This window comes from Kitasatospora sp. NPDC001225, assembly GCF_053597855.1.
Map to the genome: position 1 here is coordinate 57,672 of NZ_JBSFJC010000001.1, position 56,470 is coordinate 114,141.

Annotated in this window: 48 protein-coding genes and 2 tRNA genes (2 of these 50 only partly in view); 27 read left to right on the forward strand and 23 right to left on the reverse strand. The window is 73.9% G+C overall.

Features of this window, described 5'->3' with window-relative positions; all coding sequences use genetic code 11:
- The 6 genes from ACWDCZ_RS00245 to ACWDCZ_RS00270 form a co-directional block, all read left to right on the forward strand.
- Window positions 1-807: the 3' portion of a potassium channel family protein gene (locus ACWDCZ_RS00245; RefSeq protein WP_449814810.1), read on the forward strand. Its footprint begins 255 nt before the window's first position; the window shows 807 of its 1,062 coding nt (coding positions 256-1,062); its start codon lies off the left edge, out of view; it ends in the stop codon at window positions 805-807.
- Between the two features lie 100 nt (window positions 808-907).
- Window positions 908-1,885 (forward strand): NAD(P)H-quinone oxidoreductase, encoded by a 978-nt coding sequence (locus tag ACWDCZ_RS00250; protein ID WP_049659602.1) that lies wholly within the window; start codon window positions 908-910, stop codon window positions 1,883-1,885.
- Between the two features lie 149 nt (window positions 1,886-2,034).
- Window positions 2,035-2,811, forward strand: a complete 777-nt coding sequence (locus tag ACWDCZ_RS00255) for a hypothetical protein (protein ID WP_449814811.1) — start codon at window positions 2,035-2,037, stop codon at window positions 2,809-2,811.
- Between the two features lie 292 nt (window positions 2,812-3,103).
- The gene (locus ACWDCZ_RS00260; RefSeq protein WP_198959330.1) at window positions 3,104-3,718 is read left to right on the forward strand and encodes a bacterial proteasome activator family protein; all 615 of its coding nucleotides are present in this window, start codon (window positions 3,104-3,106) and stop codon (window positions 3,716-3,718) included.
- A gap of 301 nt (window positions 3,719-4,019) precedes the next feature.
- Window positions 4,020-5,465 carry a protein kinase domain-containing protein gene (locus ACWDCZ_RS00265; RefSeq protein ID WP_074001882.1) on the forward strand — a complete coding sequence of 482 codons (1,446 nt, stop codon included), beginning with the start codon at window positions 4,020-4,022 and terminating at the stop codon, window positions 5,463-5,465.
- Between the two features lie 112 nt (window positions 5,466-5,577).
- Window positions 5,578-7,296: a protein kinase domain-containing protein gene (locus ACWDCZ_RS00270; protein ID WP_449814812.1), complete on the forward strand. Its 1,719-nt coding sequence runs from the start codon at window positions 5,578-5,580 to the stop codon at window positions 7,294-7,296.
- A gap of 16 nt (window positions 7,297-7,312) precedes the next feature.
- Here the strand turns inward: ACWDCZ_RS00270 and ACWDCZ_RS00275 are convergent, their stop codons facing one another.
- Together ACWDCZ_RS00275 and ACWDCZ_RS00280 are read right to left on the reverse strand one after the other, a co-directional pair.
- On the reverse strand, window positions 7,313-8,413 hold the full coding sequence (locus ACWDCZ_RS00275) for a phosphotransferase (protein ID WP_449814813.1): 1,101 nt from the start codon (window positions 8,411-8,413) through the stop codon (window positions 7,313-7,315).
- A gap of 64 nt (window positions 8,414-8,477) precedes the next feature.
- A complete protein-coding gene (locus ACWDCZ_RS00280; protein ID WP_074001879.1) occupies window positions 8,478-9,137 on the reverse strand; it encodes a response regulator in 660 nt (219 codons plus the stop codon).
- 426 nt (window positions 9,138-9,563) lie between these two features.
- Between ACWDCZ_RS00280 and pdhA the strand changes: the two genes are divergently transcribed.
- The 3 genes from pdhA to ACWDCZ_RS00295 are packed head-to-tail and all read left to right on the forward strand — an operon-like array spanning window position 9,564 to window position 13,144.
- Window positions 9,564-10,718 (forward strand): pyruvate dehydrogenase (acetyl-transferring) E1 component subunit alpha, encoded by a 1,155-nt coding sequence (gene pdhA / locus ACWDCZ_RS00285; protein WP_049658931.1) that lies wholly within the window; start codon window positions 9,564-9,566, stop codon window positions 10,716-10,718.
- The gene (locus ACWDCZ_RS00290; RefSeq protein WP_049658928.1) at window positions 10,718-11,692 is read left to right on the forward strand and encodes an alpha-ketoacid dehydrogenase subunit beta; all 975 of its coding nucleotides are present in this window, start codon (window positions 10,718-10,720) and stop codon (window positions 11,690-11,692) included. Before pdhA ends, ACWDCZ_RS00290 begins: the two co-directional genes overlap by 1 nt.
- A gap of 15 nt (window positions 11,693-11,707) precedes the next feature.
- The gene (locus ACWDCZ_RS00295; protein ID WP_387829748.1) at window positions 11,708-13,144 is read left to right on the forward strand and encodes a dihydrolipoamide acetyltransferase family protein; all 1,437 of its coding nucleotides are present in this window, start codon (window positions 11,708-11,710) and stop codon (window positions 13,142-13,144) included.
- 81 nt (window positions 13,145-13,225) lie between these two features.
- Here the strand turns inward: ACWDCZ_RS00295 and ACWDCZ_RS00300 are convergent, their stop codons facing one another.
- A complete protein-coding gene (locus ACWDCZ_RS00300) occupies window positions 13,226-14,182 on the reverse strand; it encodes an LAETG motif-containing sortase-dependent surface protein (protein ID WP_449814814.1) in 957 nt (318 codons plus the stop codon).
- 212 nt (window positions 14,183-14,394) lie between these two features.
- Window positions 14,395-15,312 carry an LAETG motif-containing sortase-dependent surface protein gene (locus tag ACWDCZ_RS00305; RefSeq protein ID WP_449814815.1) on the reverse strand — a complete coding sequence of 306 codons (918 nt, stop codon included), beginning with the start codon at window positions 15,310-15,312 and terminating at the stop codon, window positions 14,395-14,397.
- A 365-nt stretch (window positions 15,313-15,677) separates the two neighbouring features.
- Here ACWDCZ_RS00305 and ACWDCZ_RS00310 point away from each other — a divergent pair, with 365 nt between their 5' ends.
- Window positions 15,678-16,910, forward strand: a complete 1,233-nt coding sequence (locus ACWDCZ_RS00310; RefSeq protein ID WP_079271989.1) for a M64 family metallopeptidase — start codon at window positions 15,678-15,680, stop codon at window positions 16,908-16,910.
- 60 nt (window positions 16,911-16,970) lie between these two features.
- The gene (locus ACWDCZ_RS00315) at window positions 16,971-18,392 is read left to right on the forward strand and encodes an MFS transporter (RefSeq protein WP_449814816.1); all 1,422 of its coding nucleotides are present in this window, start codon (window positions 16,971-16,973) and stop codon (window positions 18,390-18,392) included.
- A 39-nt stretch (window positions 18,393-18,431) separates the two neighbouring features.
- Here ACWDCZ_RS00315 and ACWDCZ_RS00320 read toward each other — a convergent pair whose 3' ends face one another.
- Entirely contained in the window at window positions 18,432-19,253 is an 822-nt protein-coding gene (locus tag ACWDCZ_RS00320) for a maleylpyruvate isomerase family mycothiol-dependent enzyme (RefSeq protein ID WP_049656343.1), read from the reverse strand.
- Between the two features lie 174 nt (window positions 19,254-19,427).
- Here ACWDCZ_RS00320 and ACWDCZ_RS00325 point away from each other — a divergent pair, with 174 nt between their 5' ends.
- From ACWDCZ_RS00325 to ACWDCZ_RS00335, 3 genes are all read left to right on the forward strand, one after another.
- Window positions 19,428-20,225, forward strand: a complete 798-nt coding sequence (locus ACWDCZ_RS00325) for a carbon-nitrogen family hydrolase (protein ID WP_049656341.1) — start codon at window positions 19,428-19,430, stop codon at window positions 20,223-20,225.
- 209 nt (window positions 20,226-20,434) lie between these two features.
- Window positions 20,435-21,451, forward strand: coding sequence for a GntR family transcriptional regulator (locus tag ACWDCZ_RS00330; protein ID WP_449814817.1), 1,017 nt, complete (start codon window positions 20,435-20,437; stop codon window positions 21,449-21,451).
- A 117-nt stretch (window positions 21,452-21,568) separates the two neighbouring features.
- Window positions 21,569-22,216 (forward strand): hypothetical protein, encoded by a 648-nt coding sequence (locus ACWDCZ_RS00335; RefSeq protein ID WP_049659440.1) that lies wholly within the window; start codon window positions 21,569-21,571, stop codon window positions 22,214-22,216.
- 84 nt (window positions 22,217-22,300) lie between these two features.
- Here ACWDCZ_RS00335 and ACWDCZ_RS00340 read toward each other — a convergent pair whose 3' ends face one another.
- Window positions 22,301-23,086, reverse strand: a complete 786-nt coding sequence (locus ACWDCZ_RS00340; RefSeq protein WP_074001872.1) for an SLATT domain-containing protein — start codon at window positions 23,084-23,086, stop codon at window positions 22,301-22,303.
- A 367-nt stretch (window positions 23,087-23,453) separates the two neighbouring features.
- On the opposite strand from ACWDCZ_RS00340, the gene purD reads away from it, so the two are divergent.
- The 4 genes from purD (at window position 23,454) to ACWDCZ_RS00360 (ending at window position 29,704) form a co-directional block, all read left to right on the forward strand.
- On the forward strand, window positions 23,454-24,701 hold the full coding sequence (purD, locus tag ACWDCZ_RS00345) for a phosphoribosylamine--glycine ligase (RefSeq protein ID WP_049659445.1): 1,248 nt from the start codon (window positions 23,454-23,456) through the stop codon (window positions 24,699-24,701).
- A gap of 625 nt (window positions 24,702-25,326) precedes the next feature.
- The gene (locus tag ACWDCZ_RS00350; RefSeq protein ID WP_449814818.1) at window positions 25,327-26,913 is read left to right on the forward strand and encodes a hypothetical protein; all 1,587 of its coding nucleotides are present in this window, start codon (window positions 25,327-25,329) and stop codon (window positions 26,911-26,913) included.
- A gap of 227 nt (window positions 26,914-27,140) precedes the next feature.
- Window positions 27,141-28,679, forward strand: a complete 1,539-nt coding sequence (locus ACWDCZ_RS00355; protein WP_049654022.1) for a N,N-dimethylformamidase beta subunit family domain-containing protein — start codon at window positions 27,141-27,143, stop codon at window positions 28,677-28,679.
- A gap of 125 nt (window positions 28,680-28,804) precedes the next feature.
- Complete coding sequence (locus ACWDCZ_RS00360; protein ID WP_449814819.1) at window positions 28,805-29,704, forward strand: phosphoribosylaminoimidazolesuccinocarboxamide synthase; 900 nt, start codon at window positions 28,805-28,807, stop codon at window positions 29,702-29,704.
- Between the two features lie 33 nt (window positions 29,705-29,737).
- Here ACWDCZ_RS00360 and ACWDCZ_RS00365 read toward each other — a convergent pair whose 3' ends face one another.
- From ACWDCZ_RS00365 to ACWDCZ_RS00395, 7 genes are all read right to left on the reverse strand, one after another.
- Complete coding sequence (locus tag ACWDCZ_RS00365) at window positions 29,738-30,361, reverse strand: response regulator (protein ID WP_449814820.1); 624 nt, start codon at window positions 30,359-30,361, stop codon at window positions 29,738-29,740.
- A gap of 17 nt (window positions 30,362-30,378) precedes the next feature.
- A complete protein-coding gene (locus tag ACWDCZ_RS00370) occupies window positions 30,379-31,608 on the reverse strand; it encodes a sensor histidine kinase (protein ID WP_387970981.1) in 1,230 nt (409 codons plus the stop codon).
- Window positions 31,609-31,705: 97 nt separating this feature from the next.
- Window positions 31,706-32,542 (reverse strand): ABC transporter permease, encoded by an 837-nt coding sequence (locus ACWDCZ_RS00375; RefSeq protein WP_380743517.1) that lies wholly within the window; start codon window positions 32,540-32,542, stop codon window positions 31,706-31,708.
- Window positions 32,539-33,546 (reverse strand): ABC transporter ATP-binding protein, encoded by a 1,008-nt coding sequence (locus tag ACWDCZ_RS00380; protein ID WP_074001868.1) that lies wholly within the window; start codon window positions 33,544-33,546, stop codon window positions 32,539-32,541. Before ACWDCZ_RS00380 ends, ACWDCZ_RS00375 begins: the two co-directional genes overlap by 4 nt.
- A gap of 188 nt (window positions 33,547-33,734) precedes the next feature.
- Window positions 33,735-33,807: transfer RNA gene (locus tag ACWDCZ_RS00385), tRNA-Gly, on the reverse strand.
- A gap of 39 nt (window positions 33,808-33,846) precedes the next feature.
- Window positions 33,847-33,919: transfer RNA gene (locus ACWDCZ_RS00390), tRNA-Gly, on the reverse strand.
- Window positions 33,920-34,062: 143 nt separating this feature from the next.
- The gene (locus tag ACWDCZ_RS00395; RefSeq protein WP_030056585.1) at window positions 34,063-34,380 is read right to left on the reverse strand and encodes a histone-like nucleoid-structuring protein Lsr2; all 318 of its coding nucleotides are present in this window, start codon (window positions 34,378-34,380) and stop codon (window positions 34,063-34,065) included.
- A 465-nt stretch (window positions 34,381-34,845) separates the two neighbouring features.
- On the opposite strand from ACWDCZ_RS00395, the gene purS reads away from it, so the two are divergent.
- From purS to ACWDCZ_RS00415, 4 genes are all read left to right on the forward strand, one after another.
- Window positions 34,846-35,100: a phosphoribosylformylglycinamidine synthase subunit PurS gene (gene purS, locus ACWDCZ_RS00400; protein WP_049654013.1), complete on the forward strand. Its 255-nt coding sequence runs from the start codon at window positions 34,846-34,848 to the stop codon at window positions 35,098-35,100.
- Entirely contained in the window at window positions 35,097-35,774 is a 678-nt protein-coding gene (gene purQ / locus ACWDCZ_RS00405) for a phosphoribosylformylglycinamidine synthase subunit PurQ (RefSeq protein ID WP_049654011.1), read from the forward strand. Before purS ends, purQ begins: the two co-directional genes overlap by 4 nt.
- Window positions 35,774-38,029, forward strand: coding sequence for a phosphoribosylformylglycinamidine synthase subunit PurL (gene purL, locus ACWDCZ_RS00410; RefSeq protein WP_449814821.1), 2,256 nt, complete (start codon window positions 35,774-35,776; stop codon window positions 38,027-38,029). The genes purQ and purL overlap by 1 nt, the downstream gene beginning before the upstream one ends.
- A 65-nt stretch (window positions 38,030-38,094) precedes the next feature.
- Window positions 38,095-38,970 carry a sterol carrier family protein gene (locus tag ACWDCZ_RS00415; RefSeq protein WP_449814822.1) on the forward strand — a complete coding sequence of 292 codons (876 nt, stop codon included), beginning with the start codon at window positions 38,095-38,097 and terminating at the stop codon, window positions 38,968-38,970.
- Window positions 38,971-39,002: 32 nt separating this feature from the next.
- Here the strand turns inward: ACWDCZ_RS00415 and ACWDCZ_RS00420 are convergent, their stop codons facing one another.
- Window positions 39,003-39,800: a DUF3152 domain-containing protein gene (locus ACWDCZ_RS00420; protein WP_449814823.1), complete on the reverse strand. Its 798-nt coding sequence runs from the start codon at window positions 39,798-39,800 to the stop codon at window positions 39,003-39,005.
- Between the two features lie 218 nt (window positions 39,801-40,018).
- Between ACWDCZ_RS00420 and ACWDCZ_RS00425 the strand changes: the two genes are divergently transcribed.
- On the forward strand, window positions 40,019-40,438 hold the full coding sequence (locus ACWDCZ_RS00425; RefSeq protein WP_049659647.1) for a DUF3151 domain-containing protein: 420 nt from the start codon (window positions 40,019-40,021) through the stop codon (window positions 40,436-40,438).
- Between the two features lie 143 nt (window positions 40,439-40,581).
- Here the strand turns inward: ACWDCZ_RS00425 and fbaA are convergent, their stop codons facing one another.
- Window positions 40,582-41,604 (reverse strand): class II fructose-bisphosphate aldolase, encoded by a 1,023-nt coding sequence (fbaA, locus tag ACWDCZ_RS00430; protein WP_049659648.1) that lies wholly within the window; start codon window positions 41,602-41,604, stop codon window positions 40,582-40,584.
- A 362-nt stretch (window positions 41,605-41,966) separates the two neighbouring features.
- Between fbaA and ACWDCZ_RS00435 the strand changes: the two genes are divergently transcribed.
- Window positions 41,967-42,689, forward strand: a complete 723-nt coding sequence (locus ACWDCZ_RS00435; protein ID WP_220450051.1) for a DedA family protein — start codon at window positions 41,967-41,969, stop codon at window positions 42,687-42,689.
- Window positions 42,690-42,795: 106 nt separating this feature from the next.
- On the opposite strand, the gene pyrE is transcribed toward ACWDCZ_RS00435, so the two are convergent.
- From pyrE to ACWDCZ_RS00465, 6 genes are all read right to left on the reverse strand, one after another.
- Entirely contained in the window at window positions 42,796-43,332 is a 537-nt protein-coding gene (pyrE, locus tag ACWDCZ_RS00440; protein WP_049659651.1) for an orotate phosphoribosyltransferase, read from the reverse strand.
- A gap of 65 nt (window positions 43,333-43,397) precedes the next feature.
- Window positions 43,398-44,423 (reverse strand): hypothetical protein, encoded by a 1,026-nt coding sequence (locus ACWDCZ_RS00445; protein ID WP_449814824.1) that lies wholly within the window; start codon window positions 44,421-44,423, stop codon window positions 43,398-43,400.
- A 908-nt stretch (window positions 44,424-45,331) separates the two neighbouring features.
- Entirely contained in the window at window positions 45,332-46,978 is a 1,647-nt protein-coding gene (locus tag ACWDCZ_RS00450) for a polyamine aminopropyltransferase (RefSeq protein ID WP_234348276.1), read from the reverse strand.
- A 155-nt stretch (window positions 46,979-47,133) separates the two neighbouring features.
- Window positions 47,134-47,664, reverse strand: a complete 531-nt coding sequence (locus tag ACWDCZ_RS00455; RefSeq protein WP_049650409.1) for a DUF2617 family protein — start codon at window positions 47,662-47,664, stop codon at window positions 47,134-47,136.
- A 513-nt stretch (window positions 47,665-48,177) separates the two neighbouring features.
- Window positions 48,178-49,338 carry a pyridoxal phosphate-dependent aminotransferase gene (locus ACWDCZ_RS00460; protein ID WP_387970993.1) on the reverse strand — a complete coding sequence of 387 codons (1,161 nt, stop codon included), beginning with the start codon at window positions 49,336-49,338 and terminating at the stop codon, window positions 48,178-48,180.
- Between the two features lie 129 nt (window positions 49,339-49,467).
- The gene (locus ACWDCZ_RS00465; RefSeq protein WP_049650411.1) at window positions 49,468-50,025 is read right to left on the reverse strand and encodes a type III secretion system chaperone family protein; all 558 of its coding nucleotides are present in this window, start codon (window positions 50,023-50,025) and stop codon (window positions 49,468-49,470) included.
- Window positions 50,026-50,464: 439 nt separating this feature from the next.
- On the opposite strand from ACWDCZ_RS00465, the gene ACWDCZ_RS00470 reads away from it, so the two are divergent.
- Entirely contained in the window at window positions 50,465-50,746 is a 282-nt protein-coding gene (locus ACWDCZ_RS00470; protein ID WP_375875063.1) for a helix-turn-helix domain-containing protein, read from the forward strand.
- A gap of 138 nt (window positions 50,747-50,884) precedes the next feature.
- Here the strand turns inward: ACWDCZ_RS00470 and clpB are convergent, their stop codons facing one another.
- Both clpB and ACWDCZ_RS00480 read right to left on the reverse strand, forming a co-directional pair.
- Window positions 50,885-53,491, reverse strand: a complete 2,607-nt coding sequence (gene clpB / locus ACWDCZ_RS00475) for an ATP-dependent chaperone ClpB (protein ID WP_380775735.1) — start codon at window positions 53,489-53,491, stop codon at window positions 50,885-50,887.
- Window positions 53,492-53,588: 97 nt separating this feature from the next.
- A complete protein-coding gene (locus ACWDCZ_RS00480; protein ID WP_049650414.1) occupies window positions 53,589-54,530 on the reverse strand; it encodes a LysR family transcriptional regulator in 942 nt (313 codons plus the stop codon).
- 71 nt (window positions 54,531-54,601) lie between these two features.
- Here ACWDCZ_RS00480 and ACWDCZ_RS00485 point away from each other — a divergent pair, with 71 nt between their 5' ends.
- Together ACWDCZ_RS00485 and ACWDCZ_RS00490 are read left to right on the forward strand one after the other, a co-directional pair.
- Window positions 54,602-55,711 (forward strand): TDT family transporter, encoded by a 1,110-nt coding sequence (locus ACWDCZ_RS00485; RefSeq protein WP_049650415.1) that lies wholly within the window; start codon window positions 54,602-54,604, stop codon window positions 55,709-55,711.
- Between the two features lie 701 nt (window positions 55,712-56,412).
- Window positions 56,413-56,470 carry the beginning of a LuxR C-terminal-related transcriptional regulator gene (locus ACWDCZ_RS00490; RefSeq protein WP_049650416.1) on the forward strand. It continues 932 nt past the right edge of the window, so the window shows 58 of its 990 coding nt (coding positions 1-58); the start codon lies at window positions 56,413-56,415; its stop codon lies off the right edge, out of view.

Below are 56,470 nucleotides of genomic sequence, written 5' to 3' on the forward strand. Positions count from 1 at the left end.
GGCGACATCACCCCGTTCAGCGACGGCGCCCGGCTCACCAACATCTTCGTGATCACCCCGCTGCGCGTGGTGTTCCTGATCATCCTGGTCGGCACCACCCTGGAGGTGCTCACCGAACGGACCCGCCTGCAATGGCGGTTGAACCGCTGGAGGTCCACCGTGCGCGAGCACACCGTCGTCATCGGCTACGGGACGAAGGGCCGCAGCGCCGTCGACACCCTGATCGGGCAGGGGGTGAAGAAGGAGGAGATCGTCGTCGTCGACCCGCAGCGCAAGGTGGTCGACGCCGCCGCCCAGCACGGCCTGGTCGGGGTGGTCGGCGACGCCACCCGCACCGACACCCTGGTGCGCGCCGGGCTGCCCACCGCCGCGCGGGTGGTGGTCGCGCCGGAGCGGGACGACACCGCCGTGCTGATCACGCTGACGGCCCGCCAGTTGAACAAGGCCGCCACCGTGGTCGCCGCCGTACGGGAGGACGAGAACGCGCCGCTGCTGCGGCAGAGCGGCGCCGACGTCGTGGTGACCAGCTCCAGTTCGGCCGGGCGGCTGCTCGGGCTGTCGATGCTCAGCCCGCACGCCGGGGCGGTGATGGAGGACCTGCTGACGTACGGCAACGGGCTGGACGTGGTGGAGCGCCCGGTCACCCGGGCCGAGGCCGGGCACAGCCCGCGCGAGTGCGCGGACCTGGTGGTCGCGGTGGTCCGGGGCCGACGGGTGCTCAACTACACCGAGCCGGAGGCCGCCGTGCTCCAGCTCACCGACCGGGTGATCGTCATCAAGTCCAGCGCGGCCGCGCCGACGGGCTGAGCCGCGCCCACGGGCGGGTCGAGCGTCGCCCACGGGTCGAGCCGCGCCGACCGGTTGAGCCGCGCCGTGGAACCGCCCCCGCCCGCAGTAGGTTCGGGGCATGCATGCGATGACGATTCCCGTACCCGGCGGTCCCGAGGCACTGGTCTGGGCCGAGGTGCCCGACCCGGTCCCCGCCGAGGGCGAGGTCCTGGTCGAGGTGGCGGCCACCGCCGTCAACCGCGCCGACCTGCTCCAGCGGCAGGGCTTCTACAACCCGCCGCCCGGCGCCCCGCCCTACCCGGGGCTGGAGTGCGCCGGGCGGATCGTCGCGCTCGGGCCCGGGGTGGCCGGCTGGGCGGTCGGCGACGAGGTGTGCGCGCTGCTGGCCGGCGGCGGCTACGCGCAGCGGGTCGCGGTGCCGACCGGGCAGCTGCTGCCGCTGCCCGCGGGGCTGTCCGCCGAGCAGGCCGCGGCACTGCCCGAGGTCGCCTGCACGGTCTGGTCCAACGTCTTCCTCACCGCGCACCTGCGGCCCGGCGAGACGGTGCTGCTGCACGGCGGCGCGAGCGGGATCGGGACGATGGCGATCCAGCTGGCCAAGGCGGTCGGCGCCCGGGTCGCGGTCACCGCGGGCGGCCCGGAGAAGCTGGCGCGCTGCGCCGAGCTGGGCGCGGACATCCTGATCGACTACCGCGAGCAGGACTTCGTCGAGGTGCTCCGGGAGGCCACCGACGGGGCCGGGGCGGACGTGATCCTGGACATCATGGGCGCCAAGTACCTCCAGCGGAACGTGGACGCGCTGGCGGTCAACGGGCGGCTGGTGATCATCGGACTCCAGGGCGGGGTGAAGGGCGAGCTCGACCTCAACACGCTGCTGCGCAAGCGCGGGGCGGTGATCGCCACCAACCTGCGCGGGCGGCCGCTGGCGGAGAAGGCGGCGATCGTGGCGGCGGTGCGGGAGCACGTGTGGCCGCTGGTCGAGTCCGGGGTGGTGAAGCCGGTGGTGGACAGGGTGCTGCCGCTGGCCGAGGTGGCCGAGGCGCACCGGGTGCTGGAGCGCGGGGAGCAGGTCGGGAAGGTCGTGCTGCGGGCCTGAGCACGGGGGACCCCGGTGGCGGGGCGGCGGCCGGACGGGTGTGAATTGCCCGAAATGCCGTAACGGCGGGCGCGTGCGAATCTGGTCCGGAGCAGTCCCGCCGCCGATCCCGCCCCCGGGCGCCGTCGGCCGTCGGAAGGACTCCGACCGTGGCCGCATCTCCGCACGCATCCCTCGGGCCGCTGCCCGTCGCGCCGCACCACCGTCGTCCGTCCCGCCGTTCTCCGGGCCGCGCCCAGCGGCTGTTCGCGGCGGCCGTGCTGGGGCTCACGCTCCCGCTGGCCGCCGCCTCGGCGGCGGTGGCGCTGCCCTCGCCGGGGGCGCTCCCCCTGCCGGCGGCGTATCCCTCGCCGGACGCGGGGACGCGTGCCGAGCCGGGCGGTGGGCCGGCCGCCGAGCAGGACGACGAAGCCGACGACGAACCGGGCGTCCCCGGGCCGGTGGCGGCGCCGCCGCGGCGACCGCTGCCGCGTCCGCACCCGGCCGGAAACGCCCCGCAGGCCCACCGGCACCACCTGGCCTCGCTGCCCGAGCGCTCCGACGCCGCCGTGGAGCAGGCCCCCGAGCAGGTGCCGGAGCAGCTGCCGGACCAGGCCGCCGACCAGGCCATCGAGCAGGCTCCCGACCAGGCTGCCGAGCAGACCCCGGAAGAGGCCCCGGACCAGGCCGTCGGGGCCGAGCAGCCGGAGGCCGACGGGGACGCCGCGGAGGCCGAGGCCCCCGGCGCGGCCGCCGTCCCGGACCCGGCCGCGGCGAACACGGCCGAGGCGGTCGCCGGACAGCCGGTCGCGGCCGTGGCCGGGGTGCCCGCGCTCTTCCCCGCCCGCTGGCAGGACGCCTCCACCACCCAGCTCCCGCTGGGCGTCGGCCTGGGCCTGATCGGCTGCGGCCTGGGACTGGTCGGCCTGCGGCTGCGCAAGGACTGAGCCCCCAGGGCCGGGGCTGCGGTAGCGCAAGGGCTGGGGGCCCGGCGGGGCGCGCCGCGCCCGGAGCGGGCCCGGGGTTTCGGCGGCCACGGAGCGGCGGACCGCCGTGCGCGGGGCCGGGGTGCCATCGCCGAGCCGCCGGTGGCCGGTCGGCGGACCGGGTGCGGGAACTGAGTATCCGTACGGATTCCCGCAGGGCGTCCGGAGGCGTAGCGTCGTCACGGGTGGCGCAGGACGGCGGGACGACCGGGGGCTTCCGCCCGACCAACCCCAGTGAGAGAGAATGTTGTTCATGACGAATCCGATGAACGAGCGCCCGTCGCAGGAGCCCTTCCGGGCCGGCGGCGGGCAGTCGCAGGACGGCCAGAAGGTGCTGATCGTCGGACCGGACGGGCTGCCCGTGGGCCAGGGGTTCGCCGGTGCGGCTGGGGACGGGGACGACGAGGGCGACGTGCCGCGCGAGCTCCCGGTGACCGAGATGGTCGAGCAGCCCGCCAAGGTCATGCGCATCGGCAGCATGATCAAGCAGCTGTTGGAGGAGGTCCGGGCGGCGCCTCTCGACGAGGCGAGCCGGGTCCGGCTGAAGGACATCCACGCGAGCTCGATCAAGGAGCTCGAACTGGGGCTGGCCCCGGAGCTGGTCGCCGAGCTGGAGCGGCTGTCGCTGCCGTTCACCGACGACACCATCCCGACCGAGGCCGAGCTGCGGATCGCCCAGGCCCAGCTGGTCGGCTGGCTGGAGGGCCTGTTCCACGGCATCCAGACCGCCCTGTTCGCGCAGCAGATGGCGGCGCGGGCGCAGCTGGAGCAGATGCGGCGGGCGCTGCCGCCCGGGCTGCACAGCGGCGAGCCGGACGAGGACGAGCCGGGCCAGGGCCGCGGCATCCGCTCCGGCCCCTACCTGTAGCCGCACCCGGCGGTACCCGCCGGTAGGCGCCTCCGGGCCGCCCGGACCGCGGTCGGACCGGACGTACCACGACGATCCTCCCCGGCCCCGGGCCGCCGGGCCGGGCGGCCCGGGGCCGGGACCGGCCCCGGCCCTGGACCGATCACCGTCGGCGCGAGCCGATACCCTGGCCCCTGTCGCCGGCCGGTGGAACCGCCGCGGCAGGGGCCCGCCAGGCCAGCGGGCCGGGCCCACCACGCACGGACGAGACCGAACGTCAGGTTGCGGCGAGCACGGCCGCGCCGAGGGGGAGCAGAGGACCATGAGCGAGCACGGCAACGCGGCGGTCGAGGGCTTCTCCCTGGGCAACGGCCGCTATGTGCTGCAGCGGCTGCTGGGCGAGGGCGGCATGGCCTCCGTGCACCTCGCCCACGACCGCGTGCTGGACCGGCAGGTCGCGCTGAAGAGCATGCACAGCGAGCTGGGCCGGGACGACTCGTTCAAGGAGCGGTTCCGCCGCGAGGCCCAGGCGGTGGCCCGGCTGGAGCACCCGAACATCGTCACCGTGTACGACAGCGGCGAGGACATCGCCCCGGACGGCTCCAGCACGCCGTACATCGTGATGCAGCTGATCGACGGCAACGGCCTGCGCGAGGCGATCAACGAGGCGGTCGGCCAGTACGGCGCGATGCCGGCCGAGGAGGCCCTGAAGGTCACCGTCGGCGTGCTGAACGCGCTGGAGGCCTCGCACGACATGGGCCTGGTGCACCGCGACATCAAGCCCGGCAACGTCATGTTCGACCGCAAGGGCAACGTCAAGGTCATGGACTTCGGCATCGCCCGTGCGCTGGAATCCGGCGTCACGTCGATGACGCAGACCGGCATGGTGGTCGGCACCCCGCAGTACCTCTCGCCCGAGCAGGCGCTCGGCAAGCCGGTGGACGCCCGCTCCGACCTCTACTCGGTCGGCGTGATGCTCTTCGAGATGATCACCGGGCAGCTGGTCTTCGACGGGGACTCGGCGTTCTCGATCGCCTACAAGCACGTCCAGGAGGAGCCGCCGGCCCCCTCCACCCTCAACCGCTCGATCACGCCCGAGGTGGACGCCTTCGTCGCCCAGGCGCTGCGCAAGGACCCGGCGCACCGGTTCCAGAGCGCGGCGGCGATGCGGGACGAGGCGGAGCGGCTGATCGCGGCCGCCAAGGGCGGCGACAACGGGCACCGGCTGCAGGCCAGCACCCCGCTGGTGATCAACGAGGGCCCGCGCTCGGTGCACGCCGCTCCGCAGGCCCCGCAGACGCCCCAGCCGCAGTACCTCCAGCAGGGGGCCCAGCAGTACCGGACGCCGCCGCCCGCCTACCAGACGCCGCAGCCGCAGGCCCCGCACACCCCGCACCCGCAGTACCTCCAGCAGGGCGGGCAGCAGTACCAGACCCCGCCGCCCGCCTACCAGACCCCGCGGCCGCAGGCCCCGCACACCCCGCACCCGCAGTACCTCCAGCAGGGGGCGCACACCCCGCCGCCGCAGCCGATGCCGCAGCCGATGCCGCCGTACCAGCAGCCGAAGGCGCCCACCAGCGGCGGCGGCTGCTCGACGGCCGTGGTCGTGATCGGGATCATCGTCGGCGTGCTGGTGCTCGCGGGCATCATCATCGCGATCGTGGTCAACAAGGCGGACGAGAAGACGGGCGGCAAGTTCAGCCACGCGGACCGTCCCGCCGACGTGCTGGTCCTCGACCTCCCGGCCGACCGGAATGGCCTGCTCTGACGGTTTCCGGCAGGTTCGGGGGTACCACGGTCGTCCGCCGGAGGCGGTAGCGTTCGGGGATACGTAAGCGACAGGGCACCGCGATCCGAGCGAACGCCCGGGGCGAGGAGCGATGGCACAGACGCAGCAGCCGGACGACGACGCGGGTGTCCGGGCGGTCGGCCGGACCGGCGGAACCCCGAGGATTCCCGAGCCCGGCGGCGAGGCCCCGACCTCGGCGCTGCCGCCGGTCGCCACGGGCGGCCCGCACACCCCGGGCCGTGGCACCGCCGTGCCGCTGAGCACCGTCGGGGACGGCCGTTACCGGCTGACCTACCGGCTCGGGCGCGGCGGCATGGCCGAGGTGTTCGCCGCCGAGGACGTGCGGCTCGGCCGCACCGTCGCGGTCAAGCTGCTGCGCGGCGAGCTGGCCCAGGACGACGTCGCCCGGCTGCGCTTCACCCGCGAGGCACACGCCGTCGCGGCGCTCAACCACCACTCGATCGTCGCGGTCTACGACACCGGCGAGGAGTACGACGGGGACGAGTCCACGCCGTACATCGTGATGGAGCTGGTCGAGGGCCGCACCGTCCGCGAGCTGCTGGCGGACGAGGAGGCGCCGCCGGTCGACCAGGCGCTGATCATCATCGCCGGGGTGCTGGAGGCGCTCGCCTACAGCCACCGCAGCGGCATCGTCCACCGCGACATCAAGCCCGCCAACGTGAGCATCACCAACGCCGGCGCGGTCAAGGTGATGGACTTCGGCATCGCCCGGGCGCTGACCGGCGGTGCCACCACGATGACCCAGACCGGCATGGTCATGGGCACCCCGCAGTACCTCTCGCCCGAGCAGGCGCTCGGCAAGCCGGTCGACCACCGCTCGGACCTGTACGCGGCCGGCTGCATGCTCTACGAACTGCTCACGGTGCGACCGCCGTTCACCGGCGACACCCCGCTGTCGGTGGTCTACCAGCACGTCCAGGACCCGCCGGTGCCGCCCTCGCAGGCCAACGGCCGGGTGCCGGCCGGCCTCGACGCGCTGGTGCTGCGCTCGCTCGCCAAGAACCCGGACGACCGCTTCCAGGACGCCGACGAGTTCCGCGCCCACGTGCAGCACGCGCTGCGCGAGATGCACGGCGCGGGCGGGGCCGCCTGGGCCGGCGGGGCCGCGGTCGACACCGGCGCGACCCAGGTGCTCCGGCCGGACCAGGCCGCGGCCACCGCGGCCTTCGGCGCGGTGGGCCCGGCCGACCAGACCTCCGTGCTGCCGTACTCGACGGGCGGCCCGCACACCCCCTCCTCGCCCTACCCGGCGGCCGGCGGCCCGTACGGCGGCGGTGCCGGTGCGGGCGGGGACGACGAGGGCCCCGGCCGGCGGCGCGGGCCCTGGGCCTGGGTGGCCGGCGCGATCGCCGTGCTTGTCGCGGCCGGTGCGGGCATCGCGTTCGCGCTCAGCGGCAGCGAGCCCGCCGGCCACTCGGACATCTCGCCGCAGCCCCCGGCGGCCACCAGTACCGAGACGACCGCGCCCCCGTCCCAGAGCGGCCTGGCGACCCCGCCGGCCTCGGCCTCCGGCAGCAAGAAGCCGCAGCAGCCGACCGACCCCGGCAACAACAACGGGAACAACAACGGGAACAGCGGCAACAACATGTCGCCGTCGCCGAACACGGGCAAGCACACCCCGACCCCGACGCCGACCGGGACGGCCAGCCACACGCCGACCGGGACGGCGCCCGCGACGACGGCGCCGGCCACGACGGCGCCGCCGCAGACCGCGGGCCCCGGCACCGGGTCGCCGAAGCCGCCGACGGACCCGAAGCCGTCCATCCCGGTCGTGCCGCCGACCCCCTGACCCGGTCGGCGGCGGGTCAGTTGGCGAAGGCGTCCAGGACCTGCTCGTACTCCTGGCACCACCACGCCAGCTGGCCCGCGGAGGCGGGGTAGAGCGGGTCGGCCCGGTGGTCGGCCCGCTGGTAGCGCCACTGCAGCATCCAGAAGTCGTTCAGCCGCTCCCACCAGACCCGGTGGACGGCGGCGGCCAGGTGCTCGGCGGTGGCCGCCCCGGAGGCCCGGTAGGCCTGGGAGTAGCGGCGGACCCGGACCAGGTCGAGGGCGCCGGACGAGCGGTCGTTGAAGAGCAGCGTGGCGGCCCGGACCGCCTCCTCGGCGCGTGGCTGCGGGCCGAGCTTGTCCCAGTCCAGGACGGCCGCCACCCGGCCGCCCCGAGGGTCGTCCTCGTACAGCAGGTTGAGGCCGTGGAAGTCGCCGTGGGTCCAGCCGGTGGGCGGCGCGGCCTCCGGGGCGGGGCGGCGGTGGGCGTGCTCGGCGAGCAGTTCCAGCCGTTCCGTGAGCCGTTCCACCACGAGGGCGTCCAACTCCCCGGCCGGCTGGTGCTCCCGGGCGCGGCGCCGCAGGTCGCGGGCGAGTGCGGCGCTGTCGACGGGGTCGGCGCTCCGGTACCCGGCGGGTTGTTCGAGGGGGGCGCAGACGTCGTCGAGCGCGCCGTGCAGCCGGCCGAGCAGCGTGCCGAGCGCGTCGCACTGCGACGGGTCGAGCTCGTCGCCGTGCCGGTGCCGGCCCTCGACCCAGGGGAACAGGGCGAACAGCCGGCCGCCCCAGGCGGCCACCGTGCCGGACCGTTCGGCGCAGGCCAGCGGGGGTACAACGGGCAGGCCGAGGGTGTTCAGCGCGGCCATCGCGCGGTGGTGGGCGAGGATCTTCGGACGGCTGGCGGTGGCGGAGTCGACGTAGCACTTCAGGAAGTACGGACCGGCCTCGGTGGTGACCAGGTACCCCCGGTTCAACAGGCCCTCGGCGACGGGTTCGGTGGTCAGCGGCCGTCCGACCCGGTAGCGGGCCAGGACCTCGGCGAGCGCACCCCCCGGGACGGGGGGACTGAGGGTCCCCATCGGTGGTGCGGAGAGATCGGGGCGGGCCGGTGCGCAGGCAAGGGTCTGGCTGAAAGTCACGTGCAGAGGTTATGGCCCCCTTGTGGGGGCCCTTGACAAACCGTCAGTTCTGTGAAGGGCCGGATCAGTACTGGTGGTCGGCCTGGTGCCGCGCCACGAAGGCGGCCGCCTGGGTGCGCCGCTCCATTCCCATCTTGGCGAGCAGACTGGAGACGTAGTTCTTCACCGTCTTCTCCGCCAGGTGCAACTCGTTGCCGATCTGACGATTTGTCATACCTTCGCCGATCAGATCGAGGATCCGCCGTTCCTGCTTGGTGAGTTGGGCGAGCCGTTCGTCCTCCTTCTCCCCGCCGTCGCGCAGCCGGGCGAGCACCCTGCTGGTGGCGACCGGGTCGAGCAGCGAGCGGCCGGCCGCGACGTCCCGGACGGCGGTGATCAGGTCGGTGCCGCGGATCGCCTTCAGCACGTAGCCGGAGGCGCCGGCCATGATCGAGTCGAACAGCGCCTCGTCGTCCGAGAACGAGGTGAGCATCAGGCACTTGATCTCCGGCAGCTTGGACCGGATCTCGCGGCAGACCTCGACCCCGTTGCCGTCCGGCAGCCGGACGTCGAGCACCGCCACGTCCGGGTGGACCGCGGGGATCCGGGTGAGCGCCTCGGCGGCCGTGCCGGCCTCGCCGACGACCTCGATGTCGTCCTCGACCGAGAGCAGATCGTGCACGCCCCGCCGGACGACCTCGTGATCGTCGAGCAGGAATACCCTGATTTGTCCGTTATCAGTCACGTCCAAAGCCTCCCATAACACCGTACGAAAGACCTATCGCCCGGACCTCCATACCAACGCGATCCGGCCACAGCCGTCCGAAACCGATACCGAGAACCCCCTTACGTACGGGCGTCTGCCCGGATAACGTGCGCTGGTGTCCTGAAGGCGCTCGAATTGAGAGCTGCGTCACGCCGACCGTCACCCCCACCCTTCCGACGGCGAGCCGAACGCGGCACCCTCGGGGTTGTAGGCCCTGAACAAGTAGGACGTCCTAGCGCAAGCGCGTCGAGGGCGGACGCTGGGTAACGTTCTCGTGAGGGACGCCGTCGGAACAGGATCACCACCTGCCCCGCAGTGGGAGCGCACACCCACGCGCGCCCCGCGAGGCGGTGACCGGACCGGTCACCGGCGACCCCGGGCGGCCGGACAGACCGAGGAGTGAACGTGACCGTCAAAAGCACGGCGAGGGCCCGCAAGAAGGCGGCCCCCGGCGTCCCTGACACCCTCCGCGCCACGGGCAAGGACGCCCAGCCGGAGCTCGTCCAGCTGCTCACGCCGGAAGGCGAGCGGGTCGAGCACCCGGACTACCCCCTCACCACCACTCCCGAGGAGCTGCGCGCCCTCTACCGCGACCTGGTGCTGGTGCGCCGGTTCGACGGCGAGGCCACCGCGCTCCAGCGCCAGGGCGAGCTGGGCCTGTGGGCCTCGCTGCTCGGCCAGGAGGCCGCCCAGGTCGGCTCCGGCCGCGCCATGCGCCCCGGGGACTACGCCTTCCCCACCTATCGCGAGCACGGCGTGGCCTGGTGCCGCGACGTCGACCCGCTGAACCTGCTCGGCATGTTCCGCGGCGTGAACCACGGCGGCTGGGACCCGAACGAGAAGAACTTCCACCTGTACACCATCGTGATCGGCGCGCAGACCCTGCACGCCACCGGGTACGCGATGGGCATCACCAAGGACGGCGCCGACGACGCGGTCATCGCGTACTTCGGCGACGGCGCCTCCAGCCAGGGCGACGTCAACGAGGCCTTCACCTTCGCCTCGGTCTACAACGCGCCGGTGGTCTTCTTCTGCCAGAACAACCAGTGGGCGATCTCCGAGCCCACCACCACCCAGACCAAGATCCCGCTGTACCGCCGCGCCTCCGGCTTCGGCTTCCCCGGCGTGCGGGTCGACGGCAACGACGTGCTGGCCTGCCTCGCGGTCACCCGCTGGGCGCTCGACCACGCCCGCAACGGCAACGGCCCGGTGCTGATCGAGGCGTTCACCTACCGGATGGGCGCCCACACCACCTCCGACGACCCCACCCGCTACCGGCACACCGAGGAGACCGAGGCCTGGAAGGCCAAGGACCCGATCTCCCGGCTCCGCGCCCACCTGGAGAAGGAGGGCCTGGCCGACGAGGAGTTCTTCGCCGCCGTCGACGCCGAGAGCGAGCAGCTGGGGCTGCGGGTGCGCGAGGGCGTGCGCGGCATGCCGGACCCGGACCCGACCCTGATCTTCGACCACGTGTACAGCGAGCCGCACACGCTGGTCGATGAGGAACGGGCCGAGTACGTCGAGTACGCGGCCTCCTTCGAGGCGGGGGAGACCCACTGATGGCCGGTCAGCTGAGCATCGCCAAGGCGCTGAACGGAGCGCTGCGCAAGTCGCTGGAGAACGACCCGAAGACCCTCCTCATGGGCGAGGACATCGGCAAGCTCGGCGGCGTCTTCCGGATCACCGACGGCCTGCAGAAGGACTTCGGCGAGGACCGGGTGATCGACTCCCCGCTGGCCGAGTCCGGCATCGTCGGCACCGCGATCGGCCTGGCGCTGCGCGGCTACCGCCCGGTGGTGGAGATCCAGTTCGACGGCTTCGTCTACCCGGCCTTCGACCAGATCGTCTCCCAGCTGGCGAAGATGCACGCCCGCGCGCTCGGGCACGTCAAGATGCCGGTCACCATCCGCATCCCCTACGCGGGCGGCATCGGCGCGGTCGAGCACCACAGCGAGTCGCACGAGGCGTACTTCGCGCACACCGCCGGTCTGCGCGTGGTCACCCCGTCCAGCGCGCACGACGCGCACTGGATGCTGCGGCAGTCGATCGAGTCCGACGACCCGGTCGTCTTCCTGGAGCCCAAGCGCCGCTACTGGGACAAGGGCGAGGTCGGCGACGCCGCCGACCTGGGCCTGCACGAGGCCCGGGTCGTCCGGCCCGGCACCGACCTGACGCTGATCGCGTACGGGCCGATGGTCAAGGTCTGCCTGGAGGCCGCCGCGGCCGCCGAGGAGGACGGCCGCCGGCTGGAGGTCGTCGACCTGCGCTCGCTCTCCCCGGTGGACTTCGCCGCCCTGGAGGCGTCGGTCAAGCGCACCGGTCGGGCCGTCGTGGTGCACGAGGCACCGGTCTTCCTGGGCATGGGCGCCGAACTGGCCGCCCGGCTCACCGAGAAGTGCTTCTACCACCTGGAGGCACCCGTGCTGCGGGTCGGCGGCTACCACGCGCCGTACCCGCCGTCCCGGGTCGAGGAGGCCTTCCTCCCCGACCTGGACCGCGTGCTCGACGCCGTCGACCGCGCGCTCGCGTACTGACTCCGGGGAGCGAAGATGACCACCGAAGTTCGCTCGCTCCGCGAGTTCAAGATGCCCGATGTGGGCGAGGGCCTCACCGAGGCCGAGATCCTCAGCTGGTACGTCAAGCCCGGTGACACCGTCACCGACGGGCAGGTCGTCTGCGAGGTGGAGACCGCCAAGGCGGCCGTGGAGCTGCCCATCCCGTTCAACGGGGTGGTCGAGACGCTGCACTTCCCCGAGGGCGCGACGGTCGACGTCGGCACCGTGATCATCTCGATCGCGGTCGCCGGGGAGGCGGGTGCCGCGGCTCCGGCCGCCCCCGCCGCGGCGCCGGCCCAGGCGCCGGTTCCGGCTCCCGCCGAGGAGCCCGAGCCCGAGCGGCGCGAGGTGCTGGTCGGGTACGGCCCGCGCACCGGCGGCAGCCAGCGCCGGGCCCGGCGGACGACCACCACCAAGGTCGCCGCGACCAGGCCGGCTCCGGCCGCCGCCCCGGCCCCGGTCGCCGCACCGGCGCCCGCGGCCCCGGCCCCGGTCGCCGAAGTACCGTCCGGGGAGCGGCCGTTGGCCAAGCCGCCGGTGCGCAAGCTGGCCAAGGACCTCGGCGTCGACCTGCGCGCGGTCACCCCGACCGGCCGGGACGGCGTGATCACCCGCGAGGACGTACACGCCCACGCCGCCGCCCAGGCCGCTCCGGCGGCCCCGGTGGCGCCGGTGGCCGAGACCGCCGTGGCCGAGCCGGCCGCGCCGCAGGCGCCGGTGTCCGGCGCGGGCGACGTCCGGGTGCCGATCAAGGGCGTCCGCAAGGCGACCGCGCAGGCGATGGTGGCCTCGGCCTTCACCGCCCCGCACGTCACCGAGTTCGTGCAGGTCGACGTGACCCGCACGATGAAGTTCGTCCGCCGGCTCAAGGAGAGCGGCGAGCTGGGCCGGGACGTCCGGGTCAGCCCGCTGCTGATCGTCGCCAAGGCGCTGCTCACCGCGATCAAGCGGCACCCCGGGATCAACGCCCAGTGGGACGAGGCGGCCCAGGAGATCGTCCTCAAGGGCCAGGTGAACCTCGGCATCGCCGCGGCCACCCCGCGCGGCCTGATCGTCCCGAACATCAAGGACGCCGGCTCCAGGACCCTCTCGGGGCTGGCCACGTCGCTCGGCGAGCTGGTCGAGACCGCTCGTCAGGGCAAGACCTCGCCGGCCGACATGCAGGGCGGGACGATCACCATCACCAACGTCGGCGTCTTCGGCGTCGACACCGGCACCCCGATCCTCAACCCGGGCGAGGCCGCCATCCTGGCCTTCGGCGCGGTCCGGGAACTGCCGTGGGTGCACAAGGGCAAGGTGGTCCCGCGTCAGGTGACCACGCTCGCGCTCTCCTTCGACCACCGCCTGGTGGACGGGGAGCTGGGCTCCAAGGTGCTGGCCGACGTGGCCGCGCTGCTGGAGCGCCCGAAGCGCCTGATCACCTGGGGCTGACAGCCCGGTAGCACCGAAGAAGGGGCCCTCCTCCGCACCGCCGTGCGGAGGAGGGCCCCTTCGGTGTGACCGCCCGTTCGACTAGCGCTGGGGACGGAGTCGACGGACGGCGATCAGGACGCCCGCTCCGAGGGCGAGGAGGAGGGCGGAGGAGGCGGCGAGGAAGGTGTTGGTGGAGGAGGAGCCGGTCTGGGCGAGTTCGGGGGTGCCGGCGGGGGCGGTGGTGGCCGGGGCGGCGGAGGGCGTGGTCGGCTTCGGGGCCGGGGCGGCCGCGGCGGTGTCCTTGGTCTGCTCGGCGGCGGGCTTGGCCGGGGCCGGCTTGGCGTCCTTGGTGGGGGTGGGCTTGGGCTTGGCCGGGGTGGTCGGCTTGGTGCCGGGGGCGGTGGACCGTGCTACCTGGAAGGTGTGGTTGGCGTCGCCGGTGCCGTCGGCCGGGAACCCGGGGGCCTTGGCGATGGTGCCGACCCCGAGCTCGGTCAGGTCCTTGGGCGCCTTCGCGGAGAGCCCCACCCGGAACATGAAGTTCGCGGCCCGGCCGTCCTCCAGGCGCGGGGTGGTCGTCGCCGGGGACTCGACGGTGAACAGCGTCGAGTCGCCGTAGTGCCGCAGCTTGACCGGCTTCCAGCCTCCCGCGGAGGCGACCTCGACCGTCAGGTCCTCGATCCGCAGGCCGGTGCCGGAGTTCGGGTTGAACAGCGCGAGCATCGCGGAGACGTTCTGGTAGGGAGCGCCGGTGAAGTTGGTGACGGCGACGCCGATCTCGACCTTGGGGCCGCCCGCGATGATGGTCTGGCCGTCCGGGGTCATGTGGAACCCGGCCTTGTACGACCCGTGGTGGTCCGCGGTGGCCTGCCGAGCGGTCGCGGTGGGCGCGCCGGCGGCGGCGGTGCCGCCGTTCCCGGCGGCCCAGGCGGTGTCGGTGGTGAGGAGCTGGACGCCGCCGGCGAGGACGACGGTGGCGGCGAGGGTGGCGATGCGGCGGCGGCCGGAGAAGGCGCGGTCGTTCTTCGCGAAACGGGTGATAACGGACGTGCGCATGACGTGACTCCCCAAAGTCGTCGTGCTGGTGGTGTGTGTGCGAAGACGACCGGCTCCGCTGCTTCACGAGCGGAAGCGCCCCCCGGCTCTGCCGGTCTCGCTCTCCGTGCCTTCATCTGTATGGACGTGCATCCCCGCCGGGGGTTGCAGGCGGGTTTCGAGAATCTTTCGACCGTCGGCGCCGGGGCCCGCTCGGTGCCGACGATCGCAGGTCAGTGCTGGCGGCGGAGGCGGCGCACGGCGACCAGGGCACCCGCTCCGAGGGCGAGGAGGAGGGCGGAGGAGGCGGCGAGGAAGGTGTTGGTGGAGGAGGAGCCGGTCTGGGCGAGTTCGGGGGTGCCGGCGGGGGCGGTGGTGGCCGGGGCGGCGGAGGGGGTGGTCGGCTTCGGGGCCGGGGCCGGGGCGGTGTCCTTGGTCTGCTCGGCGGCGGGCTTGGCCGGGGCCGGCTTGGTGTCCTTGGTGGGCGCGGGCTTGGCCGGGGTGGTCGGCTTGGTGTCGGCGGTGTCCTGGGGGTGGGTCACCTTGACCGTCTTGAAGCCCGAGTCGCCCGGGCCCTGGGAGCCGGCCATCTCGGTCGAGGCCAGCAGGTCGATCGTGGTCACGCCGGCCGGGGTGCCGGCGGCCAGCGAGTAGCGGAACTTGAAGGTCGCCGAGCTGTTGGCGGCCATCCGCTGGCGCTGGGAGCCGGTGATGTCGACGACGCGGGAGCAGCCGTCGAGCAGCTGGAGGTTCTTCCAGGCGCCGGTGTAGTCCTCGTACTGGATCTTGACGTCCTTGAGGCGGGCCGCGGCGCCCGAGCCCGGGGTGTGGATGCCGAGGAAGGGCTCCATGCCGTGGGCGTCCTCGGCGGCCTTGTTGGTGACCTTGACGGAGACCTCGTTCCAGCTGCCGTCCGCCACCACGGAGGACTTGGCGGAGACGATGGCGGTGTCCGGGGACAGTCCGGGCACGTTGGCCGGAGCCTCGTACGCGCCGTTGAGCCGGTGGTCCCCGCAGGCCCAGGCGGTGTCGGTGGCGAGGAACTGGACGCCGCCGGCGAGGACGACGGTGGCGGCGACGGTGGCGATGCGGCGGCGGCCGGAGAAGGCGCGGTCGTTCTTCGCAAAACGGGTGATAACGGACGTGCGCATGACGTGACTCCCCAGGGTCATGGGTCTGACGGTGTGTGTGGGCGAAGACGACCGGCCCCGCTGCTTCACGAGCGGAAGCGCCCCCCGGCTCCGCCGGTCTCGCTCTCCGTGCCTTCATCCGTATAGACGCGCATCCCCGTCAGGGGTTGCAGATGGGTTCCGAGAATTTTTCGGAGTTCTTCGGCGGGCCTCGGAGACCGTCCGAGTGATGGTTGGTATGACCTGAATGATCCGGAAAGTACGGATCGTTCGGCCAGGTCGGTGACTTTTTCGCGGCCGGATAGGGGAGTCCCGGCCGCCCGGGTACGTCTCCGCTCCACCACCCGGGCGACGCCGGGTGACCGGAACCCGGAGGACGCACCCGTATGCCGCCTGGCAACCCTGGCCGTCTCGTCCGGAGTCTGGCCGCACTCGTGCTGGTGTCCGCCGCCGCCCTCCCGGGCGCCCTGGAGCTGGTCGGCCCCTCGCCGTTCGGCGTGATCGGGCCGGGGGCCGCCGCCGACCGCGCGGTGCCGCCGCACGCGGCCCTCCAGGCCGACCAGCGGATACCCGCGGCCGCCCCCACCGTCGACATACGCCGCACCGGGGACCCGGCCAACCGGATCACCCTGGTGCTGCTCGGCGACGGCTACACGGCCGGCGAGCAGGAGCTCTTCCGGCAGCAGGCCGACAAGGCCTGGCACGCGCTGATGGACATCGAGCCCTTCCGCACCTACCAGGGCTTCTTCAACATCAGACGGGTCGAGGTGGTCTCCCCGGTCTCCGGGATAGCGGAGTCCGAGAGCCGCGGCCGCAAGACCGCCACCCCGCTCGGCATGCACTTCTGGTGCGAGGGCACCGCCCGGCTGCTCTGCGCCGACGAGGCCGCCACCGCCCGGTACGCGGGGGGCGGCGCCGGGCCGCAGTACCTGATAGCCCTGGCCAACTCCACCGAGTACGGCGGCGCCGGCGGCACCGGGGTGACCACCCTGGCGGGCGGCAGCCCGGACGCCGGGCGGATCATCCAGCACGAGATCGGGCACACCGTGGGGGACCTCGGCGACGAGTACGACAGCGCCCCGGAGGACGCCGACTACCCGAACCTCGCCACCCTCAACGCCGACGACATGCGCAGGAAGCAGACCAAGTGGTGGCGCTGGCTGGGCGCCGAGTCCCCGGACGGGGCCGGGGTGGTCGGGGCGTACCGCAGCGCCAACGGCCTCTACCGGCCCACCCCGGACTCGGTGATGCGCACCCTCGGCAGCGCGTACAACCTGCCCTCGCGCGAGGCGATCATCGAGGAGCTGTACCGCAGGGTCCGGCCGACCGACGCCCCGGTGCCGGCCCCCGGCGAGGTGTCCGGGCGGCCCCGGCTCGACGTCCGGCCGCTGCCGCTGACCGGTCCGCGGCAGCTGAAGGTGGAGTGGAAGGTGAACGGCGTCCCGGTGACGCCGCAGTCCCCCGACGGCTCCTGGCTGGACACCGCCCCGCTGGAGCTGGCCCCGGGCCGGACGGCCACCGTGACGGCGACCGTCAAGGACACCACCGACTGGGTGCGGGACGAGGCCTTCCGGGAGCGCCACATGACCCGCTCGGTGTCCTGGACGCTGACCGGCTGAGGCGCGGTGCGCGCCCCGGATCTGGGCGTCCAATCATGGGATGACTAATCTGGTCGGACTATGACCGTGGAGCCCGCCCGTCCAGCCCCGTCCCCGTCCGTCCCCGCTCCCCGACCCGCCGCCGGGCCCCCGGCCGGCCCCGCGCCGGCGTCAGCGCCGGTGCCCGGACCCGTATTCGAGCCGCCCGGCGGCCGCGCGGCCTGGCTGGCCTGGTCCGTCGGCGTCAGCGTCTACATCCTGGCCGTCATCCACCGCACCAGCCTCGGCGTGGCCGGACTGGACGCCGCCGACCGCTTCGGCATCGGCGCCTCGGCGCTCTCCACCTTCTCGATCCTCCAGGTGCTGGTCTACGCGGCCATGCAGATACCGGTCGGCCTGCTGGTCGACCGGTTCGGGCCGCGCCGGGTGCTGCTGCTGGGCGTCCTGCTGCTGAGCGCCGGCCAGCTGGCCTTCGCGTTCAGCTCCTCCTTCGGCCCCGCGCTGGCCTCCCGCGCGGTGCTCGGCTGCGGCGACGCGATGACCTTCATCAGCGTGCTGCGGATCGCCGCCCGGTGGTTCCCGGCGGCCCGGAACCCGTTCGTCGCCCAGCTGACCGGCCTGGCCGGGATGGGCGGCAACCTGGTCACCACCGTGGTGCTCGCCCAGGCGCTGCACAGCGAGGGCTGGACGCCCACCTTCACCGCGATCGCGCTGCTGGGCGTGGCGGTGTTCGCGCTGGTCGCGCTCTTCCTCAAGGACACGCCCCCGCAGGAGGCCGCCGTACGGCCCGGGGAGGCCGGGAGGGGCGGGGCGACCGGGGCGCGGCCGAAGGTCGGCCAGCAGGTCCTCGCCTGCTGGCGGGAGCCGGGCACCCGGCTCGGGCTCTGGATCCACTTCACCACCCAGTTCCCTGGCAACGCCTTCGGCCTGCTCTGGGGCCTGCCCTACCTGGTGCAGGCGCAGGGCATGTCCCGGGCGGGGGCCGGCGGGCTGCTGACCCTGCTGGTGCTCAGCAACATGAGCTTCGGCTTCCTGTTCGGCCGGCTGCTCTCCGCCTCGGCGCGGGCCCGGATGCCGATCGTGCTGACCGTCGTCGTGACCACCGCGCTCGGCTGGGCGCTGGTGCTGGCCTGGCCCGGCGGCCACCCGCCGACCTGGCTGCTGGTCGGGATCATCCTGGTGATGGGCAGCAACGGCCCGGCCTCGCTGGTCGGCCTCGACTACGCGCGCGCCCGCAACCCCGCGGAGCGGCTCGGCACCGCCTCCGGGATCGTCAACATGGGCGGCTTCATCGGCACGATGATCACCCTGTTCGGCATCGGCGTGCTGCTGGACGCGCTCTCCCCGGACGGGGCCGTCGGGTACTCGGCCGACGCCTTCCGCTGGGCGTTCTGCTGGCAGTACGTCCCGCTGGCGGTGGGCACGGCGATGGTCCTGCGGCTGCGCCGGAAGGTCGCGGCGCAGGCGGTCGCGGCGCAGGCGGTCGCGGCGCCGGCGGGCTGAGCCCGGGGCCGTCCGGCCCCGGGCCCCGGGCGGCCCGCCTCAGATGGTGACCGAGAAGTTGGCCAGCACCCGCTCGGCCAGCTCCTGGTCGCCCTCGACGGAGACCGGGCCGGGCCGGCCGCGGCCGCAGGCGAGCCGCAGGTAGGTCTCCCAGTCCATGGTGAGCTGGACGTCGGGCGCCAGGCTGATCGACTCGTCCACGGTGCAGTGGCCGGTGGCGTCCACCCGGACGGTGCGCAGGAACTCCACCGGGCCGGTGACGTCCAGCACCAGGGCCGTTCCGGCCGGGGCCCCGGCCTTGGTGGCGACGGCCTTGGGCAGCAGCTCCAGCAGCACGTCCCGGGTGATCAGCGCGGCCGGGGCGTCCAGGTTGCCCGGGGCCTCCAGGGCCCGGCGCAGGTCCTGCTCGTGCACCCAGACGTCGAAGGCCCGCCTCCGCAGCAGCTCGTGGTACGGGACGTCCCTGGCCAGCGGCCCGGCCGGCCAGCGCACCGGCTCCTCGGGCGTCTGCTTGGCGTTCCGCAGCGCCCGGGAGCGCCGGATGATCGTGTACTCCAGCTCGCTGGTCATCTCCAGCGCGGTGTGGCAGCGGCGCTTGTCGACCGGGAGTTCGACGTAGCGGGCGAACTCGGAGGTCACGTGACGGAGGTCACGCGGCAGGGAGTGGATCGGGCGGGGGTCGCCGAGCAGGTCGGACTCGACCGCGATCACGTGCGAGACGACGTCCCGGACGGACCAGCCCGGACACTCGGTGGCCCGGTTCCAGGAGCCCTCGGGAAGGGGGGCGACCAGCTCCGATATGGACTCGATGGTCTGGGTCCACGCCTCGGTGTAAGCCTGCACGGTCTGGTTGTCCGTCACGGGAATCTCCGGCCCTCCGTCAGCTTCCTTGCCGCCTGTGCCCCGCCGTCACGGCCGACCGGGATGGTCCGGCTTTCCCGGCGCACACGCTAACCGCACGTTACGCTGCCGGGAGACAGCTGGGCAGCGCTTTCGGGTGACGATCGTAGGTCTCTTGCCGTGGACGGTGGTACTGTGCGCGCTTCATTGATCCAACTCGCGGTCTCCGACGCGGAGCCGCCCGCCGAGCGGAGGGCTCGGGCGGCCGCCCTGGTGCGGGCGCAACAGGGTGCCGACCTGGTGGTCCTCCCGGAGCTGTGGCCGCTCGGCGGCTTCGCCTACGACCTCTGGTCGGACGGCGCGGAGACGCTGGACGGGCCCACCTCGGACGTGATGTCGGCCGCCGCCCGGGCCGCCGGGGTCTGGCTGCACGCCGGTTCGATCGTCGAACGCGATCCGGACGGTCCGATCTACAACACCTCGCTGCTGTTCTCCCCGGACGGCGAGCTGGTGCACACGTACCGCAAGATCCACCGCTTCGGCTTCGACAGCGGCGAGGCGGTGGTGATGGGCGCCGGGCAGGAGATCGTCACCGCGCCCACCGACTTCGCCACGCTGGGCCTGGCCACCTGCTACGACCTGCGCTTCCCGGAGCTGTTCCGGGCGCTGCTGGACGCCGGCGCGCAGCTGCTGGTGGTCCCGGCGGCCTGGCCGGCCCGGCGGCGCGAGCACTGGACGCTGCTGGCCCGGGCCCGGGCGGTGGAGGAGCAGGCCTTCGTGCTGGCCTGCAACACCGCCGGGACGCACGCCGGGGTCGAGCAGGCCGGGCACAGCATCGTGGTGGACCCGTGGGGCCGGGTGCTGGCCGAGGCGGGGGCGGACGAGGAGGTCCTGACGGTCGAGTTCGACCCGGCCGAGGTGGCCAAGGCGCGCGAGGAGTTCCCGGTGCTGCGGGACCGCCTGCTGGGGATCCCGGCGCCGGTCCAGCGCTGAGCCGGAGCGGCGCCCGGAGCGGGGGCCGGCACGGCGGCGGGAGCGGGGGACGGGGCGCGGTCGGGACGGCGCCGGGGCGCCGCGGACGGCGTTCCGGAGGGTTGGTTCGTACCTGGGTCGATCGGGTTTGAGAAGATGAGCACTCGTCGTGTTCCCCGCCGGCCCGTACGAGGGCCTGCCCGGTCGGCCCGCCCGAGGAGGTCGCGCCCATGCCTGACAACGGCGCAGGCGACACCCCCCGTCCCGTCATCCACCGCAACAGCCTGCGCGAGCAGATCGCCGGCGCGCTGCGCGAGGAGATGATGGCCGGCCGACTCGCGGCCGGCCGCAACTTCACCGTCAAGGAGATCGCCGAGCTGTACGGCGTCTCCGCGACCCCGGCCCGCGAGGCCCTGGTCGACCTCGGCGCGCAGGGCCTGCTGCGGGCCGAGCACCACCGCGGCTTCACCGTGCCCGAGCTCGGCTGGGACGACTTCCTGGAGATCTTCGAGTCCCGGGTCCTGATCACCGACAGCTTCCACCGCCAGTACACCGCCCGCCGGGCGCTGCCCGACCTCAGCCGGCTGTCCTCGCTGCACCGCCGGGCCGACGCGGCGGTGCGGGCCGCCCGGGCCGGGAACCTGGACGTGATGGTGGGCTGCGACCGCCGGTTCTGGCAGGAGGTCGGCGCGCTGCTCGGCAACCGCCGGATCGCCGACTACCTGGACTGGCTGCGGGTGCAGTCCTGGATGTTCGCCGCCCGCTACCTGCGGGAGCTGCCCGCGCTGGGCGGGGTCTGCTGGGAGCGCCACCCGGACCTGGTCGAGGCGATCGAGGCCCGCGACCCGCTCGCCGCGCACCGGATCATCTGCGAGTACAACCTGTACACCGTCCGGCTGCTGGCCGGGCTGGCCGGACAGCCGCTGGAGTCGGTGACGGTCCTCGGGCTGCTCACCGAGTTCGCCGGGGAGGAGCCGCCGGCGGTGCCGGTCGAGCCGCCGCCCGCGCCGCCGGCCCCGCCTGCGCCGGCCGCCGAGTCCGCCGCCGGGCCCGGCGCGGCCCGCGCCGAGCGGAGCCGCCGCAGCGACGAGGTCGGCCGGGAGCTCGGCCGTGAACTGGGCCTGGGCCTCGGCCTGGTGCCGCAGCCGCGCGCGACGCCGTACGGCCGGTTCGGCCGGCGGCTGCCCGAGCCGCCCCCGGAGGCCCCGCGGGGACGGTCCGACCCGCACGCCGCGCCGGGCCGGTAGGGTGGGCGGGCGTCGGACCGGGCGCCCCGCCAACGGGCCGTCCGGGTACCGACCCAAGCCCCCGTCGTCGCCCCGTCTCCGCGGGCGATCCCCGCCTCCGGAGAGGAACTGCCGGCCATGGCCTGCGACCTCTGGCTCGTCCCGCTGGTGGACGTGCTGAGCCACAGTCCCGACAACCCCTTCCGGGACGACCTCGCGCTCTACAACGCGGTGCTGGCCTCGCGCGGGCTGCCCGAGGTGCCGGTCTACCAGTTCGTCCCGGGCATCAGCGGTGCGGTCGAGCCGATAGCCGCCTTCGACTACGACTCGCTGCACTTCCTGCGCCGCGCCTACCTGTTGGGCCTCACCGGACTGGACATCACCCCGGTCGACACGCTCGGCGGCGACTACGAGCAGCTGCTGGAGATGTTCGAGAGCGGCGCCGAACAGTCGCACCTGGTCTGGCACTTCGACCACGCCGGCGCGTACGTGCCGGTCGAGTTCGCGGTGCCGCTGGTGGACGAGACGCTGCTCGCCTCCGGTGGTCCGCTCGGCTCCAGCCACGGGCTGCTGCGCGAACTCCAGGCCGTCGCACCGGCGCTGGGCATCGACCCGCTCAACCCGCCGGACCCGACCCGCCCGCTCGGCCCGACCGGCCTGGAGCAGCCGTTCGGGCCGCCGATCGACGACGTCCACCCCTTCGCCCGGGAGCGGCACGCCTGGTCGGGCCTGTACGCGGCGGCGACCAGGAGCGTCGCCCAGGGCTCGATGATCGTCTTCGCCTGAGCCCTGAGCCCTGAGCCCTGAGCCCCGAGCCCCGAGCCCCGAGCCCCGAGCCCTGAGTCGCGATCCGGCTCCCGGCCCCGACCGCTAGCGCAGCGGCCCCTCCGGCGGCCGCTGACGCGGCATGGTGGGCCGGGTGCCCGGCGGCGGCAGCACCCGCACCTGGGCGCCCACCCCGGGCTCGCTGCGCCCGCCCCAGGCCCCGCCGGACTGGGTGGGCAGCTGGGTCATCGAGGCGCGGAACTCCAGCATCCACTCCGAGGTCTCGGAGCGGACCATGTCGGAGACGTCCTCGCAGAACCGGCGCAGCACGCCCAGGCAGCGCTCGGCGGCCTCGCCCGCGGTGCCCTCGGTCGGGCCGAGCACCTCGCGCACGCACTCCGACGCCCAGTCGAACTGGAAGGCCTCCAGGCGGCGTTGCAGCGCCTGTCCGGTGGAGACGTCCCGCATCCAGCCGGAGGTGAGGCCGAAGACCCGGTCGACGGCCAGGCAGCCGGCGGAGAGCGCGAAGCCGACGTAGCCCCAGCCGGTGCCGTTCGCGAAGGCGCCGGCCAGGTCGACCAGCGGGGCGGTCACCCCGCCCACCGCGAAGCCGGCCGCGCCGAACCGCAGCAGGCGCGCCCAGCGGCGCTTCCAGATCCGGTCCCGGCGGTACCACTCGATGGCCTCGACCGCCCGCTCCTCGGACCAGCGGTAGAGCTCCTCCAGCCGTTCGGCGGGCTCGCCCCAGTCCCCGAGCGGGAACTGTCGGGTGCTCAGATCGTCCCGGCGTCGGGTGGAGGCCCGTCGGACGACGGCGGCGGCGGGCGGGTCCTCCTCGCCGATCTCCTTGCCCCAGGCACTCTCCTCGGGCTGCATTTCCGGCTGGCTCACCTGTGGGGCTCCCTGTGGCGGGCGGACTGCTGGGTCTGTCGGCGCAACGGCTGACGTGGTGTCCGCCGGTGGTTCTCCAACAGCACTTCTTACCGCCAAATGGCTGACCGTGGGGGCGCTTCTCCGCTGATCGTTACCGGTTTCGGCCAACGGAACCCGAGGTGGGCGGGTTGCGGGGGTCGGCGAGATTTCACCCGTCCGAGCGAGGGTCCGGTGACCCGCCGTCGTGACCCGGGCACCCGTCGCCGAATCGGCCCGGTCGGGCTTGGACGATCCTCCAGTGTGCTCGGCGTACGGAGCGTTCCGCCTGGAGGATCCGACGGGACCGGAGAGCGGCCGGAACAGGCCACCGACTACGCTGCCAGGCGTGAAGGTCCTCGTCATCGGCGGCGGCGCCCGCGAACACGCCCTGTGCCGCTCTCTGTCCCAAGATCCCGCTGTGTCCGAACTGCACTGTGCCCCGGGCAACGCCGGGATCGCGCAGGTCGCGACGGTCCACCCGGTCGACCAGCTGGACGGTGCGCAGGTCGCCGCGCTGGCCGGCCGGCTCGGCGCCGCCCTGGTGGTGGTCGGGCCGGAGGCCCCGCTGGTGGCCGGCGTCGCGGACGCCGTGCGCGCGGCCGGCGTCCCGGTGTTCGGCCCGTCCGCGGCGGCCGCCCGACTGGAGGGCTCGAAGGCCTTCGCCAAGGACGTGATGGCCGCGGCCGGCGTGCCCACCGCCCGCTCCTACGTCTGCACCACCGCCGCCGAGGCGGCCGAGGCGCTGGACGCCTTCGGCGCCCCGTACGTGGTGAAGGACGACGGCCTGGCCGCCGGCAAGGGCGTCGTGGTCACCTCCGACCGCGCGGAGGCGCTGGCGCACGCCGCCGCCTGCGAGCGCGTGGTCATCGAGGAGTACCTGGACGGCCCCGAGGTCTCGCTGTTCGCGATCACCGACGGCACCACCGTCGTCCCGCTCCAGCCCGCCCAGGACTTCAAGCGCGCGCTGGACGGCGACGAGGGCCCCAACACCGGCGGCATGGGCGCCTACTCGCCGCTGCCGTGGGCGCCCGCCGGGCTGGTCGAGGAGGTCCTGGAGACCGTCCTCCAGCCGACCGTGGACGAGCTGCGCCGCCGCGGCACCGAGTTCTCCGGCCTGCTGTACGCGGGCCTGGCGCTCACCTCGCGCGGCACCCGGGTGATCGAGTTCAACGCCCGCTTCGGCGACCCGGAGACCCAGGTCGTGCTGGCCCGGCTGCGCACCCCGCTGGCGGGCGTGCTGCTGGCCTCCGCCAACGGCACCCTGGACCAGCTGGAGCCGCTGCGCTGGGACGAGGGCGCGGCCGTCACCGTGGTCGTCGCCTCCGAGGGCTACCCGGCCGCCCCGCGCACCGGCGACCCGATCGACGGCCTGGCCGAGGCCGAGGCGGACGGCACCGCGTTCGTGCTGCACGCCGGGACGACGGCGGGCGAGGACGGCCAGGTGCTGAGCGCCGGCGGCCGCGTGCTGTCGGTCACCGCGACCGGCGCCGACCTGGCCGAGGCGCGCGAGCGCGCGTACGCCGCGGTGGACCGGATCTCCCTCAAGGGCGGCCAGCACCGCACCGACATCGCGCTGAAGGCGGCCACCGCCTGAGGCCACCCGTGCCCGTGCCGACCGCGGCCCCCGTGCGAACCGTTCGCACGGGGGCCGCGGCGTGCGACGGCCCCGCTCGGGCCCGTGGCGGGGGACCGCCGGCAGGGGCGAGCGAAGCTCGAACAACCGAGCTGGCCGGTCAACCCCCATGGGCGCAGTGCCCCGGGCGTTTCGGGGCTGGAGGGGCCACCGGGGCGGACTCACCGTTCGGCCGACGGATTCCAGCCCATCGGGTGACAGCACCCGCATCCGGCTGACGCAACCGGCTGCGCGGCCTTATGGTGCGCTGGATCGCGGTGCGCGGGGCCCGTGCGCCGGGGTCGCCGCCGGGTAGCGGTGCTCCCACGGGGGGATGCTGGACGGCGTCCGGCCGGGCGGTCGTCGGGTGCTTCGCACCGGACCGGCGGCCGGCGTCCGGAATCCGGGCAGTGTCACCGGGACGAGTGGAAACCGGGGTGATCCGGAACACCCACCCGGACCGGGGCGTCGAAAATGTCAGTAGCGCCACGCAGCATGCACTACCGGGGATCGGACGCCTCCGCTTCCCGGTCGGAACTGATCATTTCGAGTCGGCTCAGGGCCCGAAGCCGGGCGCCCGAGGGCTCCGAAGGGGGTGCCGCACCGTATGGCAGCAGTCGACATCGCGCGCGCTCACGCCCAGGCGGTCCTGCGGGTCCGAGGCCTCGCCCGGGCCGCCGCCGCCCTGCCCACCGCCGTCGCGGTGGTCCTGCTCGCGGGCCGGTTCACCGGCCGGATCGGCGCGCCCGGGGCCGCCGACGCGGCCGGCTGGGACGCCGCCCGCTGGGCGGTCTGCGCGGTCGCCGCGCTGACCCTGCTGGTGGCCGGGCTGACCGCCCGGGCCCTGCGCCGGGCCGTCCCGCCGTCCACCCCGGCCGTCCCGCTGGACCGCGCCGAGGCACCCGAGCTGTACCGGCTGATCGACGAACTGGCGGACCGGCTGGACGTGCCCGCGCCCTCCGCCGTCGCCCTCACCCCGGACTGCGACAGCTGGCTGGAGGACGTCCCGTCCGCCCGGCCGACGGCCGCGCCGCCGCAGCCGGACCCGGCCGGGCCCGCCCCCGTCCTGGTGATCGGCTCGCCCTTCCTCTGGTGGATGCGGGCCGGCGAGCTGCGGGCCCTGCTCGCCCCCGTGGTGGCCGGCACCGCCGCCTCCGCCGACCCGGAGATCGCGGCCGCCCGGCGCTTCCTGCGCCGCCTGGACGCCTGCCTGGACTCCGGCGGCGGCACGGCCCCCGGCCTCGGCGGCGGCATCCTGGCCGCCCCGCCCCGGCCGCCCCGGCGCGGTCCGGCCGCACTCGCCGACCGGGTCGTCCGCCGGGTCGTCCGCCGGCTGCTCGGCGCCTGCCGGGGCCACTCCGCCGAGCTGGAGCGCTCGGTCGCGGGCTGGGCCTCCGAGCAGGCCAGGGCGGTCGACTACGGCCTGCGGATCGCCGCCCAGGAGCAGGTCGGCCTGGCCTACGCGGGCTGGGACCGGCTGCTCACCCGGGTCGCGCTGCCCGCCTGGCGGCTCGGCCGCCACCCGGCCCACCTCAACGCCGGCGTGGTCTCCGCGCTCACCGAGCTGTCCCGGCGCGACCGGCTGGCCGACGGCTACGGCAGCCGGCTCGGCGACCGCCCCGCCTGCGACCTGCTGGAGGAGCCCGGCACCGTCGACCGGGCGGTCTCCCGGCTCGCCGCCGACCTGTTCTTCGGCCGCCCGGCGGCCGGCGGCTGGCACGAGCTGGAGTGGGCCGACTACCCGGCCGAGGTGGTGGACGCCGGCTGGCGGGCGGGCGCCGCCGCCCTGCAGACCGCCCTGGACCGGCTCGCCCCGCAGTCCCGCCCGGGCGCTCCGACCCTCACCCGGCTGCTGGGCCGGCTCGCCGAGGGCGACGGCGAGCTGCTGGCCGCCGCGCTCGCCGCCCAGCTGGCCCGCACCACCGCCCCGGCCCCGCTGCTCGAACCGGACCGCAGCGGCCGCGACCTGCTGGTCGACCACGTCACCGCGATGGTCTGCTGCGCCGCCGTGGACACCGCCGGAGGCTCCCCCGGCCTGGACTGGCTGGACGGCCCGGTGCTGCTGCTCGGCGGGGTGCGCCGCACCGACCTGGCCGGCCCGGTCGCCCAGGCCGTCGAACAGGGCCAGGACGGCCCGCTGCGCGCCTGGCTGGACGCGGCCGACGTCCGTCTCGAGAAACCCGTCCGCCTCTGACGTCCCAGGCGTTCCAGGAGGGCGCTCGGTGCCCCGGTGCGCGCCCCCAAATCGGTCGGCCGCCCGGCGTCTTCGCAGGCCGGAGGCCCTGCCCGGGAGGCGCGCGAGATTCCCTGCACCAATTGCTACCGGAGGGTGACGTTACGGCAGCACTCTGTGGTGTATTAGACCGCACGCACATCCGGGGGGCACGTGCCACCGGGCGGAAGTGCACCTGGGAGGGGCGCGTGGGGACCGAACTCAACCGCCGCTGGGAGTCGGGGACGCACGCCTACAGCGTCTCCGACCCCTTCGGTCAGGGGCCGCTGCCCTGGCTGCGCAGCCCGGACCAGTACCTGGCGGGGGCGGAGGGCGCCGTCCCCTGGTACGTCTCGGTGGACGCGCCCGGCCAGCAGCCGCTGGCCGCGGGCACCCGGCCCAAGCCGTCGGTCGGCAGCCCGCAGGGCGCCAACGACGTGGACCAGCAGATCAAGGGCTTCGCCTCGGCCGGGGTGATCCGCCCCGGCGGCTCGGTGGACTTCCGGGTCACCGTCAACCCGCCCCGCGAGTTCACCGTGGACGTCTTCCGGATCGGCCACTACGGCGGCGACGGCGCCCGCCACATGACCTCCAGCCCGCTGATCTCCGGCCTCGCCCAGCCCGCCCCGCTGGTGGTCGACCGGACGGTCTCCTGCCACCACTGGTGGCACTCCTGGCGGCTCCAGATCCCGGCGCACTGGAAGCCCGGCTCGTACGTCGCCGTGCTGACCACCGCGGACATGCTGCACCGCAGCCACATCCCCTTCACCGTCCGGGACTTCGACGAGCGGGCGCGCACCGCCGAGCTGCTCCTGGTGCTCCCGGACGTGACCTGGCAGGCGTACAACCTGTTCCCCGAGGACGGCCGCACCGGCGCCAGCCTCTACCACGCCTGGGACGGCCTGGGCGGTCTGGTCGGCGAGCCGGAGGCGGCCGTCACCGTCTCCTTCGACCGCCCGCACGCCACCGCCGGACTGCCGCTGCACGTCGGCCACGCGTACGACTTCATCCGCTGGGCCGAGCGCTTCGGCTACGACCTCTCCTACGCCACCGCCACCGACCTGCACGCCGGCCTGGTGGACCCGTCCCGGCACCGGGCGCTGGTCTTCCCCGGCCACGACGAGTACTGGTCCGAGCCGATGCGCCGGGCCGCCGAGCGGGCCCGGGACGGCGGCACCTCGCTGGTGTTCCTCTCCGCCAACACCATGTACTGGCGGGTCGAGCTGAGCGCCGCCGCCTCCGGCGAGCCCAACCGGCTGCTCAACTGCCGCAAGCGGCAGAAGGTCCGCCCCGGCAGCCCGGCCGCAGGGGCGCCCGGCGCGGCCAGCGCGCTGTGGCGGGACGCCGGGGAGCCCGAGCAGCAGCTGCTCGGGGTGCAGTACTCGGGGCGGGTCGCCGCGCCCGTCCCGCTGGTCGCCCGGCACACCGCGCACTGGCTCTGGGACGGCACCGGCCTCCAGGAGGGCGACGAGCTGCCCGGGCTGGTCGCCGGCGAGGCCGACCGCTACTACCCCAAGGTGGCGCTGCCCGAGCACATCGAGCGGGTGCTGCTGGCGCACTCGCCGTACCAGGACCTGGGCGGCCGCACCCGCTACCAGGAGACCTCGCTGTACCGGGCGCCCAGCGGCGCGTACGTCTTCGCGGCGGGCACCTTCGCCTGGTCGCCCGCACTGGGCCGCCCGGGCCTGACCGACGAGCGGATCCAGCGGGCCACCGCCAACCTGCTGGACCGACTGTGCAAGAACTAGGCGCTCCGTCCCCCGGGGCCGGGGACGGGTCGGGGCGGGCGAACCCGGTCGTGAAAGACTGCGGGGGCAGTGACCTCCCCTTTCGCGGTGCCCCACCCGCGAACGACCCCTGAGGACTGAACACCTTGAGCGGATTTGTCACCAAGCCCGAGCCGGTCCAGGTACCCGGCCTGGTCCACCTGCACACCGGCAAGGTGCGCGACCTCTACCGCACCGGATCGGGCGAGCTGGTCATGGTGGCCAGCGACCGGACGTCCGCCCACGACTGGGTGCTGCCGAACGAGATCCCGGACAAGGGCCGCATCCTCACCCAGCTGTCGCTGTGGTGGTTCGAGCGGATCGCGGACATCGTCCCCAACCACGTGATCTCCACCGAGGTCCCGGCCGGCGCCCCGGCCGACTGGAAGGGCCGCACGCTGGTCTGCCGCAGCCTGGAGATGGTCCCGGTCGAGGCGGTCGCCCGCGGCTACCTGGCCGGCTCCGGCCTGGCCGAGTACCAGGAGAGCCGCACGGTCTGCGGCATCGCGCTGCCCGAGGGCCTGGAGAACAGCTCCGAGCTGCCCGCCCCGATCTACACCCCGGCGCTCAAGGCCGAGGTCGGCGAGCACGACGAGAACGTCTCCTACGAGGAGACCGCCCGCCGGATCGGCGCCGAGCTCGCCGCCCAGCTGCGCCGCGCCACCCTGGACGTCTACGCCCGGGCCCGGGACATCGCCCGCGAGCGCGGCATCATCCTGGCCGACACCAAGTTCGAGTTCGGCCTGCTGGACGGCGAGCTGCTGATCGGCGACGAGGTGCTCACCCCGGACTCCTCCCGCTACTGGCCCGCCGACCAGTGGCAGCCGGGCCGCTCGCAGCCGTCCTTCGACAAGCAGCTGATCCGCGACTGGCTGGTCTCCCCGGCCTCCGGCTGGGACCGCCACGGCGAGCAGCCGCCGCCGGCGCTGCCGACCGAGATCGTCGAGCAGACCCGGGCCCGGTACATCGAGGTGTACGAGCGGCTGACCGGCACCACCTGGGCCTGAGCCCGGAACGATCGCCCGCGGGCGCCGGATCCCTCAGATCCAGCCGTGCTCGCGGGCGATCCGCACCGCCGCGTGCCGGTTCTCCGCGCCCAGCTTGGTGGCCGCCGAGGACAGGTAGTTGCGCACGGTGCCCTGGGAGAGCGAGGCGCGCTCGGCGATCTCGGCGATCGGGGTGCCGTCCGCGGCCAGCTCCAGGACGTCCGTCTCGCGCGGGGTCAGCGGGGTCTCGCCGGCGCTGATCGCGTCCGCCGCCAGCTCCGGGTCCACGTACCGGCCGCCGGAGCGCACGGTCCGGATGATGCCCGCCAGGTCGGCCGCCGAGACGGTCTTCGGCAGGAAGCCGCGCACCCCGACCTCCAGCGCCCGCTTCAGGTAGCCGGGGCGGCCGTGGCCGGTGACGATCATGCAGCGGCAGTCCGGCAGCAGCAGCCGCAGCGCGGCGGCCACCTCGATGCCGTCCTTGCCGGGCATCTGGAGGTCCAGCACCGCGACGTCCGGGCGGTGCGCCTGGGCCATCGCCAGCGCCTCCGTCCCGGAGCCGGCCTGGGCGACCACCTCGATGTCGTCCTCCATCGAGAGCAGCGCGGCCAGCGCGCCCCGGATCAGGTGCTCGTCGTCGGCGAGCAGGACGCGGACGGGCGCGGCGTTCTCGGTCATCGGGCGGTCTTTCTTCCTCAGCTCGGCAGCGGGACGGTGGCGAGCATCCGGAAGACGCCCTCCCCGGCGGTCGGCACGGCCAGCTCGCCGCCGTGGGCGGCGAGCCGTTCGCGCAGTCCGCGCAGCCCGGTGCCGCTGCCCTGGGAGGGGAACGGGACGTCGGGCACCCCGTCATTCTCCAGCTCCAGCACGGCCCGTCCGTCCTCGGTCCGCAGCCGGATCAGGCAGCGGTCGGCCTCGCTGTGCCGCAGCACGTTGGTGGTGGCCTCGCGGATGACCCAGCCGAACACCGACTGGACCGGGGCCGGCAGCTCGTCCGCGTGCTCGCCGAGGTCGATCTCGCAGACGACGTCGGCCGAGCGCAGCACCGCGCGGGCGCCGATCGCCTCGGCGTGCAGGTCGGCGGTGCGGTAGCCGCGGATGACGTCCCGGACCTCGCGCTGCGACTCCTGGGCGATCTTCTGCACCTCGGCCATCTGGTCGGCGGCCTCGGTGCGGCCCCGGCGGGCGAGCTGTACGGCGAGCTCGCTCTTCAGCGCGATGGTGGTGAGGTTGCGGCCCATCACGTCGTGCAGGTCGCGGGAGAAGCGCAGCCGCTCCTCGGCGACGGCCAGCCGGGACTGCGCCTCGCGGGCGGTGTCCAGTTCCCAGACGATCGAGGTCAGCCAGGCGAAGCTGCGGCAGCTGAAGCCGATGAAGGCCATGCCGATGGTCAGTCCGGTCAGGTACCCGGCGACGCCGGCGGGGTCGCCCCCGGACAGCACCCCGGCCGGGAAGACGGCCGCCAGCATGCCCACCCCGGTGACGGCGGCCCAGCGCGGGGTCAGCGCCACGCACACCGGCCCGAAGGAGGCGATCAGCAGGACGCTGGCGACGAACGGGGTGAAGGGCGCGCCTCCCGGGTTCCGCGTCCCGCCGTCGGCGGGCCCGAACAGCAGGACCGTCCAGGAGCCGGCCACCGCGAGGCCGGCCGAGAGGGCGGTCCAGAGCCGGTGGTCGGCGGGGCGGCCCAGGTAGTGGTCGAGCGCGGTGCGGTAGGCCCGCAGCAGCACCAGGGTGACGGCGAGTCCGATCAGCAGGGAGATCCGGATCACCGGGATGTTCTCGGCCTGGTCGGCGACGCTCCCGACGGTGAGCAGGATGCCGGGCAGGATGAACAGCGCCATCAGGTAGAGCGACCAGCGCAGGTACAGCTCGGTGCGCTGGGGATTGCTCAGGCTCGTCCAGCTGCGAAGCGGCGACCGCATTCTCATTTCTTCCGCCCCCAGTTCGACCACGATCATGCTTGCTGCCTTCATATCAGAGGTCGGACCGGGGGCGTTCCTTCGGATTACTGCCGGATGCTCAGCGGCGCGGCTCCCAGCGGAAGTAGCGCACCGCGCCCCAGACCGCGAGGGCGAGCCAGATGCCCCCGGTGACCAGGTGCGAGCCGGCGGCGCCCCAGGAGCCGGCGAAACCGGTCGCGGCGGCCGAGCCGTCGGTGCCGAACCAGCCGACGCGGATCAGCTGGAAGGCCGGGGTGGTCGGCAGCAGGCGGCAGATGTTCGCCAGCTGCTCGGGCATGACGTCCAGCGGGACGAACAGGCCGGAGCCGAACTGCATGACCAGCATGACCGGCAGGGTGGTGATGCCGGCGCTCTCCACGGTCCTGGTGAAGGCGCTGGACAGCGCGGCCAGGGCGATCATGGTGGCCAGCGCCAGCAGCAGGCCGACCAGCATCAGCAGCGGGTTGACCGGCACGGTCAGGTGCAGGGCGACGCTGCCGCCGATCCCGATCAGGGCGGCCATCAGCAGGCCGAGGGTGAGCGAGGGGACGGCGGTGCCGAGCAGGATCTCGATGTCCCGGGCCTCGCCGGTGCGCAGCCGCTTGAGGACCAGCTCGCCGCGCCGTCCGACGTACGCGGCGGTCAGGTTGTAGTACACGACGAAGGCCAGGACCATCCCGACCGAGCCGTAGACCAGCAGCGAGTCGACGTCCAGGCCGGGGTTGGACTCGGCCTGCTGCGCCAGCGTGCTCCGGAGGACGACGACCAGGAACAGCGGCAGCACCAGGGCGGTGAACAGGGCCGTGCGGTTGCGCAGCAGCAGGGTGGCCTCGGCCCGGCCGAGGGCGAGCAGCCGGCGGACGGCGGTGCTCTGCGGACCGGCGGTGGTGGCGGCGGTGGCGGTGGCGGTGGTCATCGGGCGGATCCGATCAGGCGGCGGCGGGCGGGGCGGGTGGCGGCGGGTGCCTGCGGGGGGTGCTGGTGGGCGGCCTCGGAGGCGATCGCGAGGAAGGCCTCCTCCAGCGAGGCGCTGCGGGCGTCCAGCGCGCCGAGCGCGATGCCGTGGTGCCGGGCCCAGCCGAGCAGGTCGGTGAGGGTGTCCTGGAGCCCGACGGTCTGCACGGTGACCTTGCGGCCGTCGACGGACAGCTCGGCGCCGGGCAGGAGGGGCAGCGCGGTCCCGGTGAACTCGGGCAGTTCGAAGGAGATCCGGGAGGGCCGGCCGGCGATCACCTCGGCGACGGTGCCGGAGGTGACGACCTGGCCGCCGTGCATGATGGCCAGCCGGTCGGCCAGCTCCTCGGCCTCCTCCAGGTAGTGCGTGGTGAGCAGCACCGTGGTGCCCTGGGCGCGCAGCTCGCGGACCAGCCGCCAGACGGCGGCGCGGGCCTCCGGGTCGAGGCCGGTGCTGGGCTCGTCCAGGAAGAGCACCTCGGGGCGGCCGAGCAGGGCCATCGCGAGGTCCAGCCGGCGCTTCTCGCCGCCGGACAGCTGCTTGACCCGGACGTTCGCCCGGTGGCCGAGGCCGACCAGCTCCAGCGCCTCCGCGACCGGGCGGGCGCCGCTGGTCATCCCGGCCCAGGTGCGGCCGGTCTCGGCGGCGGTGAGCTCGCCGGAGAAGCCGCCCTCCTGGAGCATGATGCCGATCCGCGGGCGGACGGCGCCGCGCTCCGTGAAGGGGTCCCGGCCGAGCACCCGGACGGTGCCGCCGGTGGGCGCGGCCAGGCCCTCGATGACCTCCATGGTGGAGGTCTTGCCGGCCCCGTTGGTGCCGAGCAGGGCGAACAGCTCGCCGCGGCGGACGGTCAGGTCGACGCCGCGTACGGCGTGGTACCCGGTGCTGCCGCCGCCGTAGTGGCGGTGCAGGTCGGTGACCTCGATCACGTCGTCGCTGGGGCGGGAGGGCCGGCTCGTTTCCATGCCCCAAGCCTCCCGTCGGCCGGGCCGTACGGGCAGTGCGCGCCGTCATGACATCGCGGTGGGGACGCACGGGTCGGCGATGACAAATGTCATGGCCGATATCGCCGGCCGCCGGGTGCGGGGGTGCCGGGACGCCCCGGGAGGGAATGCCGAAGGGCCCCCTCGATTGAGGGGGCCCTTCGTATCTGAGCGGACGACGAGATTCGAACTCGCGACCCTCACCTTGGCAAGGTGATGCTCTACCAACTGAGCCACGTCCGCAGGTCAAACTATTGAGTTGTGCTGTGCTCGCGCACTGCGAGCGGACGACGAGATTCGAACTCGCGACCCTCACCTTGGCAAGGTGATGCTCTACCAACTGAGCCACGTCCGCATGGTGCCTGGTGGGGCACCCGCCGCCTCTTCGGATCTCTCCGTTGCGGCGACGAGGAATACTCTACAGCATCGTTCGGGGTGGTCGCCCCACCCTTTCGGACCGGGCGGGCGGGGCGACCGGGGAGCGGGCTCCCCGCGGGGTCAGTTCGCCTCGGCGAACGCCTCGTACACGTGCTTGGGGATGCGGCCGCGGGCCGGCAGTTCCATCCCGCGGGACAGGGCCCAGGCGCGGACGGCGGCCGGGTCCGGGGTGAGGGCGGTGCGCCGGAAGGACTTTCCGGTGCGGCTCTGCCGGCGGCCGGCGGCGACGAACGGAGCGAGGGCCTCCCGCAGCTTTTCCGCGTTGTCCACGGACAGGTCGATCTCGTACGACTTTCCGTCGACGCCGAAGTGGACGGTTTCGGCGGCGGCGCCGCCGTCCAGGTCGTCGGAGAGCGTGACAACTACACGCTGAGCCATGGGTGTCAATCCTCTCGGGCAATTCGGCCGCCGGTCCGAGGGGGTACCGGGGCCTGATGTGCACCAACTCGCGCAAGCGCGTACGGGCGGGCCGGGCGGCTCGCCTGATACGCAGCACTTGCCGCGACAGGTGGCCCTATTCTGCACCCGAAGGGGGCCGAAATCGAAGAGTCCGGCATTCTTTTCCGGATATTCACGTCTCTTCGGCGGGTTCCTTGATACCGATGTGCGGGTCGGGCGGTTCTGTCCCCAAGTGCCGTATTCGGGTGTTCTCCGGAGGGCGTCGTTCCGAGTGCCGAATCCGGGGAAACCGGCCGGCCCGGGCGGGTGATCGGGGCGCTGGATCCCTTGCTGCGTAAGGGTCTGGGGTCTACGCGCGTCGCTATGCCCGGCCAGCAATCCTGCCCGAAACCACCGGTAGTCTGGAGTTCCCCCGCCTCACCGAAGACACCACCGGGAGTGCCAGTGGCACGCGTCGTAGTCGACGTCATGCTCAAGCCGGAGATCCTCGACCCCCAGGGACAGGCGGTGCAGCGTGCACTGCCCCGTCTCGGATTCACCGGGATCGCCGACGTCCGCCAGGGCAAGCGTTTCGAGCTGGATGTGGAGGGCCCGGTCGACGACGCGGCGCTCGCCCGTATCCGCGAAGCCGCCGAGACCTTTCTCGCCAACACCGTGATCGAGGACTTCACCGTCCGGGTCGAGGAGGAGGGCAAGTGACCACCCGCGTCGGCGTCGTCACTTTCCCAGGCTCCCTCGACGACCGCGACGCCCGGCGGGCGGTCCGTCTCGCCGGCGCCGAGCCGGTCGCCCTCTGGCACCGTGACAAGGATCTCCACCAGGTCGACGCCGTCGTCCTGCCGGGCGGATTCAGCTACGGCGACTATCTGCGCTGCGGTGCCATCTCCCGGTTCTCGCCGGTGATGGAGACCGTCATCGAGCAGGCGAAGCTCGGAATGCCGGTGCTCGGTATCTGCAACGGCTTCCAGGTGCTCTGCGAATCGCACCTGCTGCCCGGTGCGCTCACCCGGAACGACTCGCTGCACTTCATCTGCCGCGACCAGAAGCTGCGCATCGAGAACGCCGGCACCGCCTGGACCGGGGATTACTCCGTCGGCCAGGAAATCGTCGTCCCGCTGAAGAACGGCGAGGGCCGCTTCGTCGCCGAGGAGCGGGTGCTCGACGAGCTGGAGGCGGAGGGCCGGGTCGTCGCCCGTTACCTGGACGTCAACCCGAACGGTTCGTACCGCGACATCGCCGGCATCACCAACGCCGCCGGCAATGTCGTCGGCCTGATGCCGCACCCGGAGCACGCCGTGGAGCCGCTCACCGGTCCGACCACCGAGGGCCTGGGCTTCTTCACTTCCGTCCTGAAGCAGCTGGTGAACGCCTGATGAGCCTCGACACCGTCAAGAACGCCGAGCAGACCCCGGACGCCGCCCAGCCCTGGGCCGACCTCGGCCTCAAGGAGGACGAGTACGCGCGCATCCGCGAGATCCTCGGCCGCCGTCCCACCGGCGCCGAGCTCGCCATGTACTCGGTCATGTGGTCGGAGCACTGTTCGTACAAGAGCAGCAAGGTCCACCTGAAGCAGTTCGGCGAGAAGAAGCCGGATTCGGACGCGATGCTCGTCGGCATCGGCGAGAACGCCGGTGTCGTCGACGTCGGCCAGGGCTACGCGGTCACCTTCAAGGTCGAGTCGCACAACCACCCGTCGTACATCGAGCCCTACCAGGGCGCGGCCACCGGCATCGGCGGCATCGTGCGCGACATCCTGGCGATGGGCGCCCGCCCGGTCGCCGTGATGGACCCGCTGCGCTTCGGTGCGGCCGACCACCCGGACACCCGGCGCGTGCTGCCCGGGATCGTCGCGGGCATCGGCGGCTACGGCAACTGCCTGGGCCTGCCGAACATCGGCGGCGAGGTCGTCTTCGACTCCTGCTACCAGGGCAACCCGCTGGTCAACGCGCTGTGCGTGGGCGTCATGAAGCACGAGGACATCCACCTCGCGCAGGCCTCCGGCGCCGGCAACAAGGTCGTCCTGTACGGCGCCCGCACCGGTGGCGACGGCATCGGCGGCGTCTCGGTGCTCGCCTCCGAGACCTTCGACGACACCAAGCCGGCCAAGCGCCCGGCGGTCCAGGTCGGCGACCCGTTCCAGGAGAAGCTCCTGATCGAGTGCACCCTGGAGATCTTCCGGGAGAAGCTCGTCAAGGGCATCCAGGACCTCGGCGGCGCCGGCCTGTCCTGCGCCACCAGCGAGCTGGCCTCGGCCGGCTCCGGCGGCATGCGGATCGAGCTCGACACCGTGCACCTGCGCGACCACACGCTCTCGCCGGAGGAGATCCTCATGAGCGAGTCGCAGGAGCGCATGTGCGCGATCGTGGAGCCCGACAAGATCGACCGCTTCCTGGAGATCTGCGAGAAGTGGGACGTCATCGCCAACGTCATCGGTGAGGTGACCGACGGCGAGCGCCTGGAGATCTACTGGCACGGCGAGCTCGTGGTGGACGTCCCGCCGCGCACCGTCGCCCACGAGGGCCCGACCTACCAGCGCCCGTACGCCCGCCCCAGCTGGCAGGACGCGCTGCAGGCCGACGCCCCGACCGCCGAGCGGCTGGCCCGCCCGACCACCGGCGAGGGCCTCAAGGCCGACCTGCTGAAGGTCGCGAGCCACCCGAACCAGGCCTCCAAGTCCTGGATCACCGACCAGTACGACCGCTACGTGCTCGGCAACACCGTGCTCTCGGTCGGCGAGGACTCGGGCATGATCCGGATCGACGAGGAGACCAACCTCGGCGTCTCGGTCGCCACCGACGGCAACGGCCGCTTCGCCAAGCTGGACCCGTACACCGGCGCCCAGCTGGCCCTGGCCGAGGCGTACCGCAACGTCGCGGCCGGCGGTGCCAAGCCGCTCGCCGTCTCCGACTGCCTCAACTTCGGCTCCCCCGAGGACCCGGACGTGATGTGGCAGTTCGCCGAGGCCACCCGCGGCCTGGCCGACGCCTGCCTGGTGCTCGGCACCCCGGTCACCGGCGGCAACGTCTCGCTGTACAACCAGACCGGCGAGGTCGCCATCCACCCGACCCCGGTGGTCGCGGTGCTCGGCGTCATCGACGACGTCACCCGGCGCACCCCGCTGGCCTTCGCCGAGGAGGGGCAGCTGCTCTACCTGCTCGGCGAGACGGCGGACGAGCTCGGCGGCTCGGCCTGGTCGCAGGCCGTCCACGACCACCTCGGCGGCCTGCCGCCCGCGGTGGACCTGGAGCGCGAGCGGCTGCTCGGCGACATCCTGATCGCCGCCTCGCGCGACGGCATGATCGACGCCGCGCACGACCTGTCCGACGGAGGCCTCGGCCAGGCGCTCGTGGAGAGCTGCCTCAAGGGCGGCCACGGTGCGCGGATCGTCCTGCCCGAGGGCCAGGACCCGTTCGTCCTGCTGTTCTCGGAGTCGGCCGGCCGCGCCGTCGTGGCGGTGCCGCGCAGCGAGGAGCTCCGCTTCAACGACATGTGCACCGCGCGCGGCCTGCCGGCCACCCGGATCGGTGTCGTGGACGGCGACAGCCTGGACGTCCAGGGCCAGTTCAGCGTCTCGCTGGCGGAGCTGAAGGACGCCCACACCGGCGTCATCGAGGCCCTGCTGGCCTGATCGGCCTGTTCGAGGGGCGGGCGGTTCCTGGTGAACCGTCCGCCCCTCGTCATATGTTGAGCCCCATGCCTGCTAAGCCCCGTACGTACCAGCCGCAGAAGGTCCGCGCCGCGCTGGCCGCCCAGACCAGGGCGCTGCGTGCCGCCGTGGACGCGCTCGGCACGGAGCAGCTGGACCTGCCGACCCGGTTGGGGCGGTGGCGGGTCCGCGAACTGCTCGCCCACCTGGCCGTCCAACTCGACTACGTCCCGGCGCACCTGGACGACCGGCCGCAGGGGCGGGCACCGCTGGACCTGTCGGGCTGGGCGGCCGGGGTCGCCACCGTCGCGCCGCTGCTGGACGAGCAGGCCCGGGCGCGGGGCGCGGCGGAGTTCGCCGGGGACGCGGCCTCGGTGGCGGCCGCCTTCGGCCGGGCCGCGGACGCGCTGCTCGCCCTGCTGGAGCGGCCCGAAGCCGCCGACCCGGCCCGGCGGTTCGAGATCCGGCTGGGTTCGATGACGCTCTCCGACATGCTGGTGACCAGGCTGGTGGAGACGGTCGTGCACGCCGACGACCTGGCCGCCGCGCTCGGGCCCGACGCCTTCCCCGGCTCCCCGGTCTCCTCGGTTTCCCTGACCTCCTCGGCCTCCCGGGCTCTCCCGGCCTTCCCGCACGACCGGCAGGCCGTCGCGGCCGTCACCCGGCTGCTGGCCGACGCCTTCGCCGACCGCGCCCCGGGCGGCGCGGTCGAGCTGCGGATCCCGCCGTACGCGGTGGTGCAGGCCGTCGAGGGCCCCCGGCACACCCGGGGCACCCCGCCCAACGTGGTGGAGACCGACCCGCTGACCTGGATCCGGCTGGCCACCGGCCGGACGGCCTGGGCGGCGGCGGTGGACGCGGCCGAGGTGTCCGCCTCGGGGGAGCGCAGCGACCTGCGGGCGTACCTGCCGGTGCTCGGCTGACCGGCTCCCCGGTGCGGCTCCGGTCCCGCGGGCTACGGGACGGACGGCCCGCTGAGGTAGGTGCCCTCCGCCGAGTACGGCCAGGCGTTGGGGGCGCAGCCCTTGAGACCGTAGATCTGCTGCATCATCGCGGGCGCGGGCTTGCCCTCGCCCGGGCAGCCCTCGTGCCCGTGGCCGATCCGGTGGCCCACCTCGTGGTTGACGATCAGTGCCCGGTACTCCTCCAGCGGGCCGCTGAACTGCGGTGAACCGGTGTTCCAGCGCTTGGAGTTGACGAGCACCTGGTTGCCGACGTTGCAGTTGACCTCGCCGTGGGTGTCCAGTCCGGAGGCGCCGCAGATCCGGTCCACGGTGGCCGGTGAGGCGATCTTCACGGTGAAGTCGTACGGGCCGTCGGCGACCAGCTGGAAGCCGTTCTTGCGGTCGTTGGTCCAGCCTCGCTTGTCGCCGAGGATGCCGTGGACCTGCGCGGCGGCGGCCGGGGCGTCGATGCCGATGCCGTCCTCGACCTCGACCCGGTAGCGGCGTACGGTGCCGCGCCCGACCGGCTTGGCGGTGGCGGGGGCGACGGTGAAGGTGCCCGCGCCCTTGGCGGGGCCGGGGTCCGGCGCGGCGGGGGCGGGCGGCGGGGTCGGTGTCGGGGCCGGCGGGGGCGGCGGGGTGTCGGCCGGTGCGGGAGCCGGCGCCGGTGCCGCCGTGGCGGCCTGCTCGGCCGGCGGGGCGACCCTCGCCTGGGTGGTCGGGGTGGTGGCCGGGGTGGCCGAGGGGCGGTTCAGCATGAACGCCGCGGCGCCCAGCACCAGCACGGAGAGCACCAGTGCCGTGAGCATGCCAGGACCGGGTCTGCGCCGCTGCCGGCGGCGTCGGCGACCGCCCTTCCGGGGCGGTGCGGTGCGCCTGCCGACGGATCGGGCTGCAGACATGATCTTCACACTGGCATGGCGAACGGGTGAATGTCCACCTTCCCGTGGGCGGCGCCGGTGCCCGTTGCGGCCGCCCGTCCGGGACGGCGGTTGACCCCTGCGTCTCGGGTGGCAGACTTCAGGGCATGGCGATTCACAGGAATCTTCTCGACGGTCCCGAACCGACCCTGCTCCCGGAGGAGGAGCGGCCCTACCGGATGCTGGCGGAGGAATCGGCCTCCCCGACCCAGGTGGCGGCCGAGTTCCCGGTCTTCTGCCTCGCCTGGGCGATGCTGGCCGACGACGCCTACGCGGCCGGCCGGTACGTCGAGTCGTACGCCTACGCCCGTACCGGCTACCACCGTGGTCTGGACGCGCTGCGGCGCAACGGCTGGAAGGGCCACGGCCCGGTGCCGTGGGAGCACCGCGGCAACCGCGGCTTCCTGCGCTGCCTGGCGGCGCTCGCCCGGGCGGCCGGCGCGATCAAGGAGACCGAGGAGGAGGCCCGCTGCTGGCAGTTCCTGAAGGACAGCAGCGCGGAGGCGTACGCGGAGCTCAAGCAGTAGAGCGGTCGAGCGGCAGAGCCGTAGAGATCGGTAGAGCTGTAGAGCGGTAGACACCCCCCCGACGTACGGGTGCCCCCGGCGGAGTCCGCCGGGGGCACCCGTTTCTCACGCTCGGGGCGCGGGACCTACGCGGGGCGCGGGCCTCACTTCAGGCGCTTGCCCGCCGAACGCAGCTGCTCGGCGGCCTCGCGCACGCGGGCGGCCATGCCGGCCTCGGCCAGCTTGCCCCAGGTGCGCGGGTCGTAGGTGTTCTTCTTGCCGACCTCGCCGTCGACCTTCAGCACGCCGTCGTAGTTGGCGAACATGTGGCCGGCCACCGGGCGGGTGAAGGCGTACTGGGTGTCGGTGTCCAGGTTCATCTTCACGACGCCGTTCTCCAGCGCGGTGGCGATCTCCTCGGCGGTCGAGCCCGAGCCGCCGTGGAAGACGAAGTCGAACGGGTCGGTCTTGCCGTACTGCTTGCCGATCGCGTCCTGCAGCTCGCGCAGCAGCTCCGGCTTCAGCACGACGTTGCCCGGCTTGTACACGCCGTGCACGTTGCCGAAGGAGGCGGCCAGCAGGTAGCGGCCCTGCTCGCCCAGGCCCAGCGCCTCGGCGGTGCGCACGGCGTCGTTGACGGTGGTGTACAGCTCGTCGTTGATCTCGTGGGTGACGCCGTCCTCCTCGCCGCCGGTCGGGGTGATCTCGACCTCGAGGATGATCTTGGCGGCGGCGGCCTGGGCCAGCAGCTCCTGGGCGATGGCCAGGTTGTCGGCGAGGGTCTCGGCCGAGCCGTCCCACATGTGCGACTGGAACAGCGGGTTCTCGCCCTTGGCCACGCGCTCGGCGGAGACCGCCAGCAGCGGGCGGACGTAGCCGTCCAGCTTGTCCTTCGGGCAGTGGTCGGTGTGCAGAGCGACGGTGACGTCGTACTTGGCGGCGACGATGTGGGCGAACTCGGCGAGCGCGACCGCGCCGGTCACCATGTCCTTGCTGTGCTGGCCGCCCAGGAACTCCGCGCCACCGGTCGAGATCTGGATGATGCCGTCGCTCTCGGCCTCGGCGAAACCACGCAGCGCGGCGTGCAGGGTCTGCGACGACGTGACGTTGATGGCCGGGTAGGCGAACTTGCCCGCCTTGGCCCGGTCGAGCATCTCGTTGTAGACCTCGGGAGTTGCGATGGGCATGCGATCCGCTCCTGTCGGGTTGCGGCGTACGGACGGTGCTGTCCGACGCTGTGTACGCCTTCGTGACGACTCCGTGCCGGCCCGCCGACGCGCGGCGTTGCGGTGGTGGCTCTCCGGCACGTTCGCGGCGACCTGCGCGGTACGGCCATGAGGGTGGTGTGCCACCGCGGACCGGACGCCTGTGCCATCTTCCCAGACTCGTGCCCGCGGGTCAGCAGGAGCCCGCCATGCGGAACGTCGCACGGTACGGGCGCACGGCGGCACCCGGGCGGCCCCGGCGGGGGCCGGAACCGGTCCCGGCCGGGCGCCGTCGGCACGGTACGCCCGCGTCGCCGGCAAGGTGCGCCCGCTATCCTGCGCCCGTGGACTACAACCAGCTGGCCGTCAACCTGCTCGACGCCAAATCCCTGATCTCGTCCCTCGGCGCCATCGGGCTGATCGCGATCATCTTCGCGGAGACCGGCCTGCTGGTCGGCTTCTTCTTCCCGGGTGACTCGCTGCTGATCCTCGCGGGCGTCGCCGCCTCGAACGCAGCCTCCTCGGTGCTCGGTGACGGCGCCAAGCTGCCGATCGCCGTCCTGCTGATCGGCTGCCCGATCGCGGCGATCGCCGGCGCCCAGCTCGGGCACCTGATCGGCGCCAAGGTCGGGCCGAAGATGTTCGACAAGCCCGATTCGAAGATCTTCCGCCGCGACTACGTGGTGAAGGCGGAGGAGTACTTCAACAAGTTCGGCTCCGGCAAGGCCGTCGTGCTGGCCCGCTTCATGCCGATCATCCGCACCTTCCTGAACCCGGTCGCGGGCACCCTGGAGATGCCCGCCCGGACCTTCTTCGTCTGGAACGTGATCGGCGGCGTGCTGTGGACCGAGTCCATGCTGCTGATCGGCTACTTCTTCGGTGACGCGCTCGCCCCGGTGATCGACAAGTACCTGATCCCGGCGGTGCTGCTGATCGTCCTGCTGTCCATCTCGCCGATCCTGATCGAGGTCATGCGCGAGCGGAAGAAGAAGCGGGCCGGCATCGGTGCCGAGGTCGACGAGGAGAGCCAGGTCCAGGCTGGCGGCGGCCGGCACCGGCGGGGCTGAGCGCCCGCCGCTCCGGACACGGCGAGGGCCGGTGCTGTTTCACGTGAAACAGCACCGGCCCTCGGTCGTTCGTCGTCCCGGCGTTTGCCGTCCCGGCGGGTCGGGGTCAGAGACCCAGGTCGTCCAGGGTGTACGCGGTCACGTACTCCAGGCCCTGGGCCTCGACGGCGGCCGCGCCGCCGCGCTCCACGATCACCGCGACGCCGACCACCTCGGCGCCCGCCTCGCGCAGCGCCTCCACGGCGGTCAGCACCGAGCCGCCCGTGGTGGAGGTGTCCTCGACGGCCAGCACCCGGCGGCCCTTGACCTCCGGGCCCTCGATCCGGCGCTGCAGGCCGTGCGCCTTGCCGGTCTTGCGGACCACGAAGGCGTCCAGCTGCTGCCCGCGCGCGGCGGCGGCGTGCAGCATCGAGGCGGCCACCGGGTCGGCGCCCAGGGTCAGACCGCCGACGGCGTCGTACTCCAGGTGCGAGGTCGCGTCCAGCATCACCCGGCCGACCAGCGGGGCGGCCACGCCGTCCAGCGTGATCCGGCGCAGGTCGACGTAGTAGTCGGCCTCCTTGCCGGAGGAGAGGGTGACCTTGCCGTGCACGACGGCCTTGTCCTTGATCTGTGCCAGCAGGGCGTCGCGGTCGTTGCTCATGAGCGTTCAGTCTAGGCCCTGGCAGTCCCCGCGGCTCTCCGGGCTCGCGCCCGGCCGGCGCCAGGTCAGCGGCGGCGCAGCGCCCTGACCAGCACCACGGCACCGCCCAGCAGGGCCACCGAGCCGCCGATCACCCACGGCACCGCGTTGCGGCCGCCGGCGCCCGGCACCACGATCCCGCCGGCCTCCCCGCCCCAGCGGGACGCCGCCCGGGCCCGCGCGCTGCGGGCGGGCAGCGCCGGGGCGTACGGGCCGCGCGGCGGAGCGTGGTCCACCTCCTCGGCGGACCGGCCGACGATGCTGCGGCGCACCGGGCCGGAGAGCACCGGCTCGTCCTCGTACGCGAAGAGCGGCTCGGCGGGCAGCTCCTCAGCGACGCCGTCCTGCTCGGCGGAGCCGTCCGCGTCCTCGCCCTCGCCCTCGACGTCGTCCTCGTCGTCGTCGGCGGAGCCGGTGGGCAGACCGAAGCGCTCGGCGTCGGCGTCGGAGAAGGCGATCAGGTCGGAGAGGTCGTCGTCCAGGTCGTCGCCGGGCTGGTCCTGGCGCTCCTCGATGAAGACCACACCCGCGCCGGTCGAGGTCTCCGCGGCCTGGTCCTCCTGCTCCTCCAGGTCCTCCGAGCCCTCCTGGTCCTGCGGCTGCTCGCCCTCCGGGGCGACCAGCGCGGCGGCGAACCTGTCCAGCAGACGGCGGCCGGTGGCGTCGAGGGTCTCCTCGTCGAACTCGGTCAGCCGGCCGGTGGCGCTCAGGTCGCCGGTGAAGCGGATCGCCGCGGTGCCGTCCTCGGCGCCGTCCACGACGCTGACCCGGACGGTGGCGGTCGCCTCACCGCTGCCCCGGGCCTCCTCGCCCTCGGCGAGCACGGTCAGCACGCCCTCCCGGCCCTCGATCAGCGACAGCACGCCCTTGTACGTGATCGTGGAGCCGCCGATCCGCAGCTTCAGCCGGCCGCCGATCTCCTCGGCCGCACCGGACCCGACCGCGGCCGGCTCGGTGCTCAGCCCCGGCACGCTCCGCGCCAGCAGCGCCGGATCCTGCAAGGCCTGCCGCACCAGCTCGGCGGACATCGGGACGACAACCTCATGCTCCATGCCACGGAGCCTACCGACTGGTCCCCGCCCGGTCCCTACCCACCACCACCAGATTTTCCCCATCCCACCCGTTCCCTTGGCCGTCGCACCATCTCGCCACCCGAGCCCGGGGCCGCCCCGCCCACCGACCCGGCACCCTCCGGCCCCGCAGGCCCGAGGCTGCGCACGCCCACCGACCCCGCGCCCTCCGGTGCTGCCCCACCCACCCGGCCCCAGGCCCGGGGCCGCCCACAGCCCTGCGCACCGGGCCCGCGCCCATCCACCGGCCCCAAGCCCGGGGCCGCCCCGCTCACGGGCCCCGCATCCTCCGGCCCCGCCTCGCCCACTTGGCCCCGCAGGCCCGGGGCCGCCCACGGTCCTGCCCATCGGGCCCGCGCCCATCCAGCAGCGGCCAGGCCCGGGGCCGCCCTCCCCACCGGCCCCGCACCGCGACGGGCCCCGCTCCGTCGCCCGTCGTCCGGCGGCCGTCCGCCCCCGCAAGGTGGGCCGGGGCCATGGGTCTTCTCCTGCCTGGGCCCGCTCCCCGGCTGCCGAGCGGCCCCGCCCGTGCGGGGGCTTGCCGGTCGAGGAGCCCGTTCTTCCGGGCCTCCCTGCGCGAGAAGTCGGCTGGATCGACTTCTCGCGCAGCGGCGATGGGGGCGGCGAGTCGATCACCGTTCCGCCTGCGCGCGGACCCCGGGGAGCGGAGGGCTTCGCCCGCCTCGGCCCGCTTCGCGGATGCCGGGCGGCCCCTGCCGTGTCCGGCGGGGGCCGCCTTCCCCCGGCCGCTCTTCCCGTGGCGTCGGGTGCGGCCGGTGGCGGCTCCGCAGGGCCGTGGGAGCGGCGGCGTGGGTGCGGGTGCGGGGCTTCCGGCTGTCGGCCTCAACGGTGGCGGAGGAGGGCCGCCGGGCTGCGGCTCAGCGGCGACCTCAGCGGGGGCCGAGGAGGGTGAGGGCGGCCGGGGGGTGGGCGGGGCGGAGGGCGGTGAGGCGGGTGGTGGTGGCGTGGAGGGTGTCGGGGGTGAGGGCGCGGGGGGCCGGGGCGTCGGGGGCGAGGGTGAGCGGGGGCCGGGTGGCGGCGGCGAGGAGGAAGTTCTGGGCGCCGTCCGGCGGGCCGGGGCGGCAGGCGGCGGTGGCGCTGCCCGGGACGGCGTACGGGGCGGTCTGCAGGCCCGTCGTCCGCAGGCCGGACTCGATCTGCCAGAGGCCGTCCAGGTCGCTCCCGGCGCGGACGGCGATCCGGCCTCCGGGGGAGAGCAGCCGGGTGGCGAGGCCGTAGAACTCCTGGGAGTGGAACTTGACCGGTCCGCCGTCGGCCGGTGCCGGGAGGTCGGCGAGCACCACGTCGTACGGTCCGTCCCCGCCGGGGGCACCCGCGCCGCGCAGCCAGGCCATCGGGTCGGCGGCGGTGGTGCGGACCCGGGGGTCGTCCAGGGAGCGCCCGCCGAGGGCGGCGAGCCCGGGGTCGGTGCGGGCGAGCCGGGGGAGGGCGGGGTCGGCGTCGACCAGTCGGACGGTGCGGACGCCCCGGTGCCGCAGCACCTCCCGCAGGGCGAGTCCGTCGCCGCCGCCGAGCAACAGGACCCGGGCGTCCGGGCCGGCCGCCATGGCGGGGTGGACGAGGCCCTCGCTGCCCCGGTACTCGTCGGGTCCGCAGACCGCGAGCCGGCCGTCGAGGTAGAGCCGGAGCGGGCCTTCGGCGGGGCCGGTGAGCACGATCTCCTGGTACCGGCTGCGGGTCGCGTAGCGGACCTGGTCGCCGTAGAGGGCGTGCCGGGCGGCGCGTTCGACGGCGTCGGAGCCGGCCGCGGCCGCCGCGAGCACGGCGAGCACCAGCAGGCAGCCGCCCCAGAGCAGCCGTCGTATCCGGGGGGCGGGTTCCTCGCGGAACAGCCAGAGCACCACGGCGGCCCCGGCGACGGCGTTGACGGCGCCGGTGAGCAGTGCTCCGTCGCCGGGCCCGAGGCCGGGCAGGATCAGGAACGGGAAGGCGAGGCCGCCGATCAGGGCGCCCACGTAGTCGGCGGCGAACAGGTCGGCGACGGCCCGGCCGGCGTCCTCGCGCCGGATCCGTTGGATGAGGGTCATCAGCAGGGGGATCTCGGCGCCGATGAGGATGCCGATCAGGCAGGTGAGGCCGACCATGGCGGCCTGGTAGCGGCCGATCCAGGCCCAGCAGGAGTAGAGGGCGAGGACGGAGAGTCCGCCGGTGAGCGCGAGCGCGCACTCGACCAGGGCGAAGGCGGTGGCGGGCCGGCTGGTGAGCCGTTTGGCGAGGAGGGAGCCGAGGCCCATCGCGAAGACCATGACGGAGAGCACGACGGAGGTTTGGGTGACCGTGTCCCCGAGCAGGTAGTCGCCGAGCGCCACGAGTTCGAGCTCGTAGACGAGTCCGCAGGCCGCGCAGACGAACGCGGCCAGCAGGACGGTCAGGCGGGCGAACCGTGGTCGGGAGCGCAGCCGGGGCCGACGGCGGGCGGGCAGGAGTGGGGCGTGGGCTCGCCCGGGCCGGGGTGGGGTGCCGTCGTCGAGGTCCACTCGCGGGCGTGCGGGCGGACCGGCCGGATGGTTGATCACGAACAAACGCTAGGGGACGTGCGGGACGGATGGCTGCGCCCATCCGACGGACAGTGAGCGACGTCGAATTGACGAATCGTTCCTGCGTACGATTCGTAGGCCCGGCTTGGGCGGCCTACGGCCGGACCGGTGTTCCGCTCCGGACTTGGGGGCGGTCATGCCCCGGACACCACCAGCGAGGAGCGGGTGCACACCAGCTGCCCCTCCTGCGGGTAGGCGTGCCAGGTGCGCCACAGGAGCCGGTCCGGGCCGCCCTGGGTGACCAGCGCGGTGAAGGCGCTCGGGTCGCCCGGGAAGACCCCGGCGAGGCCCCGGGGGTGCCCCTCGACCAGGGCCAGCAGCTCCTGGGCGCGGGCCGCGAAGTCGTGCGGCGGCAGCGCCTCGATGCGGGCGGCGAACTCGTACTCCCAGCCGCCGATCTGCTTGGCCACCCGGGCCGGCAGCGGGGTGCGGCGGCCGGGCAGGCAGGCGACGGTCTCCAGACATCGGCCGGGGCCCGCGTCGATCACCACCTGGTGGGAGGCGCCCAGCAGGCGCAGCTGGAGGGTGCCGGACGCGCCCGGGCGGCCGCCTCCGTCGAGTCTCAGGTCGCGGACGGCGAGAGCGGGCAGCGGGTCGCCGCCGAGGCACCAGGCGAGGTCACCGGCGCGGGTGTCCGTGTAGGAGGTCTGCAGTGTGGTGAGCATGCTCGGCTCCGCGTTTCAGCTCCGTGCGCGCCCGCCGAGCAGCACCGAGTAGGCCTAGGCGATGGCGAGGCTGTTCGTGGCTGTGCGGCCCTGGGCGCGGCCGACCGTGGAAGGAAGGATTCCGGCTGGAGATTCAGCAGCAGAGAAGCACGAATACGTCGGGCCCGCCGGTGATTTACCCAACTTTGTCAAGCATTCACCGTTTCGAGCACACCTGCTTCCCGGCTCTGATCGAGCCCGTGTACGAGTCTGCACAGCGCGCGCCCCTATCACCGGATTGCGCGCCGTGCGCGCCGGGTGTGCGCTGTTCGGGCGCATCACGCACCGCCGCCCTCCAGGCGCGGGGCGTGGAGGGCGGCGGGAGAGTGCCCGGAGGGTCGGCCAGAGTGCCTCAGTGGCGGCAAACAAGCAAGCCGATCAAGGAAGTTGATGACCCATCAGAACTGGTGTCGGGCTGCGGGCAGTCCTGTTCGAAGGGTGCGGAGAAGGGCGTGAAAGGGGGCGTGCGGCCCCTCACAGGCGCCGCAGGCGGGCGACGGCCTCCTGAAGGACCTCGTCCTTTTTGCAGAAAGTGAAGCGGACCAGGCTACGGCCGGCCTCCACGTCGTCGTAGAACACCGCGTTCGGGATGGCGACGACGCCGCAACGGCCGGGCAGGGCACGGCAGAACTCGATGCCGTCCTTCTCGCCGAGCGGGGTGATGTCGGTGGTGACGAAGTACGTGCCCTCGGGCGTGAAGGCCCGGAAGCCGGCCGCGGTGAGGCCGTCGACCAACAGGTCGCGCTTGCGCAGCAGGTCGGCGCGGAGGGTGTCGAAGTACGTGTCCGGCAGCCGCAGGGCCTCGGCGACGGCGTACTGGAAGGGGCCCGCGCTGACGTAGGTGAGGTACTGCTTCGCGGTGCGCACGGCCGCCACCAGGTCCGGGCTCGCGGTGACCCAGCCGACCTTCCAGCCGGTGAAGGAGAAGGTCTTGCCGGCCGAGGAGATGCTGACGGTGCGTCCGCGCATGCCGGGCAGGGCGGCGATCGGGTGGTGGGCGGCGCCGAACACCAGGTGCTCGTAGACCTCGTCGGTGGCGACCAGCAGGTCGTGCTCGACGGCGAGTTCGGCGATGGTCGCGAGCTCCTCGGCGGTGAGGACGGTGCCGGTCGGGTTGTGCGGGGTGTTGATCAGCAGCAGCCGGGTGCGCGGGGTGATCAGCGAGCGCAGCTCGTCCAGGTCGGGGCGGAAGGACGGGGCCCGCAGGGTGAGCGGCACCCGGGTGGCGCCGGCCATCGCGATGCAGGCGGCGTACGAGTCGTAGAACGGCTCGAAGGCGATCACCTCGTCGCCCGGCTCCAGGAGGGCCAGCAGGGTGGCGGCGATGGCCTCGGTGGCGCCGGCGGTGACCAGCACCTCGCTGTCCGGGTCGTACGCGAGGCCGTGGAACCGCTGCTGGTGCTCGGCGATCGCGGTGCGCAGCTCGGGGACGCCGGGGCCGGGCGGGTACTGGTTGCCGCGGCCCTCGCGCAGGGCCCGTACGGCCGCCTCGCGGACCTCCTCGGGCCCGTCGGTGTCCGGGAAGCCCTGGCCGAGGTTGATCGAGCCGGTGGCCGTGGCCAGGGCGGACATCTCGGCGAAGACCGTCGTGCCCATCCCGGCCAGTCGGCGGTTCAGCAGTGGCCTGGTACCCATCGGTGGCTCCTCACGGCTCGTTGTCAGGCCATCCTGGGTCAGCCGGGAGCCGGGGACAAGAACGGCCCGCCACCGCCGCGGGGGCGGGTGGCGGGCCGAACGGGCGGTGCGGGGGGTACCGGGGAGGGATCAGGCCTCGTCGGTGCCCTCGGCGCCCTCGCCGTCCTCGCCCTCGATCTCGTTCTGGAGGCCGAGGCGCTCGACGATCCACTGCTCGAAGCCGACCGCGGCCTGGGTCCAGTTGGCGGTGGTGGTGACGAAGTAGTCCAGGTTGACGCCGGCGCCGACGATCATCTGGGCCTCGCCGATCAGGCGGACCACGCCGTCCTCGTGGGTGTGGGTGTAGACCTTGGGCCAGAGGGTCTCACGGTTCCACTCGTCGATCAGGTCGAGGATCTCGCCCTTCTTCTCCAGCGGGTACGCGCGGTCGTAGAAGGCGCGCACCGCGAAGAGCTCCTTCTGCTCGCCGCGGAACATGTAGTAGACGCGGAAGCCCTCCCAGGGGGCGGTGAGGTCGCCCTCCTCGTCCACGACGTGCTTGAGCTGCATCTGGTCCAGCAGCTGGGTGACCAGGCCCTGGTCCGGGACGATGATCGGCGGCGGGCCGGCCGGCCGCCCGCCCTGGCCGCCGGGCTGGCCGCCCTGGGGGACGCCGAAGGACGGGATGGACGACGGGTCGATGCTCATGGGGGTCCTCATTCCTCAGTGCACGTGGTGGCCGGCAATGAGAGGCCGCCCTTTCCACCTCCCATCCTGCCTCATTCGGGGCTCCGCTCACAGGGGCAGCCGAGGGGCGAGTCGATCTTCGTCCGGCGTTCTTCGCGGCGTTCTTCGCGGTGTCGTTCCGGGTGTCCTTCCCGGGTTCTTCCCTGGCTTCCCCCGGGTGTTCCCCGGCGGTTCCGGCAGGGGTGGAGCGGGCGGCCGTCACGGAGGGTGTCCGGGGCGGGCTGGAGGCCGTCCGGAGAGCGCGCGTGAGCCACGTCACGCGCCCGGCGCGCCGGTTCGGCTGCCGTGCGGGCCGGATGCGGTTAGCGTGCGACGGAAATCGCTTCGGTCAAATCCCGGCCCAGCCCGGTGAGTTGAGCTGTCCTGAGGCGGACTGTCCGGAATTGAGGGGGGAACAGGAGTGGGTGGAGCGGCGACGGGGGACGGCGCATCGCTCGGGGCGCTGCTGCGGAGCATCCGGCTGGACCGGGGGATGACGCAGGAGCAGCTGGGCGAGGCGACCGGGCTGAGCGTGCGGTCGATCCGGGACCTGGAACGGGAGGTGTCCTGCCCGCGGGTGTCCACGCTGCGGCTGCTGACCCAGACCTGGAAGCTGCCGGACGCCCAGGTGGCCGAACTGCACCGGCTGGCGCGCAGCCGGCGGGACCGGACGCGGCGGCTGCTGCGGCAGGCGGCGGAGTGACGGCGTCCGGCCCGGGGCGCGAACCGGGCCGGGGGCGCGAACCGGGCCGGGGACGCGGAACGGGCCGGGGACGCGGAACGGGCCGTCCCCCGCCGCCGGAGCGGAGGGAACGGCCCGTGCGCCGGACGCCCGGCGGTGCTACTTCTCCAGCGGCCCCCGGCCGCGGACGGTGAGGCGGTCGCCCTCCTCGTCCCGCTCGACCACGACGGTGTCCCCGTCGTGCACCGCGCCGGACAGGATCGCCCGGGCCAGCTGGTCGCCGATCGCGGACTGCACCAGCCGGCGCAGCGGGCGGGCGCCGTACGCCGGGTCGTAGCCGGTGAGCGCCAGCCAGTCGCGGGCGGCCTCGGAGACGTCCAGGGTGAGCCGCCGCTCCCGCAGCCGCTCGCCCAGGAGGGCCACCTGGAGGTCGACGATCCGGCTCAGCTCGCCGGTGCCCAGCGGCTCGAAGACCACGATGTCGTCCAGCCGGTTGAGGAACTCCGGCTTGAACGCGGACCGGACGGTGCCCAGCACCAGCTCCCGCTTCTCGGCCTCCGGGGTGGCCGGGTCGACGAGGTACTGCGAGCCCAGGTTGGAGGTGAGGATCAGGATGGCGTTGCGGAAGTCCACCGTGCGGCCCTGGCCGTCGGTGAGCCGCCCGTCGTCCAGCACCTGGAGCAGGACGTCGAAGACCTCCGGGTGCGCCTTCTCCACCTCGTCCAGCAGCACCACGCTGTACGGGCGGCGGCGGACCGCCTCGGTGAGCTGGCCGCCCTCCTCGTAGCCGACGTACCCGGGCGGGGCGCCGACCAGGCGGGAGACCGAGTGCTTCTCGCCGTACTCGCTCATGTCGATCCGGACCATGGCCCGGGCGTCGTCGAACAGGAAGTCGGCCAGGGCCTTGGCGAGTTCGGTCTTGCCGACGCCGGTCGGGCCGAGGAAGAGGAAGGAGCCGGTCGGGCGGTCCGGGTCGGCGATGCCGGAGCGGGTGCGCCGCACCGCGTCCGAGACGGCCTGCACGGCCTCCTTCTGGCCGATCAGGCGACGGCCCAACTCCTCCTCCATGCGCAGGAGTTTGGCGCTCTCGCCCTCCAGCAGCCGACCGGCCGGGATGCCCGTCCAGGAGGCGACCACGTCGGCCACGTCGTCCGGGCCGACCTCCTCCTTGACCATCGAGGCGGAGGCGTCCTGGTCGGCGGCCCGCTCCTGGGCGTCGGCGAGCTCCTTCTCGGCGGCCGGGATCTCGGCGTACATCAGCTTGGACGCCCGCTCGAAGTCCCCGTCGCGCTGGGCGCGTTCGAGCGCGCCGTGCAGGTCGTCCAGCCGCCCCTTGAGCTCGCCGACCCGGTTGAGGCTCTTCTTCTCCTGCTCCCAGCGGGCCGTGAGCACGCTCAACTGCTCGTTCCGGTCGGCGAGGTCGCGCCGCAGCCGGGCCAACCGGTCGACCGAGGCCGGGTCCGACTCCTTCTCCAGGGCCAGCTCCTCCATCCGCAACCGGTCGACCGAGCGCTGGAGTTCGTCGATCTCGACCGGGGAGGAGTCGATCTCCATCCGCAGCCGGGAGGCCGCCTCGTCGACCAGGTCGATCGCCTTGTCGGGCAGGAAGCGGGAGGTGATGTAGCGGTTGGACAGGGTGGCCGCGGCGACCAGGGCGGCGTCCGAGATCTGCACCTTGTGGTGCGCCTCGTACCGGCCCTTGAGGCCGCGCAGGATGGCGATCGAGTCCTCCACGCTGGGCTCGCCGACCAGCACCTGCTGGAAGCGGCGCTCCAGGGCCGGGTCCTTCTCGATCCGCTCGCGGTACTCGTCCAGCGTGGTGGCGCCGACCATCCGCAGCTCGCCGCGGGCCAGCATCGGCTTGAGCATGTTGCCCGCGTCCATCGCGGAGTCCCCGCCGGCGCCCGCGCCGACCATGGTGTGCAGCTCGTCGATGAAGGTGACGACCTGGCCGTCGGAGGCCTTGATGTCGTTCAGGACGGCCTTCAGCCGCTCCTCGAACTCGCCGCGGAACTTGGCGCCCGCGACCATCGCGCTGAGGTCCAGCGAGACCAGCCGCTTGCCGCGCAGCGACTCCGGCACGTCGCCGGCCACGATGCGCTGGGCCAGGCCCTCGACCACGGCGGTCTTGCCGACGCCGGGCTCGCCGATCAGCACCGGGTTGTTCTTGGTCCGGCGGGAGAGCACCTGGACCACCCGGCGGATCTCGTGGTCGCGGCCGATCACCGGGTCGAGCTTGCCGTCCCGGGCGGCCTGGGTGAGGTCGGTGCCGTACTTCTCCAGCGCCTTGTAGGTGCCCTCCGGGTCCGGCGAGGTGACCCGGCCGCTGCCCCGGACGTCCTTGAACGCGGCGAGCAGCGCCTTCGGCGTGGCGCCCTGCTGCACCAGCAGCTCGGCCACCTGCCCGCCCTCGGCGGCCAGGCCGACCATCAGGTGCTCGGTGGAGACGTACTGGTCGTCGAGGTCGCTCGCGCGCTTGCCGGCCTCGGTGAGCACCGCGATGGTGTCCCGGGCGAGCTGCGGCGCGGAGACCGTCGAGCCCATCGCGCTGGGCAGCGCGGCCGCCTGGCGGCGGGCCTCGGCGTCGACCCGGGCGACGTCGGCGCCGACCGCCTCCAGCAGGGGCCGGGCGATGCCCTCGGGCTGCTCCAGCAGGGCGATCAGGATGTGCACCGGCCTGACGTCCGGGTTGCCGGCCGTGCCCGCCTGCCGGATCGCGGCGGACAGGGCGTCCTGCGTCTTGGTGGTGAACTTGCTGGCGTCCACTGCTGGGGGGTCCTCCCTGGTCGTCCTTCACTACTGCTACGTACAGCATGCACTAAGTTGAGTCTATTCCGCTCAACCTGTCCCGGACAGGGCTTCTTCAGGCCGGGGGAAGCCGACGTGCCGCCGGACGCCCGACGGGCCGCCGGGTCAGCCCCAGCAGCTCCCGGGCCGGCCCGCTCGGCCGCTGCCCGGCCGGCCAGACCGCGCGCAGCGGCCGCCGCAGGTCCAGCTCCTCCACCAGCGGCACCTCGACCAGCCGCCGGGTGGCCAGCTCCTCCACCACGGCCAGCTCGCTCAGGCAGACCGGCCCCGCCCCGGTCATCGCCGCCGCCTTCAGCGCGGTCGACGAGGCCAGCTCCATCCGGGGCCGCGCCGCGCCCCCGTACGGCTTCAGGGCCGCCTCCAGCACCTCCCGGGTGCCCGAGCCGGGCTCGCGCAGCACCAGCGGGACGGCCGCCAGCTCGGTCCCGGTCAGCGGAGCGCGGCGGCGCGCCCACGGGTGGCCGGGCGCCACCACGACCACCAGCCGGTCCGCCGCCACCACCGCGCCGGCCAGCCCGGGCGGGGTGGACGGGCCCTCGACGAAGCCGAGGTCGGCGTCCCCGGCCAGGACGTGCCCGGCGACCTCCGCCGAGTTCGCCGTCCGCAGCGTCACCGCGGTGCCCGGGCTGGCCTCGGACAGGCCCAGCAGCCAGCCGGGCATCAGGTACTCGGCGACGGTCAGGCTGGCCACCACCCGCAGCTTGGCGTCCCGCCGCTCGCGCAGCGCGTCGATCCCGGCGTCCAGCGCCTGCGCCGCCTCCACCACCTGCCGGGCCCACTCGACCACCAGCCGGCCCGCCTCGGTCGGCCGGCTGCCCCGGGGCGAGCGGTCCAGCAGCGCGACGCCGATCTGCCGCTCCATGCCCTTGATCCGGGCGCTGGCGGTCGGCTGGCTGACGCCCAGCTCGGCCGCCGCCCGTCCGACGCTGCCCAGCCGGGCCACCGCGAGCAGCAGTTCCAGGGCGCCGAGTTCGGGGACGTGCGAGGAGAGGGGCATAGATCCAGGCTATGCCCCCATAGAAGCCCCGGCGCTACCGGCCGCCGGGCCCTCCGGGCGACGGTGGGAGCATGTCCACTCTGGCCGGTATCCGACCCCTCGCCCGCCCCGCCGCCCGCCGCCGGCCCGACCTCGCCCAGCTCGGCCCCAACTGGTACGCAGCCGTGATGGGCACCGCGATCCTGGCGAACGGCGCCGCCGTCCTGCCGGTGCGGCCGCCCGGGCTGACCGGCTTCGGCGAGGTGCTGTGGGCGCTCGCGCTGGCCGCCCTGCTGGTGCTGGCCGGGGCCCGGCTGGTCCACCTCACCCGGCACCGCGAGGCGGCCCGCGCCCAGCTGCTGGACAACCCGGCGACCGCGGTCTTCTACGGCTGTCCGCCGATGGCGCTGCTCTCGGTCGGACTGGGCACCATGCTGCTCGGCTCCCGGGTCATCGGCACCGGCCCGGCGGTCGCCCTGGACGCGGTGCTGTGGAGCCTCGGCACCGTGTACGCGCTGGCCGTGGCCGGCGGCATCCCGTACCTGATGATCACCCGGCACCGGGTCTCCGCCCTGGAGGCCAACCCGACCTGGCTGCTGCCGGTGGTCGCCCCGCTGGTCGCCTCCGCCTGCGGCCCGGCGCTCGTCCCGCACCTGCCGGCCGGAACGGCCCAGCAGGCCATGCTGTACGGCTGCTGGGCGCTGTTCGGCGTCGGCCTGCTGGCCACCCTGGTGCTGCTGCCGGTGGTGTTCACCGGGCTGTTCCACAGCAGGCTGCCCGCCCTGGCGCTCACCCCCACGCTGTTCCTGGTGCTCGGCCCGCTCGGCCAGTCCGTCACCGCGGTCCACCAGCTCGCCGACGCCGCCCGCCCGGTACTGCCCGCGCTGGCCCCCGCCATGACCGACCTCGCCGAGCTGTACGGCGTGGCGGTGATCGGCGTCGCGATGCTCTGGCTGGCCGTCGCGCTCGCCGCCAACCTGCGGGCCCGGCGGGCCGGGATGCCGTTCGCGATGACCTGGTGGGCGTACACCTTCCCGGTCGGCACCTGCGTCACCGGCGCCTCCGCGCTCGCCCGGCACACCGGCTTCGCGGGCTTCAGCGCGCTGGCCGTCGGCCTGTACCTGCTGCTGGCGTCCGCCTGGGTGCTCGCCGCGGGCGGCACCGCGGCCGGGCTCGCGCGGGGGCGGCTGCTGGCCCGCTGAGAAGCCCGTCGCCCGGGGCGGCCGTCCGCGTGGTGCGGGGCCCGTCCCCGCGCGCGGACGGTACGGCTCAGGAGCACGCCGCGGATGCAGGAACGTGCACGGCCGGGACGACCGCGCCCGGCGGCCCGGCGGAAGTGCCGGTCGGCGCCGACTCCCCTTCCAGGCCCGGGTTCCCACCGGAATCCGCCCCACCGCCCGAACCGCCCGCGGCCGCCCCCGGATGCAGATAGCTGCAATTGCGCGAACATGCACTCGGGCGGCACTTGTTCACCGGCCGTCACGCTGTGAGGGTGGAGGCACGCCAAGTCGTCCAGGCAACCGCAGCCTGATGGTGGCGACTCGCTCTTCGAAACTGACCGCAGGTGCGACAACCCGCACCGGTGGAACGGGGGGGAAGGGCGCCGGCCGGGACCATGTGTGGTGATGGCCTCCCGGCCGGACCCGTCGAGGCGTTGCTGCTCCGCCTCGACGGGAGCGCCTTGGCATTGGCGTACCGATGGCGGCCCCCGGACGACCCGGCGTGCGACGGCACCCGGGCCCGGGGGTCCGCCGTCCCACCCGGTACCGTGACCGCCTGATCCATGATCACGCCGTACCGCCCACCGGCACCGTGAGCCCGCCCGGCCCACCGGTGCCGCGGCCCGCGCGGCGAGGAACAGGGGCAGCACCAGGGGAGAGGCGTCCGGCAGGGAGAGTGCGACGTGACGGCGGAACCGGCGGTCACACCGCAGCAGGGACCGGTGGGCGAGGAGCCCGACG

Bases quoted from the DNA above. Each gene is read 5' to 3' on its own strand.
- ACWDCZ_RS00265 (WP_074001882.1), top strand. From the start codon at position 4,020: ATGAGCGAGCACGGCAACGCGGCGGTCGAGGGCTTCTCCCTGGGCAAC.
- purL (WP_449814821.1), top strand. From the start codon at position 35,774: ATGAGCCTCGACACCGTCAAGAACGCCGAGCAGACCCCGGACGCCGCC.
- ACWDCZ_RS00335 (WP_049659440.1), top strand. From the start codon at position 21,569: ATGGCCTGCGACCTCTGGCTCGTCCCGCTGGTGGACGTGCTGAGCCAC.
- ACWDCZ_RS00270 (WP_449814812.1), top strand. From the start codon at position 5,578: ATGGCACAGACGCAGCAGCCGGACGACGACGCGGGTGTCCGGGCGGTC.
- ACWDCZ_RS00415 (WP_449814822.1), top strand. From the start codon at position 38,095: ATGCCTGCTAAGCCCCGTACGTACCAGCCGCAGAAGGTCCGCGCCGCG.
- ACWDCZ_RS00370 (WP_387970981.1), bottom strand. From the start codon at position 31,608: ATGCGGTCGCCGCTTCGCAGCTGGACGAGCCTGAGCAATCCCCAGCGC.
- ACWDCZ_RS00350 (WP_449814818.1), top strand. From the start codon at position 25,327: ATGGCAGCAGTCGACATCGCGCGCGCTCACGCCCAGGCGGTCCTGCGG.
- ACWDCZ_RS00300 (WP_449814814.1), bottom strand. From the start codon at position 14,182: ATGCGCACGTCCGTTATCACCCGTTTCGCGAAGAACGACCGCGCCTTC.
- ACWDCZ_RS00485 (WP_049650415.1), top strand. From the start codon at position 54,602: ATGTCCACTCTGGCCGGTATCCGACCCCTCGCCCGCCCCGCCGCCCGC.
- ACWDCZ_RS00330 (WP_449814817.1), top strand. From the start codon at position 20,435: ATGCCTGACAACGGCGCAGGCGACACCCCCCGTCCCGTCATCCACCGC.
- ACWDCZ_RS00315 (WP_449814816.1), top strand. From the start codon at position 16,971: ATGACCGTGGAGCCCGCCCGTCCAGCCCCGTCCCCGTCCGTCCCCGCT.
- ACWDCZ_RS00305 (WP_449814815.1), bottom strand. From the start codon at position 15,312: ATGCGCACGTCCGTTATCACCCGTTTTGCGAAGAACGACCGCGCCTTC.
- ACWDCZ_RS00295 (WP_387829748.1), top strand. From the start codon at position 11,708: ATGACCACCGAAGTTCGCTCGCTCCGCGAGTTCAAGATGCCCGATGTG.
- ACWDCZ_RS00460 (WP_387970993.1), bottom strand. From the start codon at position 49,338: ATGGGTACCAGGCCACTGCTGAACCGCCGACTGGCCGGGATGGGCACG.
- ACWDCZ_RS00250 (WP_049659602.1), top strand. From the start codon at position 908: ATGCATGCGATGACGATTCCCGTACCCGGCGGTCCCGAGGCACTGGTC.
- fbaA (WP_049659648.1), bottom strand. From the start codon at position 41,604: ATGCCCATCGCAACTCCCGAGGTCTACAACGAGATGCTCGACCGGGCC.
- ACWDCZ_RS00420 (WP_449814823.1), bottom strand. From the start codon at position 39,800: ATGCTCACGGCACTGGTGCTCTCCGTGCTGGTGCTGGGCGCCGCGGCG.
- ACWDCZ_RS00480 (WP_049650414.1), bottom strand. From the start codon at position 54,530: ATGCCCCTCTCCTCGCACGTCCCCGAACTCGGCGCCCTGGAACTGCTG.
- ACWDCZ_RS00375 (WP_380743517.1), bottom strand. From the start codon at position 32,542: ATGACCACCGCCACCGCCACCGCCGCCACCACCGCCGGTCCGCAGAGC.
- ACWDCZ_RS00260 (WP_198959330.1), top strand. From the start codon at position 3,104: ATGACGAATCCGATGAACGAGCGCCCGTCGCAGGAGCCCTTCCGGGCC.
- ACWDCZ_RS00290 (WP_049658928.1), top strand. From the start codon at position 10,718: ATGGCCGGTCAGCTGAGCATCGCCAAGGCGCTGAACGGAGCGCTGCGC.
- ACWDCZ_RS00380 (WP_074001868.1), bottom strand. From the start codon at position 33,546: ATGGAAACGAGCCGGCCCTCCCGCCCCAGCGACGACGTGATCGAGGTC.
- ACWDCZ_RS00365 (WP_449814820.1), bottom strand. From the start codon at position 30,361: ATGACCGAGAACGCCGCGCCCGTCCGCGTCCTGCTCGCCGACGACGAG.
- ACWDCZ_RS00310 (WP_079271989.1), top strand. From the start codon at position 15,678: ATGCCGCCTGGCAACCCTGGCCGTCTCGTCCGGAGTCTGGCCGCACTC.
- pyrE (WP_049659651.1), bottom strand. From the start codon at position 43,332: ATGAGCAACGACCGCGACGCCCTGCTGGCACAGATCAAGGACAAGGCC.
- ACWDCZ_RS00425 (WP_049659647.1), top strand. From the start codon at position 40,019: ATGGCGATTCACAGGAATCTTCTCGACGGTCCCGAACCGACCCTGCTC.
- ACWDCZ_RS00455 (WP_049650409.1), bottom strand. From the start codon at position 47,664: ATGCTCACCACACTGCAGACCTCCTACACGGACACCCGCGCCGGTGAC.
- ACWDCZ_RS00465 (WP_049650411.1), bottom strand. From the start codon at position 50,025: ATGAGCATCGACCCGTCGTCCATCCCGTCCTTCGGCGTCCCCCAGGGC.
- ACWDCZ_RS00395 (WP_030056585.1), bottom strand. From the start codon at position 34,380: ATGGCTCAGCGTGTAGTTGTCACGCTCTCCGACGACCTGGACGGCGGC.
- ACWDCZ_RS00445 (WP_449814824.1), bottom strand. From the start codon at position 44,423: ATGGAGCATGAGGTTGTCGTCCCGATGTCCGCCGAGCTGGTGCGGCAG.